This is a genomic window from Saccharibacillus kuerlensis DSM 22868 (genome assembly GCF_000378145.1).
Lineage (GTDB): Bacteria > Bacillota > Bacilli > Paenibacillales > Paenibacillaceae > Saccharibacillus > Saccharibacillus kuerlensis.
On sequence record NZ_KB899292.1, the window covers coordinates 1 to 57671 of the forward strand.

The following is a 57671-nucleotide window of genomic DNA, read 5'->3' on the forward strand; positions in this document are numbered from 1 at the left end:
CAGCAGCACGCTGCGAAGGGCGAAGCCAAAGGCAGCACGCAGCAGCACGCTGCGAAGGGCGAAGCCAAAGGCAGCACGCAGCAGCACGCTGCGAAAGGCGAAGCCAGAGAAAGCACGCAGCAGAGCGCTGCGAAGGGCGAAGCCAAAGGCAGCGGGCAGCAGCACGCTGCGAAAGGCGAAGCTAGAGAAAGCACGCGCTCAAATGGGCGTGCAAGGCAGAGCGCCGCAAGCAAGGCTGCGGCGCAGGGTTCTCAAGCGCCGGCGGCGAATGCCAGCGCAGGCAAAAGCCGTCCGACCGGTCAACAGAGCCGGTCAAACGGCAGAACCACCGGCAGCCAGGCCGCCGGCGAAGCGGGCAAGGACCGCCCGGCGCCGAAGCCGCACAACGGCTCACGTGCCGGTGCGGACGGCAAGCGCGGACGGACCGGCGGCGGACGGCCGCAGCCGGGTACCGCTGCATCGGCCCGCTACTCGGCCAACCGCAAGTGGACCGACGGCCAGTGGGCCGCCGAAACGCTGTTCCGCGCCAGTCACGGTCTGTCTGGCGACAAGGCTTAAGGAACGAATTCCCCTTGTTTATCGCATGGAATCAAGCCGAAGCGGCAGCAGCCGCTTTGGGCCTGATTTCCGCTTGAACAATTGGAGCATTTCGTTTGAAGCGCGGTGAAATGCCGCGCTTTTCATAATGTCCGCTTCCAGGAGTTTAATTCCTCCTTTGTATGGAAGCATCAAAAAGACCGCTTAAACCGTTCAACGACGGTAAAGCGGTCTTTTTGGCATTCTTACGTGAGGATTAACGGCCCCTGCCGATTCTCACTTCTATTTATGTTTTATCTCGTGTCGAATCTTATGGTTTTATCTCATGTTGGATCTTATGCTTTTATCTCATAAGTGGACCTTATATTTTTACCTGATGATTCTCTTCTCTTCTATTCTCTTAACTTCAGCAGCCTCTTACATGTACAGCATCGAAAAGTGAAGCTCATGCCCAAGCTGTTTCAAATAGTTGTACAACTGCGAACGATGATGGAACAGATGGGTCAGCGTTTCGATCTGCCATTGGATCTGCGTGTGTTCCTGTCCCGGTTCGGCGTAGAATGCTTTGGTGGAACGGTTCATCAGATCGTCCAGGTGAAGTGAAAGTATGTATTCTTTGTATAGATCAAAGCTTTCTCGCAGAGCGGCGGCAAGCCGTTCGGGATCCAGTTCTTCATTCAGGCTCCCTTCGATTCCGCCCACTTCTTCGGCTCCGGCTTCCTGCATGATCGCAAGGTCGCTTCGCGGTACAAGTACAAAATGTCTCACAAGCTCCGGCAGCGAACGCATATTGTCCTGGGGACGATACTCCCAATCTTCCGGCCGGATACGTCGAATCAGTGCCTCACCGGTGCGTACTCCCGTTTCCAATTCGTGCAGCAGATGATCGCGGATTTGCAGAGCTTCGTTCATGATTCCATCTCCTCTTTTAATCGTTTTAACATCGTAATCTGACTATATGACTGCGTTCCGGTGAATCCATTATCGAAGAGCGGCTTTTCGAAGCTGTACAGCCGTCATTCGCGAACAGCCCTCCTCTCTTTCCAACCAGGCACATTCAGCTTTCATCTCCAAGATATCCGGAAGATGGGTCAACGGCAAGGGACCAAAGCTGCGCTTCTTTTGACCCTCCGCAGCTCGAAAAAGCCCGCTAACGGATAGATGTTCCGTTAACGAGCCTTCATGTTCAAACAATACCCCGATGCTCCATGACGATAGGCTGCAGCATTTCCCGAATCCCGACCGTGTCGCCGATCAGCAGCATAGCTGGATTATCAACTTTCATTGCGACGGCCAGCCGGGCGATACTGCCAAGCGTTCCGGTCACGACCCGCTCCGATGGCATTGTCGCATTTTCGATCAGCGCAGCTGGCGTATCGGCAGAGCGACCGTGCCGGATCAACTCGCCACTGATTTCCTCCAGCTTCGAGACGCCCATATAGATCGCCAGCGTGTCGGCACCACAGGCAAGCAGGTCCCAGCGTACCGACGCATCAGCTTCTCCACAGCGGCTGCCGGTAACAACGGCGAATGACGCGGCCGTTCCCCGGTGGGTTAGCGGGATACCGGCCGAAGCCGACGCACCGGCCGCCGATGTCACACCGGGTACCACCTCGAACGGAATACCCGCTCGGGCGGCGGCCAGCGCTTCTTCGCCGCCCCGGCCGAATATGAACGGATCGCCGCCCTTCAGCCGGACCACATGATGACCTACCTTGGCGTAATCGACGATCAGCCTGTCAATCTCCTCCTGCGTCAGCGCATGACGGCCGGGCGCTTTGCCGCAGTAGATCTTCAGCGTACCCGGCGCACAATAATTCAGCAGCTCATCGCTTACGAGACGGTCGTACAGCACGACATCCGCCTTCTCCAGACGCCGAAGCGCTTTGACGGTAATCAGTTCGGGATCGCCGGGTCCTGCGCCGACGATCGAAATTCGGCCCCGGCTCATAGGCTGCTCTCCGGCACGGCCGAATCGATTCGTTCTGTACGCTCGGTACGTTCGCTATAGGCGGCGGGAGAGAGCAGCTCCGTGACGAATAATGGAACAGTATCAATCATCGTTTGCGTGACTCCGCCCAGTTTGACGCAATCCATAGGTATCCCTCGCTTTCGAATGTGAAAAGGCCCGGCGTCCGTACCTTATCGGCATCATGTACTCTGTACGCCAACAGGCATTAAGCGATCATGTTTTTTACGCAGTAATAGGTTTCACGCAATGTGACTATCCGACTCGGCGCTGCCGCTTCCTTCTGCAGCAGTGTTCAATGTCAGAAAAATGGTTCCGTCCTCCGCCACCAATGTATCGAACGTTTCGATACATCCTTTATCGGGATCGAGAGCCTCTCCGCTGCGCAGATCGATACGCCAATCATGCAGCGGGCAGTGAACCACCGGTCCGCATACCATTCCTTCGGACAATAAGCCGCCTTTGTGCGGACAGCGGTTCTCCACCGCCAGCACTTCGTCGTCCGACAAACGGAACAGCGCAATTTCCAGACCATTGATATTCAAGCGGCGCGAACCCAGAGGATCGATATCGCTCAATTTGCCGACGCGTACTTGTTCTGCTGCTTGGCTCATGCGGATTCCTCCTTTTTCTGTCCGTCCATTCCGGCCGAATTGTCCTGACCGCTCTGCTCCCCTGGAGTCGATACAAGCTGCGCCACCGGCAGATGCTCGAAGTTTTTACGCAGTTCCGGTTCGCTGACAATTTCCTTCCATGGATCGACTGTCTGATCCAGCGTATCGCGCAGACGAGCTTGCAGTGCTTTGCGTTCTTCTTCGTCACTCAGCACTTCCTTGATATGTTCAAGACCGACACGTTCTACCCACGGAGCAGTACGCTCGTTCCAGGTTGCATTTTCCCGATAATATTGAAGGAATGCGCTCGCCCACTGTTCGACTTCATCGTCCGTTTTGACAAAACCAAGCAGATCGGTTGCACGGACATGGATACCGGCATTGCCGCCGACATGCAGTTCCCACCCGCCGTCGACCGCTACGACACCGAAGTCTTTGACCGTGGCTTCCGCGCAGTTCCGCGGGCAGCCGGATACGGCAAGCTTGACCTTAGCCGGTGCGCTCATCCGTTCGAATGCCTTCTCCAGACGGACGCCCATGCCCATTGCATCCTGCGTGCCGAAGCGGCAGAAGGTGGAGCCCACACAGGTTTTGACCGTGCGCAGCGATTTGCCGTAGCCGTGACCGGAAGGCATATCCAGCGCTTCCCAGACACCCGGCAGATCTTCTTTCTTGACGCCGAGCAGATCCAGCCGCTGTCCGCCGGTGAACTTGACCAACGGCACGTCGAACTTCTCTGCGACCTCAGCGATCCGCTTCAGTTCGGTCGGTGATGTAACGCCGCCATAGATGCGGGGGATGACCGAATACGTCCCGTCTTTTTGGATGTTGGCGTGATAACGTTCGTTTGTGAAGCGGGATTCCTTCTCGTCCTTGTACTCTGCCGGCCACAGCATGCCCAAGTAATAGTTGAGAGACGGACGGCATTTGGAACAGCCTTCGTCGTTGTTCCATTCTAGGACGTTCATGACTTCCTTGACCGTCTTCAGCCCCATCCGCTTGATCTCGGCGACGATCTCGTCGCGGCTGTGCGTTGTACAGCCGCAGATGCCTTCCTTGACCGTTACGGCAGCATCGCCGGCATACAGCTGAAGCAGCCCTTCCACCAGCGGTTTGCAGCCGCCGCAGGAAGCGGAAGCTTTTGTACAGCCTTTGATCTGTCCAAGGCTGTTGCAGCCGCCGTCGATCGCCTGGACGATATCGCCTTTGGATACACCATTGCAGCCGCAGACGATCTCATCAGCCGGCATACTTTCGAGCCTAGCCGCCGATCCACCGCCGCCTCCGGAAGAGAGTGCATCGGCGGACAAACCGAGCAGCAGTTCCTTTTCCCGTCCGGCGATGCTTTCTCCGCTCTTGATCATCGCGAAGAGCGAAGCGCCTTCTGACGTTTCACCAAACAGCACGGCGCCGATCAGGCGGTCGTTCAGCACGACAAGCTTTTTGTACACGCCTTCGATCTCGTCCTGATAGCTAAGCGCCCGTGCTCCTTCCGGTTCGACGAAGACACCACCGGAGAACACATCGACGCCCGATACTTTCAGCTTGGTCGAAGTGACCGAGCCGGCATAGCCTTCAACCGGTACGCCAGCAAGATTCTTGGCCAGCACGGCACCCTGTTCATACAGCGGCGCTACCAGTCCGTAAGCAATACCCCGGTGCTGCGCACATTCGCCTACCGCGTACACACCCGGCAGATTCGTACGCATATGATCGTCGACCACGATGCCGCGTTCTACGACAAGGCCGCTGCGCTGCGCTAGAGCTACATTCGGGCGAATGCCGACAGCCATAACGACCAGGTCTGCTTCAAGCATGCTGCCGTCCTTGAACAGGAGTCCTTTGGCCCGCTGTTTGCCGAGCACCGCTTCCGTCTGCTTTTTGAGCAGGAACTTCATCCCCTGGTTCTCCAGCTCTTTCTGAAGCATAATTGAAGCGGGACGATCAAGCTGACGCTCCATTAAGTATTCGTTGATATGAATGACGGTTACGTCCATTCCCAAGTTCAGCAGGCCGCGTGCCGCTTCCAGTCCGAGCAGACCGCCGCCGATTACCGCTGCTTTCTTGTGCGTCCTTGACGCTTCCTGCATCGCCTGACAGTCTTTAATGTCGCGGAAGCCGATCACGCCTTCTTTGTCCGCACCGGGAATCGGCAGGATGAAGGCGTTCGAGCCCGTAGCGAGAATCAATTCGTCGTACTCTTCCTCAATGCCGCCTTCGGCGTACACCCGACGGGTTTCGCTGTCGATCCTGGTAATTGCTTGACCCAGGTGAAGTGTGATTCGGTTATCCCGATACCAGTCCAAATCGTTGATCACAATCTCTTCCATGCTCGCTCCGCCGGCCAGAACTGACGACAGCATGATTCGGTTATAGTTCGGATGCGGTTCCGCTCCGAATATTGTAATGTCATACATGTCCGGCGCCAACTTGAGCAGATGCTCGATCGTACGTACACCGGCCATGCCGTTCCCGACGAGCACCAGTTTTTTGCGTTTGTTTGTCATATGAAGTCGCTCCTTCCAGAGAGGGAAATCGGAATTTGGACAGACGGGAAAACACAAACAGCCCGCTTCACCCGCCCCGGAAAACAGTACCGTTTCCCGTTGACGTATAAGGTGAAAGCAGGCGCCATTGCCGCTTCAATCGGACACATCATTGTATCCGCATCAATGAATTCTTGAGTTCGACTATAACGGATTTTGATTATCACGTCAACAATTTTGACATACATTTTTTGAAATTTTAAAATAGTCGACAATGAGACAGCTTTCGTGTTATAAAAAGTAACACATAGAAAATTGGAAGTATTTGCAGCCTTATCGGTTTTACCGACTGCGCGACTTCCTGCCAGAAAGGATTCTGAACATAAGGAGCGTCGTTCATGCACAGCTTATTGATCGTGCACCATTCTTCCGATCCGTCGTATGACCCCGCTTCGGACAAGCAAAGTCCCGTCCGATCGCTCAGCGAATGCGGCTATCTGATCCAGTTAGCAGGCACGCGCGAAGAAGCATTCGAGCTTGTCGGAGAAGCCGACGCGGCCGTGCTCGCTCTTCCCATTACAGAAATGAACGGCTGGGCGGATCTGCTGACGTCCCGCAAGACCGTCCCTACCCTCTGGTGGTGCACGTCGGAGACCGCCAATTTGTCCGTATCCGCGTGTGAAGACGATGTACGGATCGACGGTATTCTGTCTCCTCATATGCAGCCGTCCGAAGTGCACTGGATTTTGCATTTCAGCGCCAGACGCTGTTACGAACGGGTACAGTGGACCAAAGAACGGGAAAAGCTGCTTGCCCGGCTCGAAGAGCGCAAATGGATCGATATGGCCAAGGGCATTCTGTCGAAGAGCAAAAACATATCCGAATCCGAAGCCTACGACCTGCTGCGCAAGCAGGCCATGAATGAACGCAAGCGCATGGTCGATGTCGCCACGTCAATCGTCAAGGTCTATCAACTGCTGCATGAACAATCCTGAGGAGGCTTTCCATATGATCGATTTGTTGAAAGAAGTCGCCCGCGGCAAACGCGGAGCTCGCGACTTGAACTATGGAGAATCGCTGGAAGCCGCGGAAAATATACTCGGCGGTCGGTCCACTCCCGCGCAGACCGGGGCTTTTCTGATCGCCGAGCGGCTGAAGCTGGAGAGCGCCGAGGAATTGGAAGCTTTCGTGTCCGTGCTGCGCAGACACTCTTATCGGGAATGCCGCAGACCCGGCATCGACTTTGCAGGGCCCTACGACGGCCGGCAGAAGACGTTCTGGGCGTCGCTGCCGACCGCTTTTGTCGTTGCGGCAGCGGGCGTACCGGTTACGCTGCACGGTTCCGCCCCGCTTCCGCCCAAATACGGCATCGTGCTGCACGATATTCTGCGCGCGATCGGCATCGATCCGCTGAGGCTGAGCCGGGCGGATGCGATTGCAGCGGCGGACGCGAGCGCGGCAGTGAATGCAGGCGCAGATGCGAATGTAGCGATTGCAAGTAGAGGCGCAACAGCCCATCATGCAGGAGGAGGCGTGTTATTCGCTGATTCCGCCAAATGGTGTCCGCCGCTTGGACGTCTGCATGACATTCGAGAAGAATTAGGCATGCGCACCCTGCTGAACACAGCAGAGAAGCTCGTCGATTATGCCTGTTCCCCATACCTTGTACTGAGCGTGTTCCACAATACGGTGATCGATCGTCTAGCCCGGCTTGTGAGCCGGCTCGGCTATCGTAAAGCGCTGATCGTTCAGGGCGCCGAAGGCTCTGAAGATGTATTCATCCATCGACCGACGCGAATTCATACGGTCGAAGAAGGCCGATGCGAACTGGACCTCCTCGATCCGGAAATGTACGGACTGGATACGGAGCTTCCGGAAGAAGACGAGCCTTGGACCGCACGCCGCCAAGTCGAAACGCTTGAAGACGTGCTGCAGGGCGGCGGACATATGGCCTACTATAATCAGACGCTGCTTAACGCGGCAGTAAGGCTGCATCTGGCGGGTGCGGTCGGTTCGATCGAAGAAGGCATTTATACGGCCAAGCCGCTGCTCGACAATGGGGCGGCGCAGAACGTTTACGCACGGTGGAAAAGCGTCCTGCTTGAAGCGGCTCCGGCGGGAGACGCCGGAAAGCGCCAAGTCGAAGCGCGAAACGGATAACAGCCGAACACAAAAACATGGCCTTCTCTCCCGGAGAAGGCCATGTTTTTGCACTCTATTCGGCATTTGAGCGATGCAGCAATGCTCTCGATTGTCTTTCAAGCTTGACATATCGAGAATTCTCGATATACAATGCCAAGTATGAAAACTATCGATATGTTCAAAGCGTTATCCAACGAGACCCGGCTTCAGATTCTCAATTGGTTGAAAGAACCGGACAAGCATTTTCCCGCGCAAGGTGCGCACATCCCAAAGGGAGTGAATTTCGCAGGCGGCGTGTGCGTAGGCGATATTCAGGAAAAGGCGGGCGTATCGCAGTCCACCGTATCCAGCTATTTGAACATGATGCAAAAGGCGGGCCTGCTTGAGTCGTTTCGATATGGACAATGGACATATTATCGGCGAAACGAAGCCGCGATCCGGCAGTTGGCCGAGCATATAAGAACGGAACTCTAGTTTTCAAAGAGTCCGTTTTTATTTTGGAGTCTATATCGATTTTTCTAGATATTTAATTATTGAGAAAAGGGGTCTATCATGCGTTACATCTATTATTTATTGGCTCTGATGGCCGGCGCCGCTTTAAGCTTCGAAGGCGCCATTTATGCCGAACTCGGCAAATCGGTCGGACAGATCGAAACGAGCTTTTACAACTTTTTGATGGGAACCGTCATTATGGGCCTGCTGCTGCTGTTTTTCGGAAAAGGAGACCTGCCGCACGTACTGAAAGCGCCCAAATGGTCGCTGCTCGGCGGTGTGCTGGGCGTCGTTTATCTGACTTCTATCGTGGTCAGCGTTCCATTTGTTGGTGTAGGTACGACCATGGTCGCCGTCATTATCGGACAGATGATCATGAGTATGGTCATCGAACACTACGGCTGGCTGGGCAGCGAACGGACAGGCGTTAACAAAGAAAAAGTGCTTGCGGTGCTATCCATGACCGTTGCGCTGTTATTAATTAACTAGGAGGCTCGCAGTATGGGATTATTTATGATTTTGTTCACCCTGATCGGCGGCATTACGCTCAGTGCGCAGTCTTCGATCAACGGCGCCCTCAGCCGCAAAGCGGGTACGCTGGAGACAACCTTTCTGACTTTCCTGACAGGAACGCTGTTTCTCGTAATTCTGATTCTCTTTTTTGGACAGGGCGATGTATTGGGTCTGCTGAACGCACCCAAATGGCAGCTTAGCGCCGCTTTCCTCGGGACGGCTTACCTGCTGCTGACCGTTATGGCCGTGCCAAAGATCGGCGTAATCGCGGCGAATATCGCCGGCATCGCCGGACAGCTCGTTATCGGCATAATCATCGACCACTTTGGCTGGTTCAACAGCCTGCATATCGAGCTGGATTGGAAAAGAATGCTGGCGCTAGTGTTCATGGTGATTTCACTGTATCTGATCTACAAAGGCAACAAGCGGTCGGCGGAAGCCAAAGCGAAGCCAACAGGTGGAGAGAGAATTTTAGTGCAGGAACAATAGTGTTGCATTGGAAATTAATAAAATGCAGCTAAAATTTGATTCTTTTTCTCAATCTCAACATGCGACCGGAACGAATTTCTTTCCCAGCGTTTGAGTGTCCATAGCGAATAAGACTTTCTCAACAGCCTGAGCGGAACCCTTGAATAAAGGGTTCCGCTTTTTTCATCCCCGTCTTATCGTCCGTCGGCTTCATCTTCCCCACCGAACAGCACAGCCTTCATCTCGCGGAACGAATCGGCAATTTGACGCATATGCGGCTCTACCTTTTCTCGAATGGAGATGCCTTCCGGGCCAAGGTCGACGAGGTAATCGTGCAGCATCCAGACGACCGGACAGTCATCGTCTGCGCCGCGCCGTTCCAGATCGAAACAGATCGGTCCCTGCCCGTCTTCACCGATCGCAAACGGCAGATAGCCCGCTTCAATCAGCCGGCCCCAATCTTGAGCCGCGTTGGCCTCCACCCCGGACAACCGCAGCTCCGTCGTAAGCGTCGGCAGCGAGAACGACATGCAGCCGCCGGTATAGCCGCCTTCTCCGTCCGCCATTCCGGCAGAGGTCCAGCTCACCAGATGATAAGCCTGAAGAACGGCGCGAAATGCAGGCGAAAACTTTGCATTCAGCCGCGATTCCAGCTCTCCGATTTCTTCGTCCGCAATTGTCGAAGGAACCGGCTTCCAGAATTTCCACTCCCCATCCTCCTCACCCCGCAGCTCCTCCGGTACTTCGCGCTCGGAATCGAGCATATCGGCCGGAATATTATCCTCCACGTCGTAAAACAGCATGTCAAACTTTCCGTCCCGGAAACGCGCGTCGATCCGCTTCCGGATATCTTCGACATCCACATGCATACGCGTTGGATCTGCAGAGTTCAAATCCGCAGTGTATCCGTCGTGTTCCTTAGTGTGTTCGCTCATTCTGCTGCCCTCTCCTTTTCAGGCGCCGGTCCGCCAGAAGTCAGCAGCCCGTTCGCCGTTTGTCGTCTTTCTCAAACTGTAGCAGAGCAGGGCCCTCTGGGAAAGGAGGGGCTGCGAAGCCGGACAAAATTTTGGATAAGCGATATATTTCGGATCAATACCATGTCTTTCATGTACTGCGGCGCAGGGAACTGTCCATCCGCTCTCACTCTCTGTCTACCGATAGCTGAATCACAAATTACGCGGCGAAGCCGTTCACATATACAAAACTCTTCGTTAGGCCGCAGAACCCGACTTTGAAAAAGGAGCTGAACACCTATGATCGTTTACGTGCTGTATGGAGGCCAATCGCCGGAACACGAAGTGTCGCTGAAAACGGCGGCAACGGTGATGCATGCACTGGATACGCAAAAACACGAGGTATATCCGATTTATATTTCCCGCGAAGGCCTGTGGACCGGATTGGGAAGGATGCCGGAAGAAGGACTGGCTGCGGAGCAGCTGACACCGGCATCCCGTCATGCCGACGCGGCATCGTCGCTGGGCGAGGTTCTGGCGGTCGAGTTCGGACGAACCGGCGAGAAAGTCGTACTGCCGCTGCTGCACGGCGCGAATGGCGAAGACGGCACGGTGCAGGGTCTGCTGGAACTGCTGGATATTCCGTATGTCGGCAACGGCATTTTGTCCGCAGCCATGACGCTGGACAAAGACGTGACCCATCGGCTTGCCGGACTTGCCGGTATCCGCCAGACCGCGTACGAAGTCGTCACTCGCCGCCAATGGGACGAAGACCGTACAGGCGTCCTGCGCCGCCTGGAAAATCGCGGTCTGCTTCCCGGCTACGTCAAGCCGGCCACGCTTGGCTCTTCGATCGGCATCAGCCGCTGCGAAAATTCGGCCGAACTGGAAGCCGGCATCGACGAAGCGCTGCGGTACGACGTCAAGCTCGTCGTCGAGCGCGAAGTAATCGGCCGCGAGATTCAGGTTGCGGTCATGGGCAACGACCGCCCCAAAGCCTCGCTGCCGGGCGAATTTCTGCACGGCGTGAAATTTTTCGATTTTCGCGCCAAATACGCCGACCCTAAGCTCCGCATGTCAGTTCCAGCGGAGATTCCGGCGGCAGCCGCCGCAGAGATCCGCGAATCGGCGATCCGAGCCTATGAGGCGCTCTGCTGCTGCGGGTTGGCGCGGGTCGATTTTTTCCTCGGCGAAGACGGATTGGTGTACTTGAACGAGATCAATGCGCTGCCCGGCTTCACCGGCACCAGCATGTATCCCGTCATGTGGGAGCGGACGGACGGAACGAGCTACGCCGCCTTGATCGAAAAGCTGATGGACTATGCGCTGGAGCGCCGCCATACCCAGAAGTCCGTCAGCAGCGTGCGATGAGCGCCGTCTACCGAGATACCCGGGCCGAAATCGATACAGGAGCGATCGAACGCAATTTGTCGAAGATCCGCCGCCGCTTCCCGGCTTCGGTCCGGCTGATGGCAGTCGTCAAAGCGAACGGTTATGGACATGGCGCCCTGGAGAGCGCAAGGGCTGCGGAAGCGGCCGGTGCCGACATGTTGGGCACCGCACTGCTTGAGGAAGCGGTTCGGCTGCGCGAAGACGGCATCACCCTGCCAATTCTCGTGCTGATGCCTGTCCCGCCGCAGTATGCGGAACTTGCGGCTGCTCTGGATATCCGGCTTACCGTTACGGAAGCCGAGTGGTTCGAACGGCGAGAGGAATTCCGGCTGCAGCGTAAACCAAGCGATATGAGCGGCTTGGACGACGTAAACGCGGCGAACGACACGGTCGCTGCAAAGCGTACGGGTCATTTAAACAACGCGAACGGCAGCCAAACTGCCGCGGACGACGGTCCTCCGCTTCGTGTGCACATCAAGCTGGATACCGGACTCGGCCGGATTGGGCTCCGAAACCAGGAAGAATGGAACCGGCTTCTTCCATGGCTGAAGCGCAGCGACATTGTCACAGAAGGGATATTCACCCATTTCGCCACGGCGGGTTGGGCGGACACCTCCTTCGTGCGGCTGCAGTATGAACGCTTTCTGACCATGACGGAATGGGCACATTCGTCAGGGATCTACCCTACCCTTGTACATTGCTGCGGGAGCGCGTCAGCGCTGCGATTTCCGGATATGGCACTCGATATGATCCGGATCGGTGCCGCGGCTTACGGGTTCTATCCGGCAGCGCTCGCGCCGCAGTGGGAGCTGGAGCCGGCACTTACACTGCGCAGCGCACTGATTCAGGCCAAAAAAGTCGGCGCAGGAGATACGATCGGTTACGACCGGGCCTATAAGGCGCGGGGCGAGGAATGGATCGGCACGGTACCGATTGGCTATGCCGACGGCTGGTCGCAGATCATGCAACACGGCGAAGTGCTGGTCGGCGGCAGACGCACCCCGATCGTCGGACGGATCGGCATGGACCAGCTGACGATCCGTCTTCCCGGTCCATGCCGGGCGGGCGATCCCGTGATCTTGATCGGCAGCCAGGGCGGCGAGCATATCTTCTGTGCGGAAGCAGCTTCCCGCGCGGGCATCGTTCCGCAGGAGATCACCGCTTCGCTGACGGAACGGGTACCGAGAAGCCTGCGAAAAGACCAGAAGAACGAAGGATTATCGAAGGAGGAAGAACTAACATGGAAAATCAAACAGGATACTTTCCGCAGCTAAACGCAAAACGAGCAGAAGCGCATCAAGCGGATCGCCTGCCGAACAAGCCAGTAGTCGATCCGGTTCCAGTGCTCGTCAACCGTGACCATCCCGTGTCCGAAAACGCCGCGGATACGGAAAGCCGGCTGGCCTTTGTCGGCTCCTGCCCGGGCATCCGGGTACTAGACGATCGTATCCGGCTTGACACGCTTTGTCTGGAACGGCTGAACGCGCTGCTGGAAGCTGTGAACGGCAAAAACGATATCGTCATAGTCAGCGGCTATCGCGATCTGGCCGAACAGACAGAGATTTATTCATCTTCGCTGCGGGATAACGGATCGGAGTATACCGCCAAGTTCGTAGCTCTGCCAGGCTGCAGCGAGCACCATACGGGGCTTGCCGTGGATGTTGGCTCGGCCGCCGGAGGGCTCAACTTTATCGCGCCGGATTTTCCCGACGAAGGCGTATGCGGAGCATTCAAAGCAAGAGCCGCCGAATTCGGCTTCGTTCAGCGCTATAAAGCGCACAAGGAGCATCTGACCGGCATCTCCTGCGAGCCGTGGCATTTCCGCTATGTCGGAGCGTCCCACGCCGCACTTATGGAAGAGCACGATCTATGTTTGGAAGAATACACAGAACGGCTGCGGCACACCGAGGAGCAGAACGGAGCGGATTTCCATGGGAAGTAACTTTGCCGGGAATCGCCGTGACGGAATTGCCGGAACTCCATCCCGAACGATCGGGGGAACGGACTGGCTAAAATTTATCGCCGCGCTGCTCGTCATTGCCAATCATACGTCTCCGCTGGCCAGCATCAGCTCCGAAGCCGATTTTCTGGTTGCCGGACTGATTTCGAGAGTGGCCGTGCCCATTTTCTTTATCGGTGCCGGATTTTTTCTGTTCCGCAAATTTACCGACGATTCGTCCGCGAACGTCTCTGCCGTTATTCGCTATACGAACAAAATTGTGCTGCTGTACGGATTATCGATTCTGATCTATCTGCCGCTCAACGTTTACAAGGGAGATTTCAAAGAAGGTGTCGATGTCGTTTCTGGGCTGCGGGACATCGTGCTGGATGGCACCTTTTATCATCTTTGGTTTTTCCCAGCGCTCTGGATCGGCATCTGGCTGATCTACTTCCTGAGCCGTCTGCCTTCTCTCTTCTGGAGCTGGACGGCCGCTATCCTTCTGTATGCGATCGGCCTGCTCGGCGACAGCTATTACGGATTTGCTGTTGGCACTCTTCATCTGCAGCCTCTCTACGATACGCTGTATCAGTGGATGGATTACACGCGTAACGGATTTTTCTTTGCCCCGCTGCCCGTTCTGATGGGGGCAGTGCTGGCCCGCCGAACAGGAGCAGCCGCAGGAGCTCCTCGCGCAGAGGATGACCTCACACTCGCTACACCAGCCCTGCAGCCGATCTTTACAGCGCAGCCGGACGACTCGGATTCCGTCGCGGCGCAGGATGCCGAACCCGGTTCGGGCGCTATTTCGTCACAGAACTCACGCCGGGGAACGCTGTCGTCCCCCTCCGGACGCGCCGCGAATTTCCGCCTTGGTGCTGCGGCGATTCTCGCGCTCGCCCTGCTAATCGCCGAAGGTCTATGGATTCGCAGCCTGGATCTGCCCCGACACGACAGCATGTATTTATTTTCTGTGCCGGCTGCTTTTCTGCTGTTCCTTTGGTCGACGACCTGGAATGTCCGCGGGTCCAAACGGCTGCGTGCATGGAGAACCTGGGTCTATATTCTGCATCCTCTGGCAATTGTTGTTGTCCGCGGCGTCGCCAAAGTCATAAACGGCGAAAAGCTGCTGATCGCCAGCAGCCCCGGTCACTACGCTGCTGTTTGTCTGCTTACGGTCGTCTTTTCCGCTTTTGCGGCCGCCGGTATGAACCGGGTCAAAAAATGGCGCCGTACGCACGAAAAAGAACGCGGAGAAAACCCCTCTTCCGCGCCTTCCCGCCGCTCGCCCTGACCCTCGATCCCATTTAACAGATCGGCGGAGCGGCTTCAATGGATAAACTGTAGATGCTGCTGGAACGACATCCGTATAGACTTTGCTCGCCTGTCCGCTTCAGTCCGCCTGCTAATTCTTCGGCCATTTTCGGGCACTCATTTGCAGAATACCCAACAATTTTTGCCGACGGTCGATAGATGGCTTCAGAGCCTGTTCAAAAGCTTCGTCCGATTGTACCGGAATGCCTTGTTCCCGCAAAACGGTCAACCTTGGCGCATCAGGCTTTTGGGAAGCTTTGTGCGGATGACCGGCCCCCAGTGCACTGACATAATTATCGATACTGGAACGCGTCTCTTTCAAGATCAGCTTATTTATGAGATCCGAAGACCGTACGCCAAACTGCAGAAGTGACACTATATCGTCGAGAACGGCAACGGCGACACCGCCGGATTGCTCTATCCTTTCGCTATGATAATAATGCAGAATCGGATAGGCATGATGTTGGGAAGTAAGACTGCTCAATTGGGACGCGCAATCATGCAGCAGCAAATCCATATCATGAAAATCGCTGCCGTTCCAAGCCTCCGAAAGAATTTCCTCTGCACTTCGCCCCATACCGAAAACGTTTTGTGCAAAGGCGCGCTTTTGTGCAGCCGCGCTTAAAACGGAAATTAAGTAGGTAACCGCCAGCGTAATGGACAGCATACCGGTTGCGGTCGTCGCAATGGTTGCCATCTCCCAGCGTGTACCATTAGGTATAATACTGCCGTTGCCCAGCGTAAAAAGCGCATAGGCGGAAAAGTAAAACCGTTCTCCCCACGAAGCGACGGTGTCTGTTCGCGTGTCGATCAACGAATGAGGATCCGATGCAAAAACAAGCGTCCAACCTACCCAGAACAATCCGATCCAAGTCAACACGGTAAGCGATAAAATGATCGGCCCTGCCAAGCTCAGCATTTGGGGGCGTCTACCAAACAACGCACGAAATCCTTTCCATGCCACGGCCGACAAGCGCATGGTCACGGGACCTGTGCCGCCTTCTACCCACAGCGTGCTCCACACAAAATCGATCAATCCGATTCCAAGCAAAATAAATCCTGCTACCGCATACCATTCATTCATTTTTCCCCTCCGTTCGAAAAGTGAGCAGCCGCAAGCGTCTGCTGTTCCTGTCGCTCTTCAAGTGTGCCGCTGCCGCTGTATAAGCAGGCGTATAGAAATCCCAAATCTCCTCATCCTCGTACCTCCCTCAGTCATCCCAGTCCCGCTCGTCCGCACGGTCGCGCAGAGGAAGCGGCTTTTTGCCGATGTGAGCATTTGCTCCGGCCCCCTGCTCTCTGCGATCCGTGTATCGAAACAACATCCGCAGCAGCGGTGGGATCGCGAAAAAAATGAAAAAGGTTCGGAACAGCTGATATCCCGATACAATCGACAGATCGGCTCCGATCGAGTGGGCGATGATCCCCATCTGATCCATGCCGCCCGGCGCCAGGCTGAGCAGCGAAGTCGCCGCCGATATGGGTTCCAGTTCGGTCAGCAGTATGCTTAATCCGATCGAACCGACCAGCAGCAGGGTACCGCTCAGCAGTGCCAACGAGAACGTTCGTACTTTGTGCTGAATCTGCGCCGGCTTCAGCAGCATGCCGACATATGTGCCGATCGCCAGCTGTGCGGCATCGGTCAGGCCGATCGGCAGCGGCGGTGCATGGAAGCCGCTTGCCTGAAGCAGCGCCGTACCGAATGCCGGGCCCAGCAGGAAGGCGGTCGGGAATCGAACCTTTTTCCCCAGAATCGCAAGTCCGATGCAGAGCGGCGCATACACCAGAATATTTGGAAACAGCCCGCTCCACGGCACTTTCGCCGAAGCCGTGACCTGCGCCGCTTCATTCGCATGCTGCCCAAACAGCGGACTGTGAATCAACAGCGGAATAAGAACGATGATCAGCAGCAGGCGCATCACCTGATTGACCGTCACAAGCGTCAAATCTGCCCCCTTGGTCTCTTCCGCCAGAATCAGCACCTGTGACAATCCGCCCGGTACGCTGCTGAGCAGCGACGTCTTGAAGTCGGCTCCGGACAGTCGGCCGATCATATACGCGATGCCGGCGCATAGCAGCAGAAGCAGAAAGGTCATCAGGATCATATAAGGTACTTGAGTCCCCATATGACGCAGTGCTTCGCCCGTCATGGCCAGCCCGATGGTATAGCCGACAATGATCATTCCCCCGTTGCGGATCTTGGAAGGCCAAGCATAGCGTCCCTTGAGCAGATTGGATGCGATCAGCGACGCGGTCATCGGTCCCAGCAGCCACGGTACGGGCAGACTCAGCAGATGGAACAATCCGGCTCCCGCGAGCGAAATCAGCAGAGCGGTTCCGGTTCGTAGCCATAAGCCGCTTTTGAGCGGTTTTTCCGTTTCCATTGGACATTCCTCTTTTCCATACAGCATCAAGCGCTCGACGAAAAAAGCCTATTTTTTATTATACCCCTCTCTTCTTTTTTGAATGAAGATCGCATATTTTCATTTACATACATACAGTATGTATGTTACGGTTCAACTAATCCAGCCGAAAGGGGTTTTGTTATGCAAACATCAAGCTTTTATCCGGTCATTTTAACGGATCAGGTTGAAGTTACAGCGGCCTTTTACATGGAGAATTTCGGATTTCACAAAGCATTTCAAGCGGATTGGTATGTGAGCTTAAAAATGTCCGGCAGCGCAGTTCCTTTCGAATTGGCTGTTCTTGACGCGGCTCATCCAACTATCCCCGAAGCTTACCGGACAAAGACAACAGGGTTGATTCTCAATTTTGAAGTACACGATGTAGATGCCGAGTATGAACGCTTGATACGGGGAGCCGGCCTTCCTCTCGAACTCGAAATCCGCAGCGAAGACTTCGGACAGCGGCATTTCATGACTTCTGATCCCAACGGGATTCTTATTGATGTCATTACCGTTATCCCTCCAAGCGAAGCTTTTAACGATCAATATTTTTAAGCATTCACATATTTTTAAGCATTCATATAGAAGACATTTGAAAAAAGAATGGAGAACCGATCAATTGTGAGAAGAAGTACGGCCGAGACGAAGGAAACAATCCGCAAACTGATAGACGTAGCCAGAACCCACTTTACAGAGTACGGTTATGCGAGTACGGCACTGGAATCAATCGTACATGAAGCGGGCTTGACGCGAGGAGCGGTGTATCATCATTTTCGCAGCAAAAAAGAATTGTTCCGGGCCGTATTGGAAGAGGTTCAACGCGAGGTGGCTCAACAAGTGGAGACCGAAGCTTCGAGAAGCAAAGATTCTTGGCAGCAGCTCCTGGACGGCTGCCGCGCTTTCGTTACGGCAGCGATCGAGGAACGAAACAGACGAATCATGCTGATCGACGGACCGGCGGTAGTCGGCTGGGATACGTGGAGGGCGATGGATAACGATCATTCCATGCGATTATTGAGGGAACAGCTGAGCATGATGCAGGAGAACGGATATTTGCAAAAGGTTCCTCTTGATGCGCTGACGCATTTTCTGTCGGGCGGTTTGAACGAGACGGCTCTTCGACTTGCGAACGAATCTGCACAGCCGGAGGCTCTTGCCGACGCGATGAACGTCCTCTCTTTATTTTTCGAAGGATTCCGACACACTCCGAACCGATCTGCCGACCCTTCCTGAACCAAAAAACAACAGGGCTCCCTATGGGAGCTCTCAGGCTGTCGGGAAGGTCCTATATGTAAATCAAATCAAAAGCTGCGGGAGAAATTCGTTTCGGTCGCGTGTTGAAATCGGGAAAAGTGATCAAATGTTATGAGATTTTCTCGATTTCAAAGGCGAGCACTATCGTTCCTACACTGAATTTCCCCCTCCGCTCCTTCGCTTTTCTTTGATGCGGACTTTCTCAACACATTGAGGGCTCCCTATGGGAGCCCTGCTGTTTTTTTGATGATTCGCCGTTCATTTATATGACAAAAAGTCGCATCCAGGATCGTCAAGAGACGAATTCGACAACAGTTTGTCGTAATGATCCTTTTTATAATCCAGCGCTTTCCTCACGTTTTGCAGCCGTTCAATCTCTTCATTAATGTTCCGGTAGCACTTTTCCAAAATCTTTTTGCGCTCGGGAATGGTACCGTCGCCCCGGTCGGTCAGCATCCGAAACTGCTTCATCTCTTCCAGCGTCATGCCGATCGACTTAAGCTTCATTAGAAAAAGGATACCTTGAACCTGGTCGGCCGTATAGAAGCGATGGCCGTTCGACCTGCGCTCGGCGGGCGGCAGCAGCTCGATACGTTCGTAATATCTCAGCGTATCCTCACTTAAACCCGTCAGCTCCGCCGCTTCGCGGATCGTCAGCGGTTTGTCCGAAATCTCAATCATGGATCAACACTCCTTCGCGCATCCGCGTCGCCGGCGGACGATTCGGGTTTATAGGGAATCCAATCTTACCAGGGAATCTCGCCGTTCTCGTCAAAGAAACGTCCGGAAGGGCCGTCCTCACCGATCAAGGCAAGCTTCGCTACCGTGCCGGCAGAATGCGGAACGGTTCGCGTTCCGCTGTGCCCGTTCAGGTCGGTCGCGGTATATCCGGGATCGACGGCATTAATCTTGAGCGGGGTTCCTGCGAATTCTTTGGCAAACATAACGGTGACAGCGTTCAGCGCCGTTTTGGAACTGTTGTAATCCAGCGGATTGGTCCCATAATGCTCATGGGTCGGATCGCTGTTGAAAGTCAGGGATCCCAGCCCGCTGGACACGTTCACGATTCGACCCAGCGGCGCCTTTCTCAGCAGCGGCAGCATCGCCTGGATAATCTGGATCGGGCCGAATACGTTAACTTCGTACACACGGCGGATGTCCTCGATGTTCTGCTCGCTTGGGACGTTGCCTCCTGCGCTAATTCCGGCATTGTTGATCAATACATCTAGGGAAGGGGTTAGCGCTGCGATTGCTTCAGCCGCAGACGCAATTGTGGATGGATTTGCGACATCAATCGAAATATACTCGGCCTCAATGTCCTCCTCCCGCAGCCTGCGAACCGCTTCCTGTCCGTTCACTTCACTGCGTGCTCCCAAAAAAACAAAGTAGCCCTGCTTGCCAAGCTGTCTTGCCGTTTCGTAACCGATCCCTTTGTTGGCGCCTGTAATGAAAACCGTCTGCTTTTGCATGATCGTTCATCTCCTCGGAATCGTATTTAGCGGCCGCTTAAGACAAGCCTACTACTTGGAGCATACTCCAAGTCAACATGGTTTCCAAAAAATAAACAGGAAATTTTTGACGGAGCTGTCCTCTTTCGTTCTACACCCTGAGCATATGTATTTCTTCAGTCAGCATAAAAAAGCAGGAAGAGGCATTTTTCCATGCGCCTTCCCGCTTTTTTCATTTCCCATTACTTCGACGTTCCTCTGTCTACCAGCCGAAATCCAATGTCTTGCCCGTCTCGCACCATGTCTTGATCGAGCTCAGCACCATTGGCCAAGCGCCGGCAGCATTGCCGAAGCCCGGATGGTTCTCCGTCCACTCGTCGTTGACCAATGTGACTTTGGTGCAGCTTCCCACCTGTTCCAATTCAAAGGTCACCCGCGTGCGCAGCTCGGCATGATTCTCATAATAGGACGGTCCCGGATGTTCGGAATAGCTGAGTCTGCGGCCGGGTTGGGCAGCCAGAATACCTCCGTACACGTGCACAGTCGCCTCTCCTTCACTGCCCGGTCCTACATATTCGAACGGTGCGCCAACCTCCAGCGTCGACTTTAATTCCGAACCGAAAAAAGCAGCTCTTGTTCCCTCCGGCGACGTCATGGCTTCCCATACTTTTTCCGGCGATGCATTCACATAAACGATCTGTTCCAGCTTCATGTTCACATTCCTCCCGCATTGTATTTGGAAGACAGACACAGCGATTTTGACCCTCGCCGCCGGTACTCTTCCGTGCTACAATCAGCTTATAACAGGGAACATGCATTCGCCTAGTAAAAACGCGACAGGAACTCTGCAGGCTGCATTCTGGATACATACTCGTTACATACAGGAGGCCGGATATGACGCGAGACTATGGATTTTCTGCACAAGGAACTCACCTCGAAAACGATGCTCAGCCGGTATATGCTGCTCGTTCACCTTTTTACGATTCATCGGAACCGTCGCTCGGCGTAATGAACTTCTCTACTGGAAGGCAGCATTTCCAACTGCTGCGTTACGATCCCGCTTCGGAATTGTCCGACTTCGTACGCCATTATTGGACCGTGGAATGGGATCTGACGGGTACCGACTCTCATGTGCAGGAGGTCGTACCCAATCCCTGCGTCAACCTGGTCATCGAGCGTGGACGCACAGGCTGCTTTACGCCTTCAACTGCAAGATTTTCCAAGTCTCTCTCTGGCAAAGGTAAAGTGTTCGGCGTCAAATTCCGGCCCGGCGGCTTTTATCCCTTTCTCCGCGAACCGCTCTCTCCGCTCGCCGGACTTCCGATTCCTGTTGAACGGATTATCACCGCAGCCGGATCGGAATTGGAGCAGGCTGTACATACGCAGTGCAGCGGAGATTTGGTCCATATGCTGGACACCCTGCTGCTGGCCGCGAACCCCCGGATCGACGCCGAGACGAGGCTGCTGCACGAGATGACTGCTCGAATCGCAGAAGATCGGGAACTCACGAAAGTCGTTCAGTTATGCGAATGCTTCGGCCTTGAAAAGCGTACGCTTCAACGATTGTTCAACTGCCGCGTCGGCTTAAGTCCCAAATGGGTCATCCGGCTGCACCGCCTGCAGGAGGCAGCCCACCTGCTGGATCAAAGCCGCGAGGCCGGTCGACGCCCCTCTTTGCTGCAGCTTTCACACGAACTCGGTTACTATGATCAGACGCATTTTATCAAGGACTTTAAAACGGTCGTCGGCGTGACGCCGGAGGCGTATGTGCTGGGTTCGCAGGCTTGAGACGCTCAGCCGCGGTTCTGCCGGAACTGCTTTTTTGTCCATTCCCCATAAGACGGATGGGTGGCGAGCAGTTCTTCATGCCTTCCTGCGCCTGTAATCTCTCCATACTCCAACACGACAATCTGATCGGCGTTCGTGATGGTCGAAAGACGATGCGCGATGACGACGGTCGTGCAATCCTTCATCAAATATTCTAAAGCTTTCTGCACTTCGTATTCAGAATCGCTGTCCAGACTCGCGGTGGCTTCGTCCAGCAGTAGAATGTCCGGCTTGCGCAGCAGAGCCCGTGCAATCGCAATGCGCTGCTTCTGTCCACCTGACAGACGAATACCTCTTTCACCAACTTCCGTATCGTAACCGTTGGGCAGCGAAGCGATGAAATGATGGGCGTATGCCTGTTTGCTCGCCTCAATGATTTCTTCTTCGGTGACTTCGTCCGTACGTCCGTACACAATGTTCTCTCGAATCGTTCCATGGACCAGCGGACTTTCTTGGGATACGTAACCGATCTTGCTTCGGAACGAGGTGATGTCAAAATCGTCGATTGGCCGTTCACCGTAGGTAATCAGTCCTCGAGCAGGCAAATAGAACCGTTCAATCAGCGAAAACACAGTCGTCTTACCGCTGCCGCTGGGACCGACCAACGCAGTGACCTGCCCGGCACGCAGCGATAAATTGATCTTTTTCAAAATCGGTTCTTTGTGAGAGTAGGCGAACTCAACATCATGAAACGCCAGATCGAGCCGTTTGTCCGGCATCGGAAGCCCTCTGCCTTCCTGCTCGTCTTCAGCCTCCGCTTCCAGGATAGGCTTGAGTCGATCTGCCGCTCCGGACACCTTCTTCAGATTGGAGTAGAAGGTCGCGAACGTATTGATTGGAAGAATAATCTGAAACAAAAGCAGCACAAAAGATACAAGCACTCCTGTACTCAAATCGCCGGATGATACCCGCATGCCGCCATACGCGACAACAGCTGTAAGCAGCACGATCATGATCAAGGACATCAGTGGAGTCAGGAACGCATAAATCTTCGATTCCTTCATGCTAAGCTCGAACAGATTGTCCACTTTTTCGAAGCCGTTTTTTTCTTCCCGCTTTTCGGCATTCGAGGATTTCACCAGCCGGATTTCTCCAATAACCTGAGTCAGTACAGAAGCGAACTGCGCCAACTGTTCGTACATCATCATCGAAATTTTGTACATTTTATTACCGATTGGCATAATGATAGCTGCGCCCAGCGGAGCGGCAAGCAGAACGACAAGCGTTAAACGCCAGTCTAACCAGAAAAGAATCGCCAACGCTCCGATTACCGTGAGCAGGTTGGAGAAAAAGGTAATTAAATGTTCGGTAATCAGCGTACGGATTTCGTCCGTATCTCTGCTGATGCGGCTCATCACATCTGCCGATCGATACCGATCAAAGAAGTGAACCGGCAGAGACAGCGTTTTGCCCCACAACTGCTTGCGAAGCAGGGTAACCGTTTGGTTGCCCGCATAAGCCAGCATGTAATAGGAGATACCTGAAGTCAGGGCTTCCAGAATAAAAACGCCTACCAGAAGCGCGATCAGACCTCCATGGATTCCTCCTGTTGTAAATTGATCGATAAAATTTCCTGTCATTACCGGCCAAACCAAGCCTGTCAATGAAGAAATGATGCTCAGCAGCGCGGCGACACCCAACATTTTTTTGGGCATGCCGATTGACATAATAAGGTTGTATACGTGGCGAATGGTCGATCTGTTTACACGTCCAATCGACTCTTTTTCAAATTCAGCTTCCATTGCTTATATCTCCTTCATAACTTCCGTTTAATGACTCAGCGAACTTTTATGCCGTTAAGCAGGACATGAACGGCCTTATAGTAAAGCTGCCGCGGTTCTCCAGACGAATACCTGGACATTTCGTCCAATCCTTCGAACAAGGCTTCCAAAATGACGGCCAGCATATGGGGATCGCCTTGAGCCAGCTCTCCCTTGGCCATATACTTTTCGAACATCTTTCTGCCGGATTCGATATGTCCGGCAATGTAAGCCTCTATGCCATCTTTTACTTCGCTGTTGTTCCATTCTTCATTCAGAAACTCATCTGCCGCTTTCGTTAACGGAAAATTCAAGTCACTATGCAGCAGATGTTCGGCCAACGCCGTTAACGTTTCTTCAATTGTCGCGTACTGCTCAACTTTGCTTTCCCACTGCTCATTGAATTCTCGCTCCCATTCCTTGAGCAGATAAATAAACAAACCTTCTTTATTGGTGAAATGATAATAAACATTACCTTTGCTGCCCCCTGCAAGCTTTACAATGTCTTCAACCGAAGTTCCTTTATACCCCTTCTGTGCAAAAAGAGCCTTTGCCGCTTCGGCAAATTTTTTTTTGGTTTCTTCGCTCTGAATTTGCTTTTTACTCACTGAATCCGCTCCTTATCAATTCTCACGCAGCAGACTTGTACGAACAAAATATTTGTTGTAGTAGAGATAAATCGTCACTACGACGATACCTTCGGACAAAGGAACAGCAGACCATACGCCTTGAATTCCAAAGAACGACGGCAGGACCGCAAGGAAGATCAGCATCAAGATAATTTCACGGGCTGCGGTTACCCAGATCGCCATTTTGACATGATTGATCGATTGGAAATAAGTCATCATGACGAAGTTCACGCCAATAAACAAATACGCCAGCGAGAAGACTTTAAGACCGGTTACGGCAAGATCCGTCACTTCGGCCGGGAAGTCGCCGAAAATGCCGACAATCGGCGCGGCCCAGAACTGAATAACGAGCAGCAGTCCGACCCCGATTCCGAGAGCGGTCTTAATCGCAATCCGTACCGTCTGACGCTTGCGCTCTTCCTGCTGTGCACCGTGATAGTAACTGATTAGAGGCTGAATGGCCGAACCCAATCCCAAGAAAGCCATCAGCATGACACCGTGCAGATAATTTAATGTAGAGAAAGCCGCAACTCCCGCCGTACCGGCCAAATTCTCCAACACCACGTTATGAGCCACCGTAAAGACCGACATGCCCACTTCCGCGATAAAGCTTGGGAAACCGATCAAAAAGATAGCCCACAGCATTTTTTTGTTCCATTTGAATTTCCGGAATTTGAGATACGTATTTTTTTTGAAGAAATGAGCGGACAGGACCAATAATCCGACAAATGCCGCAGACATCGTTCCGATCGCAACCCCCTGCACACCCGCATCCAATACATACAAAGCAATAGAGTTGAATACCACGTTGGACAATGCAAAAGCAATCTGTGCAGCCATCGCCAAATTAGGATTTCCGTCGTTCCGAACAAAAATGCTGAGTGCACTTTCGACCGTAATAATAAATCCGAACAGCAGCATAATCTGCAAATAAGCAAATGCATGAGGATAAGTTTCTTCATTGGCGCCAAGCGCATACACCAGAGGTTCTTTGAATAGATAAGCTGTAATTCCGATAAAGAGAGTTGCTACAAAAATGACCGTCAGCGACTGGGAGAAGATCTGCTTGGCTTTCGTATAATCTTTCTCTCCCATTGCCTGAGAGTACAAGGTCGCACCGCCGATTCCGATCCACAGTGACATTGCCGCAAACAGCGTATAAGCTGGTCCGGCAATTCCGACTCCCGCCAAAGCGACAGCGCCCAGTTTGTTGCCAACCATGATTCCGTCGATGATAAAGTTGGCACCCATAATCAGCATGCCCAGCAGCGAAGGAATTAAATATTTCAGAAAGGCACGTCCTACAGATAAACTTTCCAGCGAGTTTACATTTTTTATCTCTTGCATGATGGTTTCGATCTCCTTTAGATAGCTGATTTAGACAGCTTTCTCGTATACTGAATGAACGTTCAGTATACATCCTAACAGATCTTTTTGATTGTTGCTACTTTGTCGTGAAAAGTTCAAAGGAAAAACTTCAAAAATAAAAAAAGGCCCGGCGAAGGCTGTCTTATATTCCAGCACATTTATCGTACACTTGCTGTTAGATTCTTTGAATCCTTATAGGCTCTATACCACTTCACATTTTTTAATTTGTCGTTTCTTCATCTTTGATCTCTTCCTTATCCTTGGTTACAATGTACTGCGTACAATGATCTTACAAACGTTTTGACAAATCATCGGCTTGCTTTCATATGATCAGGTGCATTTTATTAAAGTTTTTAAAGCAGTCGTCGGCGCGTCAGGCGTACGTATACGCCCAACACGCCGACGTTTGACGCCGGATTTTTCGATGCCCGTCGTTGCTTGCTCCCGGCCTGCAGCACATACATAAGGAGGAATCGGCCATGTCCGAAGAAATCGTTCGTTTCATCGAAAATCATTATGGAGTCAAACTGCCCGCAGACTACGTCGCTTATGCGACAGCTGCGGGCAATCTCGGTTACTCTTTCCACGACACCGACAACTTTTCCGAATGGAGCGTCCGCTTTCAAAAATTCGACGAGAACTTTATTTCGGTTAACGAGTCGCACTTCGAACCTGCAAGCCCTGCACCCGGCAAGCTGATTCCGTTCGCATGGAGCATGAGCAGCGGCAATTTTTATTTGCTTGACTATCGCAACGGAACAGCCGATCCTTCGATCGCCAGATTGGATCACGAAGAAGCGATCATCTGGGAAGACGCGATTTCGGAAAGCGGCACGACGGAAGAAGCCCAGACGCTAATGGACGCCAACGTAGCGACAGTGGCGTCGTCTTTTGCGGACTTTGTCCGTAGACTGGAGCCGGACGGAGAAGACTGGAGCGCTTGAACGAATTCGCAAAAGAAGCGTCGAGAGCGGAAGGATTCGGTCTCTCTGATCAGCCGATCGGTGTACCGTTCGGCAGTTCGGTATCAGGCTTCAGCAGTACGACGTCTCCTTGCCCGGGTATTCCGCCCAGCACAAGAACTTCCGAATCGAATCCCGCAATGCGGCGGGGCGGAAAATTGACGACGGCTACAACTTGTCTGCCGATTAACCCTTCCGCTTCGTACCTCTTCGTGATTTGAGCGCTCGATTTTTTGACGCCCAATTCCGGACCGAAGTCGATCTCCAGCTTGATAGCCGGCACTTTCGCTTTCGCGAAAAATTCGGCCTGGACAATCGTTCCCACACGAAGATCCAGTTTTAAAAAATCGTCGAAAGTTGCCATGTCCATACTCACCTCATGCATAATTTTTTGTACCTTGCTATGATCATATCATCGTTCAACGACATTATTGATGCAAATTTATGTTGGCCGTAAGGAGAACCTTACTTATTTAGTGGAAGGGAAACCGTGATGACGCGCACGGTATGCTGTAATCAGCGCGAACACAATCAGAATTACGGCTGCCCAAGGAAGAGAAGCGGCTCCCCACGTACCCAGCAAAAACGCTCCTGTCGCACTCCCTCCGGCGATCGCAAGGTTCCACGAGGTAACCAACATGGACTGCGCCAGATCGGCGCTCTCTCCTCCTGCATTGGCGACAGCCGTCTGAAGCAGTGTAGCTGCCCCGCCAAACGTCAGTCCCCATGCACACGTCGCCAGATAGATAACCGGAGCGCTTTCATTTAAGAAGGCCAATGCCAGGGAAGCCAGCCCAAATCCCGCAAGGCTGCCGATCACCAGCCGTCGCAGTCTTCCGTCTATCAATGCTCCTGTGCCGACAATACCGACCAGCGCCGCTGCACCAAACAGAAGCAGCAGCAGATCGACACGGTTGTCCAAGCCAGACAGCATAAGGTAAGGCGCAATATACGTATACAAGATGTTATGAGCCAAAATCCAGGCCAGCACCGTAAAGAGTACTGCACGGACACCGGGCAAAACGAATACCAGCTTCAAAGATTTACGCCGTTCCGGAGCACGTCCGGGGAAGTCGGGCAGCACTCGGAACGCCCACAGAAGAAGCAGCATTGCCAGCAAAGACATCAATCCAAAAACGGTGCGCCAGCCAGCGAAGCCTCCGACAAAGGTTCCGACAGGAACGCCGAATGCAAGCGCCAGCGGCGTTCCCGCCATCGCTACGGCCATCGACTTTCCTTGCACAGAAGCGGGAGACATTAAACGTGCGTATCCCGCCGTAATTCCCCACAGCACGCCTGCCGTTACTCCGGCCAGAAAGCGGGCTGCCAGCGTAACCGTATAACTGGGAGAGAGCGCTGTGATCGTATTGAAAACAAGGAATCCGGCGATGCAGAGCAGCAGCAGCGGCTTTCTCCGCCAACCTTGAGCGGCCTGCGTCAGCGGAATTGCCGCGAGCAGCGAACCCAACGCATAAGCTGTCACCATCTGACCGGCCATGCCTTCGGATACGCGGAGTTCCTCACTGATCGGCAGCAGAAGTCCGGCAGGAACGGCTTCAGTCAGAATACAGATAAATCCGGCCAGCGCCAAAACGGCAAGCCCATTCCAAGGAAGGCGGACGGCAGACACTTCGCTACGATTCGAGACAGCCTTCATCCGTACACCGCCTCGGTCAGTTCGACTATAAATGAACCGGACATTCCTTTAAGAGCAACCGTACCTACAATTCTTCCGTCTTCAAGCGCCCGATCGATGACCTCGTCAATTCTTTCCGCCAGAATACGTTTCTTCACATTTGCCATCGACATTTTTTCCGCCTCCTCTTCAATTTGCAGCTGTCCCAATTGTAAAAAAAGAGGAGGGAATTCTACATAAGCAAGCCACGGAAAAAAGAGTTCCACGCAAATGAAATCAAGTTGTTTTTGCCTTTTTCCTTAGCATCTATCCGCACCCTTGAGATTATGCTCATCCCATACTCCTCAAGCGCTGTGGTTTGGATTCTGTATGCACGTTGACGAAAGGCATCTCAAGGGCTAAAATCACCGATACATTGGCATGCCAACTAACAAAAATGCTAAAATTTCTCACGATAACGCAAGGAGGACTTGAAATGGACAGTGTTGACAAAGATATTCTTATCCAACTGCAGCAGGATGCACGATTATCAATGACGGAGATTGGAAGACGGGTCGGATTGTCCCAGCCGGCTGTCGCCGAACGAGTCAAGAGACTTGAAGAACAGGGAGTCATCGAACATTATCGAACTGTAATTGCTGGCGATAAGGTCGGCAAAGCTGCCGTCGCTTTCATTTTATTCCGTACGACCCAGTGTCTTGACTTCGTTGAGTTCTGCAGAAACAGCGCACAGGTTGTTGAATGCCATCGAATCAGCGGCGAGTACAACTACTTGGTCAAGATTGTCGTCGAATCCAACTCGGACATCGAACAATTCGAGAATGAAAGCATGAGGTACGGAAGTTCTACAACGCTTGTGTCCTTATCTTCTCCGATCGGCTGCAAAACGCTGCTTCCGGCAGAGACACTCATTAAACTCTGACACGCAGCTTTAACAACCCTTTTAAATATTTTTCGATAGTGTAAATTCAAGCTTCGATAAGCGGGTAATGCAGTCTACATAAGGGAGTGACTCAAATTGAACCTGCTGAAATTTATGCCGCTTATCGTTCTGACCACCTTCTTGATGGGGTCGTCCTTTGCTATCGGGAAAATGGGCCTAGCCCATGCTTCGCCTTTGATGCTGGCTGGGCTCCGCTTTGCGACTGCCGGGCTGATCATGGCCGTTATCGTCGGGCTGCTGAAGCGGCCCCATCCGCGTACTTTAGAAAACTGGATGAAAATGCTGCTTATCGGAGCACTGCAAACGGCCGGCGTCATGGGCTGCATCTTTATCAGCCTGCGCACGATTACGGCAAGCGAGTCCTCGATTCTGACTTTTACGAACCCCCTGCTCGTCGTCGTGCTGGGTACCTTATTTGCGGGCATGCGGTACAAATGGTATCAGTGGCTGGGTGTGCTGCTCGGATTGATCGGAGTCGGGATTACACTTGGGACACAACTGCAGTGGGAAGCCGGACTGCTATTCGGCCTGGCATCGGCGTTCTTCTGGGCAACGGCGACACTGCTTGTCAAAAAGTGGGGCGGCGGCATGGATACCTGGGTGCTGTCCGCCTATCAAATGCTGAGCGGAGGCATTATTCTGCTGATCGGCAGCCTGCTGCTGGAACAGCCCTTCTTCCGCTGGAATGGCGAGTCTGTCACTATTCTGTTGTGGCTGAGCCTCATGTCTTCGATCGTGCAGTTTGCGGGCTGGTATTATGTGCTGCAAAAAAGCGACCCTGGCAAAACAAGCGCCTTCTTGTTTCTGGCGCCGTTCTTCGGGGTCTTGTCCGGCTGGCTGCTTCTTGGCGAGCCCCTGTACCCTTCGCTGATCGCCGGTGGATTATGTATTCTTGTGGGCATTTATCTGGTAAACAGCGAATTCCGAAACAAAATCAAAACCAACTCAGTCCGGAATTCCGTTTAATCCCATCCCTTCATCCTTAACTTTCAAGACCTTAACGAACGGGACGCATACCATTTGCGGAAAAGCCAATTGACTCCCTCTATCCGCTTCATAAAAGACAGAAAAAGCCCGCTCATCTAGAGCGGGCTTTCACTTGTTTAAAAATCGTCGATCAGCGCTTGGCAGCAGCCTCCGCCGCTTCCTGCGCCTTCAGCTCTTCAAGCAGCTTGTCGCCTTCGACGTCGAGGTTCGGCAGAATACGGTCGAGCCATTTCGGCAGCGCCCATGCTTTGTCGCCGAACAGCGACATAACGGCCGGTACAAGCGTCATGCGGATCAAGAACGCGTCGATCAAGATACCGACTGCCAACGCGAAGCCAATCTGCTTGATCATAATGTCATGCGTGAAGATGAAGCCAGCGAATACGGCAACCATGATGATCGCAGCCGCTACAACGACCCGGCTCGCCTGTCCGTAGCCGTGAATAACGCTATCGTTACCCCGGCGTCCGTGCACATAGGACTCGCGCATGGACGAAACGAGGAAGACCTGATAGTCCATTGCTAGGCCGTACAGGATACCTGTTACCATAATCGGCATAAAGCTCAGGATTGGCCCTGGCGTATCGAAGGCAAACAGATCATGCGCCCAGCCCCATTGGAAGACGGCTGTCGTAATGCCGAACGTCGCCAGGATGCTGAGCAGGAATCCGACTGTCGCTTTGATCGGTACGACAATCGAGCGGAATACAAGCAGCAGGATGATCAGCGACAGGACGACGATGATGCCCACGTAGATCGGGAACACTTCCGCCAGCTTCGCCGACATGTCGATATTGACCGCGGTCACGCCTGTTACACCCAGCGTTACGCCGTTAGCGGTCGCAAGATCGGAATTGTCATCGCGCAGCGTGGTAACCAGTTCCCGGGTCTCTGCATCGTTGGGGCCGGTATTCGGAATGACGCTGAAAAGCGCAAGCTTGCCATTCTCACTAATGCCGAGCGGCGACACGACCGAGACATTGTCGACCTGCCCGATCCCTTGGGCCAATGTGCCGAGCGTCTGCGGGGTAACGTCAGCGCCGTTCGCGGATTCCGCGACAATAAGCAGCGTACCGTTAAACCCTTCGCCGAAGCTGTTCGAGATCGCATCGTAACTCTGACGCTTGGCCGTATCCAGATCAGCGGAAGCCGAGGACGGAATCGCCAAATCCATTTTCGCAGCCGGAATCGCGGCGATGCCAAGAATGACGATGGTCAACAAAATGACCGGCCAGCGGAACTTGATCACACCGTGAATCCAGCGGGCTTTCGCCTGCTTCTGAGCGCGAGATGCCTGCATGGCAGCATTCTTCTCGCGCGTCTTCCGGGAACAGATACGTTCGCCGATTAGACCGAGCAGCGCCGGCAGCAGTGTGAGTGCGATCAGAACGTTGATCAGCACGGTCACCGAAGCGACCATTGCCATGGCACTTAAGAAGCCGATGCCGATTACGAGCAGGCCGCACAGCGCGATAATAACCGTAAGACCTGCGAAGAATACGGCGCTGCCAGCGGTTCCGACCGAACGGCTGGCTGCTTCCTTCGCACTCAGTCCCTGATCGAGAATCAGGCGGCGCTGGCGGTTGATGATGAACAATGCATAGTCGATTCCGACCGCAAGACCAACCATTAGGGCCAGAACCGGCGTAATGGAACTCATGCTGAAGAAGTTCGAGAATGCGTATGCGCCTCCGACTCCAATTCCGACGCCGAACAGGGCGACGACAAGCGGAAGGCCGGCGGCAATCACGGAACCGAGCGTCATGACCAGCACAATTGCCGCTACAACAAGGCCGTAAATTTCGTTGGTGCCGACCGGAATATCCAGCGGCAGCAGCGATTCGCTGGGCAGCGCCGTGATTCCCGTCTCGTTGGCCACTTCTTCGACCGTATCGATGACCGAAGCTTTGACTTCATCGGAAACGGCAGACTGCTGAACGGTGAATTGGAACTGGAACAGCGCGGCGCTGCCGTCATTGGCTATCGTGACGCCCATGACCGGCATCCCATCTACCATGAGCTGGGTATACGGCGGCATCTCTGCCGATCCCGCTGCGTCTTGACCGGCAGCTGCAGGATCGGTCGCTCCGGCACCCTGCTGAGCGGCTCCTGCTCCCTGCTGGGCATCAGCGTTACTTCCCGCTTCTGTGCCGGCTCCTTCGTTCGAACCCGCTTCAGCCTGCGCAGCCATTGCTTCAGCCATGGCCTGTGCAGCAATCTCCGGCGTGTTCAGAACCTGATCAAGACCGTACACTTCGCCGACCGCTTCCGCGATCGCCGCTGTACGCTCGGGTGTATTCAAGCTCTCGCCTTCAGGTGCAACGAAGACGACACTGCCCTGCCCGCCGGAAGCTTCCGGCTGCGCTTCAGCCAACTGATCCAGCACTTTTTGCGATTCCGTGCCTTCGATCTTCATGTCCGAGCTTACGCTCACTCCGTTGATCCCAAGCATGGCGATCACGATCGCCAGAACGACGACCCATCCACCGATAAACAACCACGGTTTGCTGTATGCCGACTTGCCGATTTTATACAAAAACTTGGACACTGGGCTCTCTCCTTCTATTTACAAATCGGATGATAGATTAACAGACCTGAACGCGATCAGCGCCATAACGCCAACCGTCAAAATCCGTTTTTCAAATAATTAAATGTCGTTTCCATAAACTCGTCGAATGTCGCTGTTCCCTGCTCGCCGTACGGATCGTCGCTCGGCTCCTCGCCGGGAATCCGCACATTTTTCTCTTCAAGGATAGACAGCACTGCTCCAAATACCGCTCCAGCCAATATATGCGTGTACCCGATCGGATAACGACCGGCGTAGTTGCGATCCAACTCTTCCTGCGCCGCCTTCTGCAGCCTTTGCAGTACAATCAGCACGTACGGCTCCAATGTAGGATACTGCTGCGCCATCCGCAGCAGCTCCCGCAGATTGCGCAGCAGTTCTGTCGTAAATTGCATCCGGGACCACTGCCGCAGCGCGTCCAGCGGAGCCATACCGGAAGGCACCTCCACCTCTTTCAACACATCGCTTCGGCCGCTGGCCAGCGAGAGCACTGCCATCGCCACTGCTTCTTCTTTGCAGGAAAAATGGTTGGCGAATGTACGTCTTGAATAACGGGCCTGCTGCACCACATCCTCGATCGTAAAGCCGTCCAGACCTTTTTCTACAGCCAGCTTATACGAAGTTCGGGCCAGCACCAGCCAAGTTTCTTCCTTTTTCATGTCGCGCAAACTCGCTTTAGTCATCGTTCCTCCCCTTTCTGTTTACTTTCCTTTCATCCATTTACCGAAAAGTTACTGAAACATTCTAAATTCACCATATCATTTCATTGCCCAATGTGCAACGTTTCTCAAAGAGAACTTATTTTTTAGAATCTTGGTTTTTAGAAAATCAACTGGAGAGCTTAGAAGGAAAGAGTTTAAAACGAGACAGCTTCATACAAACGCAAAAAACCGAAAGCCGACATCCGTCGACTTCCGGTTTTTCAATTAGATATCTTCTACTGTATAGCTTCTACGTTGTACTCGTTATTCGTTATTTGTTCTACGGAATCAATCGCCGGCCGACATGCTGCTGTCCGCCTTCGAAGAAGTTCCGACAGAACGATGCGCCAGCGCTGCACTGTCATACGTTCTGGCAGATTTGCCCATCAACTGTGCAATCAGCGCTCCTGCAAGTGCACCAATCACTGCCGGCAGCAGCCAGCCCAGTCCGACTTCATAGAGAGGCAGAGTGGCGGAGAACAGGCTTGTGACAAAAGTAAACTTGATATCAGCTGCTGCAAATCCGTCGAACAGACTTACGAGGAAAGTCAGCAGCATTGCGCCCTGATAGACCAGAGCCTTGCCCTTGAACAGCGGGTGCAGGAACGTCAAGACAACCAGTACGATCACCATCGGATACAGCACCATCAGGACCGGCACGGATACGGCAATCAGCTGCGCCAGACCGATATTGGCTACAACTGCGCTGAATGCGGACATCAGAACGGCAAACTTTTTATACGAGACTTTTGGGAACAGACTGTGGAAGAAAGCGGCGCAGGACGTGATCAGCCCAACACTCGTCGTAATGCAGGCCATCGTTACAATCAGCGCCAGCAGGATAGAGCCATAAGCACCAAAGTAATGCGCCGATGTGGCAGCAAGTACGGCAGCACCATTTTCCAAAACGCCGAGCCCTCCCGCACTTGAAGCGCCGATATAAGCCAGTGCCGTATAGATGATTGCCAGCAGGATTGCCGCAATAACAGCCGCTTTGATGCAGGCTGCTACCAGCTCGCCGCGCTTCTTGACTCCGCTGTCTTTCAGCGCATTTACTACAATGATGCCGAAGATCGTCGCTGCGAGTGCATCCAACGTCAGATAGCCTTCTTGGAATCCTTTGAAGAACGCATTGGCTGCATAGCTCTCATCCGGTGTTCCGAACGGTGCGATCGGGTAGATAATAGCTGCTCCAATCAGTACCGCGATGAAAATAAGCATGAGCGGCGTCAGCACTTTGCCGACCACATCGATAATTCTCGACGGGTTCAGCGCCAACAGGCAGGACAGCGCGAAGAAAATGATGGTAAATATCGCCAGACCGACTGTCTGCGAACCTTCCGGCAGCAGCGGTCTGAAGCCGATCTCGAACGATACGGTGCCCGTACGAGGCATGGCGAAGAATGGACCGATCGCCAGGTACAGCGCGGCAGCAAACACTACGCCGAATATCGGATGCACGCGGCTCGCCAGAGAGCGGAGATCGCGTTCCCCCGAGAAGACGAAAGCGGCCACAGCCAGCAGCGGCAGTCCAACGCCCGTTACGAGAAATCCGGCATTGGCGGACCAGAGATTTTCACCGGCCATCTGACCGAGCATCGGCGGAAAAATCAGATTGCCTGCTCCGAAGAACAAGGCGAACAGCATGGAACCCAGAACGACGATAAATGACAGCGAGACTTTTTTCTGCATGATGATATTCCCCCAACAGCGAACCCTTTTAAGGTAAGGCTTCTGTATTTGATTTTTTCTACTTCATTTCTCTATTTCATTGTCTCTGTTTCCATTCAGTATCGAATAGATGTTATTCCGGATTTCTCTGCATTTTGGCTTGGTATGCATCGACCGCCCGCAGCCAATTATGACGAACCAGTGAGTTCAATGATTCTCGATCTCCGCGTTCGAAAGCCTGAACGATCTCTTCATGCTCGTCGACGGAGCCTTGGTCCAAAATGATCGAATTATGGAAAAAGAGTCTGCGGACATGCGCTTGGAATGTGGAAATTGTATTGGCGATGTACGGGTTCTCCGTCAACTCGACGATAATTCCGTGAAACTCTTCGTCGAGCTTGAGCGCGTAATGATAATCGTCCTTCGCCAACGCTTCGCCGAATTCCGCATTGATATGTCGAAGCGACTCAATCGTCTGCGTGTTGATGAGCGGCAGTGCAATTTCGGCGGCCAGCGACTGCAGAGCGGCCAGCGGCGGCAGAATCTTGGTAATGTCTTCGCCGTTGAGCCCTGTCACCTGCGTCGATACGCCCGGATTCATCTCGACCAGCCCTTCGACGCTCAGCAGCTGCAGCGCTTCCCGGACAGGCGTCCGGCTGACGCCGAGCGCATTCGCAAGTTCGCCGTCGTTTAACTTCTCTCCCGGCTGAAGCGTTCCGTCGATAATCCATTCCTGCAGCTGCTGGAAGGCGCGCTGCTTGGCGGATAATCGGTTCGGTGTCGTAAAACCTGTTGGAATCGGCATAGCGCCCTCCTTTATCCTTTAGTAAGTAATTGTCTTTAACAAGATTTGTCCATTATATCCGGTCAAATTCCGTCATGCAATATATTGCATACGAATTTAAGAAATATTTTTAATTCTTGAACGCGCTGAAGCTTTGAATAAACAAGAGAGGGTACAGACGTTCGCTGCTCCATGTTATAATAGGCGGACGAAATGAACCTTACGGGATGGAGACGATAATCAGCATGAATGGAAACACGGCGTTCACCGACGAACAATGGCATGCGCTCGTACAGAGCACAGCGGAAGCCTATGACGATCTGACGTTAAAAAGAGGCTTTCAATACGAGCGGTTGGGGCACATTCAGCAGCTGTCGCTCTCCGACGACCGGCGGTTGGAAGCCGAAGTCAAGGAAGGCGATGGTCTGTGCCGGGTCGAGCTTGCGCTCGACTTTCCCGCCGGCGGCAGCTGCGACTGCAAGGATCGCAAGCCCTGCCGGCATCAGGCGGCTGCGCTGATGAAGCTGGCCCGGCTGCGCGGACGTCCGGTGTCGGCGCTGGCCAACGCCAGCGCTTCGGTCTCCGCAGCTGCGAAGGCTGCGCGTGCTGCCGAAATGGCCGAAGACGGCGCTGTGCGGGGAGATGGCTCACTGCGAAGAGAGAGTGCGGTGCGGGAAGATCGAAGCTCTGCGGACAGCCTTAAACCGGGCACGTCCTCCTCTTCGGCTCGTCTGACAGATCGCGAAGAACGAGCAGCAGTTCGTGGTACCGGAGGCGGCGCCGAAGACGGTGTCAGTGCCGAAGCTGAAGCCGCTCACGATAGGCCGAATTTTCTCTCCGGCGAAGAAGAACAGCCTGCAAAGGCGCGAAGTATAGAGCTGGCTTCCCTGCTCGCCGCCTCCGGGATCTCCGCCTGGCATCGGCGCTTCGAAGAAGCCGCCTCTTCATTGACAGGACGAACCCGCAATCCGAAGTTCGCCGAGCTGACACTGGGCATTATTTTTGAAAATATGCCTCCTTTCAAACCGGGGATCGAGCAGCTGTACCGCTTGAATGCCTACCTGTTCGTATTGAAAACGATGACGGCGCCGTCCGGACCGGGAATCGGCCCTTCTTCTTCTCCGGGCTATTATGCGCATCTGGCTGTAAACGAAACGAAAGACGGCTTGGAGCGCTGTCTCTCCGCACCTCTTCAGGCAGGAAGCGATGCGCAGGTGTTGGAGCGCCTGGAGGAAACGCTGCGCCTGGTTCGCCGGCAGATGCTGACCGAAGGACGTGACCAAGACGCTTTTGCCAAATGTTATTACCGACTGCTGTCCGAATGGGCAGTGCCGGCAGACGGAATCGGAGCAGACGGGAAAATGACGAATGAAGCTGTCGACGTCTACGAATCGGAACTGCAGTATCTGATGGATGAAGAGCGCGAGCTCGGCCGTTCGCTGAACCGGCTGGCCTGGCTGAGTGCCAATGCCTGGAGCCGTTTTCGCCTCGGACAGGACGCCAAAGCCAAAGAACTGCTTAAGGAAGCAGCGGATAAGCCCTATTTCACTCCTGCGAAGCTGCCCGACTTTTTCACTCCGCTTGCCGCACAGAATCAATGGGAGCGTCTGAGCGATTGGCTGGAAATCTTCGGTCCGCTGCTGGAACGCGCCCGTGCGAATCTGGCCGATTATGAACAATTTTGGAACGATACGCTCAAACATTTCCCTGAAGCGGAATCCCGGATGTGGAATGTGCTGCAGGAGATGCTTCCGTACGCTTCGACCCTTTACGGAAGCAAGCTGATGGAACGCGAACGCTGGGAGGAATGGATGGATTACCAGCTTTCCACCGGCAGAGAACCTTCGCATTTCAAGGTAACTGAACTTGCGCCGATCGAGAAAAATGCACCTGAGCTGCTGCTGCCTTTCTATCATCAAGCGGCCGAGCGGCTGATCGAGCAGCGCAGTCGGGATGGCTACAAAGCGGCCGTGCGCCTGCTCAAACGTCTGGACAAGCTGTACCGGAAAATGAAGCGCGAAGACCGCTGGGAGGTCTTCATGGAGTCGTTTAATGCTAAATATGGACGACTGCGCGCGCTACAAGAAGAATTGAAGAAAGGGAAGCTGATGCTATGAACGCAGTAATGGAAACCGTGACGATCCATGCGGTGCTGAGCGAATTCGGCGACGCTCTGCTGTACGGGACCAAACCGACATACGGCGCGGTTCCGGGATTATATTTCAAGCAGCTGTTGTTCGCGCGGCACGAAGAATCGTTTTACGGCACAGATCTGGAAATCCAGAGTACGGGCGATATGGAATTGGTCCTGCTTCCGGCGGAAATGGTGCTGTCTTTCTTCGCGGACAAGCCGCTGCTGAAGCATATTGGCTGGGCGTTCGATGGCGACGCCGATCTGCTGGCGCGAACCGCGCCCGCGCTGGCTGCAAGCATCGATAAAAGGGCCTATAAACCGGATTTCAAAGCGTACCGTGCAGGAAGCCTGCAGTGGAAATGGGATCGACACGCATTCAAGGAACGCCAGCACGCTTCGGTATTGGCAGCGCTCGACCGGGGAAAAATTCGGACGACGGATGCAGCGGCCGGATCACGCAAGGAAGAACAGGTGCGGCTCAGCGACGAAGAAGCGTATGAGGAAGCGATGTTCGGCGTCCGTGACGAAGACACGCAGGCCGAGGAGACGTTTATGACCGGGCTGCGCGCGGCTTATTCCGCAGCTGTGTTCCAGCGCCGCTACGGCACGGAGCAGACTGCGCTGGATCTGCGCCGCGAGTATCCGCGGCTGTTTGACCGCGGAGCGTCGGCGGCGGGTCTCGACGAGGACGCCTGGCTCGTCGCAGTCGGTTGGCGCGAAGATGCCGCGCCGTTCCGTCCGGTCGTCCGGTTCATGGAGCCGGACGAGGATAACCCTAACTGGAGGCTGGAACTGGCCCTCCAGGACAAGAAGGACGAGACTTCGCTCGTCCCGATCACCTTGTCGGACGTCGGCGCCGCGGCGGGCAGTTGGCCTTCGGCCTGGGAGAAGCATGTGCGCGAACGCAGCGCGGAATGGCTGAAGAGCCTGCGGACCGGACTGCCGACGCCCCGCGTGGCACCGGGACATGATATTCTGGCCCGCAGCATGAGCGGGCCGGAAGCCTGGCAGTTCCTGACGAAGGACAGCCCAAGGCTGCTGGACGCCGGCTGGCGGGTGCTGCTGCCTGCATGGTGGCAGGCAGCGAGCAAGAAGAAGCCGAAGCTGAAGGCTCGGGTTAAGGAAGAGGAAGGCGAAGGCAAGAAGGGCGGACGTTCGGTATTCGGCCTCGATTCCGTACTGAACTTCGATTGGCGAATTGCAATCGGCGACGCGGAGTTTACCGAGGAGGAATATATGGAGCTGGCCGCCAGAAATGAGCGGCTTGTACAGTTCCGCGGCGAATGGGTCGCCCTCGACCCTGTGCTGCTGAATCAGATCAGCCGGGCGATGAATGGCCTGGACAAGAAGAACGGGCTGTCGTTCCAAGATATTCTTCAACTGCACCTGCTGAAGAAAGAAGAGGAAAACAGCGAGGCCGAAGAACGGACCAAAGCCGAAGAAAACGCCCGGCTGGAAATTGAAGTCCAGCTGAGCGGCCATCTGGCGGCACTGATCGACCAGCTCGGCCAGAAGGATGCCTGGCCCGCGATCGATATTCCCAAAGGGCTGCGCGCCGAACTGCGCAATTACCAGCGCGAAGGCTTCGGCTGGCTGGCTTTCCTGCGCCGGCTGGGTCTCGGTGCCTGTCTGGCCGACGACATGGGCCTCGGCAAGACCGTGCAGCTGATCTCGTATCTGCTGCACGTCAAGGAAAGCCGCGCCGAAGCGGCAGCGTCGGGACAGACGCTGCGCGGCGCTCTTCCAAACGCGGGCGCTTCGGAAGCTTACGCGGACATAAGTCCGCGGCGGAAGTCCGGCAGCGCGGCAAATTCTGCCGCGAGTCGGCGCACCGCGAACCCAGCCGGCACACCGGCGGGAGTCGGCGCTTCCGCTCCCGCCTGGCTGCCTCCGGACGACGGGATTATCCGGCCGGGCTCCTATCCGCTGGAAGCTTCACTGATTATATGCCCCACTTCCCTGCTCGGCAACTGGCAGAAGGAGATCGCCCGCTTCGCGCCGGATCTTCGCGTCATGCTGCACTACGGCGGCAATCGCCGCACCGGTGAAGCTTTCGCGGCGGCCGCTTCGGATGTTGACGTCGTGCTGACTTCCTATGCGACATCGGCACTTGATCAGGAGCTGCTGCGCAGTTTCGACTGGCTGACGATCTGCCTTGACGAAGCGCAGACGATCAAGAACGCGCAGACCAAGCAGTCAACGGCGATCCGCAGTTTCCGGGCCCTGCACAAGATCGCGCTGACCGGCACGCCGATCGAGAACCGGCTATCCGAACTGTGGTCGATCTACGACTTCATGGTTCCCGGATTCCTCGGCGGACCGAAGTCGTTCCAGGAGCGCTTCGCGAATCCGATCGAAAAGGAGCAGGACGAGGAGAAAATTACCGAGCTTCAAAAGCTGGTCAAACCGTTCATGCTTCGCCGCAAAAAGAAGGACCCGAACATTCAGCTCGATCTCCCGGAGAAAAACGAGATGAAGACGTATATCCATCTCACACCGGAGCAGAGCGTCCTGTACGAACAGGTCGTCAAGCAGCTCCTCAAGGAGATGCCGCAGCTTGAAGGTATGAAACGCAAAGGCGCAATCCTGTCCGCGCTGACCCAGCTCAAGCGGCTGTGCGATCATCCGGCGCTGACTGCCGGCGATTCGGTCGGCTTAGAACCAGATGAAGCGCCGGATCTGGATACGCTGATCGAACAGTCTGCCAAGCTCTCCCGCCTTGTCGCCATGGTCAAGGAATTGAGAGCCGAAGGCGAGCGCTGCCTAATTTTCACCCAGTATATCGGCATGGGCGAAATGATGCAGCGGGTGCTGAGCGAAGAACTGGGCGAGAACGTGCTCTATTTGAACGGCAGCACGCCGAGAACAGTGCGCGAGCGCATGATTGAGCAGTTCCAGGCAAAAGAACAGCCGCCGGGCGAGACGACCGCCGTATTCATTCTGTCACTTAAAGCGGGCGGCGTAGGCCTCAATCTGACAGCAGCCAATCATGTCTTCCACGTCGATCGCTGGTGGAACCCGGCCGTTGAGAACCAGGCGACCGACCGGGCTTACCGGATGGGCCAAACCAAGGATGTCCAGGTCCACAAGTTCATCTCGATCGGTACGCTGGAAGAGCGGATTGACGACATGCTGGAGAGTAAGCAGCAGCTCAGTGACAGCGTCATTGCCGGTTCGGAAGGCTGGATTACCGAACTGTCGGACAATGCGCTGAGAGATCTGTTTACACTGCGCAAGAGCTGATCTCGGAGGATCATTCTTTCTTTTTCCTTCAAATTAGGAGAAAAAAGGCTAATCATTCGGTTCATATATCTTGTTTTCAGGAGTAAACGTTCAGATATAAGGAACAAACATTCATGAATTAGATCTAATCATTCACAAAAAGAGAATAGATTTTCAGAGCCTATCGCTCGTTTCCACATACCGGGAGTTTATTCGCATATTAAGGAGCATCCATTATGAAAGATCAGGAAATTACGCTGCTTTACGAAACGCCGCAGCCGGAAGAATATATCGCACTTCGGGTCGCAGCCGGCATGAGTGCACGCACGCTCGAAGCTGCTCGAACCGGACTGCCGAACTCGCTGTTTGCCGTCACACTGCGTGAACAAGGTCGGCTTGTCGGCATGGGCCGCGTGCTTGGAGACGGAGGCTGCGCCTACCTCATCTCCGACATCGTCGTGCATCCCTCGCTGCAGCGGCGAGGTCTTGCCCGCCGCATTATGACGGAGATTGAGCGCTACTTGGACGACAACGTACCTCCGGGTTCGTTCGTCAGCCTAATCGCCGACACTCCGGCCGACGCACTGTATCGGCATTTCGGCTTTATCGACACGGCTCCGGCTTCAATCGGCATGTATCGCCCGAGCCGTCCTAACGTTTAAAAATGACCGGTTCAGCTGTTCCTATTTCGCATAATCAAAAAGCCTCTGTACTCGGAATGACTTCCGGTGCAGAGGCTTTTTTATGGCATGTACGCAAACTATGAATCGACTTGATATTCAGCACCTAACTCCTCCATTTAAAGCTGAGGGTTGAGCTGGAGGTTGGAGCCGAATACTTAAATGGTTTATCCTATCTGAACAAATCGACGCGTTTGCACACACTCCTTAAAATAAGTGCATACATGCAGTTATTTTCTGCTTTTAGCTGCCTACAACCTTAATAAGTGCAAGAATACAACTATTTAGCATCAAAAAGCGTATAAAGACCCAAATTAGGACTTTAACTGCACTTGAGCACTTATTTTTCGAAAAAAGCTGTAAATAACACGAAATAAGTGTACATATGCAGCTATTTATTTATCCCTATGCTGCTTATCCATATTTGGCTTGTATTTATTTTTGTAGAGGAAATGTCGGAAGTTTACTCAACCGCGAATTAGATCTCCGCCGCTACTCCGAAATGGTCGGACACGAGCGGACCGTTCTTGCCGTCTAGCACGACTTCGGACTTCTTCGCTTCGATCGGAAGGCTCGACAGGACGTAATCAATGCGTAGCGGACGTTCGTTATCTGCCCAGCCTGCGATCGCTTTGAGCACGGTCGACCCTTCGTCTTTCTCCGCTGCGGCCGTATATAGATCGCACCAGCCGTGGTCCAGCATATAGTCGTAACCTTCCCTCCGGATCTGCGCCACATTGTTCAGATCACCGAGCATGAACAGCGTCTCTCCCGCCTCTCGCAGCGGCTTCAGCAGTTCTTCGGTCCGATCCCACTGAGCTTTGAACGGCTCTTCTTTATCATTCCACCAGCCATAATGACCGCTGAACAGCCAGAGCGGGTCCGCCCCGTTTTCCCCATTTGCCAACGAGGTCTTCACACCGAGCAGTCGGCGTGTTTTGGCATTCATATAGTCATGAATGCCCGATACATAACCGTATACTGCTTCCGTGATCGGCTCCCGCGTCAGCACGGCTACACCTTCATCATATCGTCCCTGATAAGCGCTATGTGTCGGCAGCCAAGACCAGAAATACGGCGTGTCCAGCTGTTCAAGCAGGAGCAGTGCATAATGGTCTTCGCGGATCTTGGTGCCTGGCTCCGCTTCGTAATACCGCGCAAGTCTCTCCGGCGCCGCTTCACTCGCTTGAGGCGACTGGTTGACTTCCTGCAGCGCAATTAGATCGAAGCCTCGTTCATTGATAAAATCGGCCAGCTGTCCAATCTTTTTCTCCTGCTCTTCCTCATGCCAAGAGTGGGTATTCAGTGTCAGACATTTCATGTTTTCACCTGCATTCTTGATTTTTGCACGGCGGTATCAGTCCGCCGCAAACTCTTCTTCCGGCGGAAGAATTGTCCGGTGCACGACCGGCGAAGACAATACAACCGAAGTTTGTACACTCCCGAAGCCGATCATCCGGTCAACCAACTTGCGAAGACCCGGTGTACCCGCTACGACCGCCTGAAGAAAATACCCCGTGTGTCCGGTCACACGATGACACTCAATAATATCCGATTCGGTCTGGGCCCACTCTTCAAACTGCTGCGGTGTTACCTTAAGATCCGCAACCTGAATAACGAGGCGGGTATCCCGGCCGATCGCCGGCGGCGATACCAGAGCCGTATAACCTTGAATGACGCCCCGCTCCTCCAGCCGATGCAGCCGTTCGGCCACGCTCGGCCGACTCAGCGACAATATATTCGACATTGTGGTCACATTCATACGTCCGTTTTGCTGTAATAATTCGAGAATCCTGACATCCAAAGCGTCCAAGCCCCATCACCCTATTCCGCATTGCAAATTTCGCATCGAAACGATTACGTTCAGTATATCATTCTTGAGTAAGGAAGCGGTATCCGACTCCAGGTTCGGTTATGATCAGACGAGGTTGGGACGGATCTTCCTCCAATTTCTTGCGCAAATGCCCAATGTAAATTCGCAGATAATGGCTGTCGCCCTCGTCATACCTACAATACTGCCGTCTAGACTGTCGCCCAAGCCGCAGAGAAACGCACGAATGCGATCATCGCCCGCAATCCCGAAGTCAAACTGATCGATGTTACGCCGAAAGAGCTGCAGCGCGGAAGAGAGATCGAAGAATTTATGCTCGGAAAAAGGTCACTCAAGCGCTCGGCAACTTTTTCAAAATGGGAATCTGATTGCACTTCTAGAGCTGGCGTTGCGTGGAATTGCGGATAACATGGATGAGAGACTGGAATCGTGGGAGCGGAAAAGCACGCTGCGGCCAGAGCCGCCGTTTTCTCGGATACCGAATAAATTTCGAACAGCCTCACCTCAGCTCCGACGGCGCGTATCCTCTCAACTGCCGGAATACCCGGTTGAATGTACGCACATTGCCAAAGCCGCAGTCCAATGCGATATCGATCAGCCTTTCGTTCGTGGCGGCAATCCGTTCTTCCGCACGGCGAATTCGCAGCTCATTCAGATAGGTATTGTAGTTCATACCCGTCACATTTTTGAAAAAGCGCGAAAAGTGAAAAACGCTCATTCTCGCATGATCCGCCCCGTCCTGAAGGGTGAGCGGCATCGTGCTGTTCCGTTCCAGATGATCAAGAAGCTCCTGCATCATTTTCAGGTGAGCGGCAGAGCGGGCATTCCCTCTCCGCTCACTGCTGCCGGGCGGCACATACCTCAGCGTCAGCCCGCACAGCATGTGCAGCAGGCCGATCATTACCGTTTCCGATTGTTCCCAGCTCCCTTCGCCCTCCTGCTCGATTCGTTTCATAACCGCAGCCAGTTCGCACAGCGCCTCTTCTTCGAACGAAGACGGCATCGCGGGGGATGAACGGACGAGAAAAGGCGTTCGCACGCTGCGCTCTTCCGGCCACCCCGCTGGACTGCCGATCAGCCGCGGATTGAATACGACGATAAGGATTTCCGACTCACTCTGCCCACTGTCGTAGTAATGAATGTCTCCACTCCCGCAAAAAGCGAATTCCCCCGCCTTCAGCGTCCGGGTCTCGGAGTTGATCCCAACCTGCAGCGAACCTTCACTGATGTACACAAACTCCAGATCATGATGCCAATGCGCTAGAAAATTCATGTTCCGTACACGGGAAATTTGTAGGGGCAGACCGCTTCCATAAATCCGATTTTCGTGAAAAGCTCGCATGCTTCTCCCTCCACCCACTCTTCTATTCAGCTGTAGATTAGCAAAAATTGTCCATCTGCACAATGGAAATGACGCGCTAAATGAAAGGGGTTACTTTACGATGTAGCTGTAGACTTCAATCTTGAATGTGCAGGCAATCGAACCGAATGGGAGCTGAATACAATGAGCAAACAAGCTTTGATTGTAAGCGGAGGATGGGACGGCCATCAGCCTAAGGAAGTCGCGGACCTTTTTGCCGAGATGCTGCGGGAGGAAGGATTCGAAGCGGAAATCGCCTATACATTGGATGCTTTTCTGGACGAAGAACGCTTGAAGGCGCTGAATCTGATCGTGCCGGTGTGGACGATGGGCGAGATCAGCAGCGAGCAGCTGCAGCCGGTGCTGAAAGCGGTAGAGTCCGGCGTCGGCATGGCGGGATGCCATGGCGGAATGTGCGACTCGTTCCGGAACAGCGTAGAGTGGCAATTTTTGACCGGTTCGCAGTGGGTTGCGCATCCATTCAATGACGGAGTGGAATACGAAGTGCGCATGAATCGTCCTTCTTCCAGTCCGATCATCGAAGGCATCCCGGACTTCACGGTGACATCGGAGCAGTACTATCTGCATGTCGATCCGGTTGTAGATGTGCTTGCTACCACGACGTTCCGCATCAGTGAAGGGCCGCATTCCGCCAATGGCGAAATCGTGATGCCCGTCGTATATACCAAGCGCTGGGGCAACGGCAAAGTGTTCTACAACTCGCTCGGTCACCAGGTCAACATTTTCGATATTCCCGAAGCCAGAGAACTGATGCGGCGCGGCATGCTGTGGGCGGCAAAATAAATCCGAGACAAGCGGACGAAAGGCGGATATGCGATGCAAAAAGTAAAGATTGGCATCATTGGCTGTGGTAATATCAGCGGGATTTACCTGGAAAACCTGACCCGGACGTTCGACAATACCGAAGTGTTCGCTGTGTCCGATATTAGCGAAGAACGGATGAAAACGGCGGCCGAGACCTACGGTGTTCCGAATCAATGGACAGCCGAGCAGATCTTGAGCAGCGAAGAAATCGAGATTGTGCTCAATCTGACGACGCCGGGCGACCATTTCCGAATTTGTAAATTGGCCTTGGAGCATGGCAAGCACGTCTATGTGGAGAAACCGCTGTCTCTACTGCCCGAGCAGGGCAGACAACTGGTGGAACTGGCGCGTGAAAAAGGACTGCTGCTCGGCGGTGCGCCGGATACATTCCTCGGTGCCGGTCTGCAGACGTGTCGCAAGCTGATCGACGACGGCTACATCGGCGATCCGGTCGCGGCGACCGCATTTATGATGAGTCACGGACACGAAAGCTGGCATCCGAATCCGGCTTTCTATTATCAAGCCGGCGGCGGCCCGATGTTCGACATGGGGCCCTATTACATCACCGCGCTCGTCTCTCTGCTCGGTCCTGTGCAAATGGTAGCCGGCATGACCGGAAAAGCATTACAGCAGCGCACCATTACGAGCCAACCTCTGTTCGGCGAAAAAATCGATGTTCAGGTGCCGACCCACGCAGCAGGCACCCTCCGTTTTTGCAGCGGTGCCATCGGAACGATGATTACCAGCTTCGATGTCTGGAGCAGCACGCTACCTCACATCGAAATTTACGGCACACAGGGCACCCTGCTCGTTCCCGACCCGAACAATTTTGGCGGTCCCATTCTCCTTCGCCCGGCTGGTGGCTCCGAGTTCAAGGAAATTCCGCTCCTTCATCAATATGCGGAGAACACTCGGGGAATCGGCGTCGCCGACCTAGCGCACTGCGTCCGCAGCGGCGGCACTCCGCGGGCCGGCGGCGAATTGACGAATCATGTGCTGGAGATTATGCATGCTTTCCACAGCAGCTCAGACAGCGGCGCTTATGCCGAATTGACCACGACCTGTGAGCAGCCGCGCCCTCTGAAGACAGGATTGATCAAAGGTTATCTAGAATAGGAATATCCGTCTGCATTTCAAAAAGGCAGAGACTCTGCCGAAGCGCTCAGCCGTCTGCTTTTTCATACAAACGGCTGAGCGCGTTGGATCGTCTCTGCCTTTTCCTTATTGTCTCTCATTGAACATTCGCCTTGAACATTCGCCGAGTCAGCCCAATTTCTTGCGCATGACATAGTGCGGAATGCCGATCTCCTCAAACCGCTCGCCTTCTCGTACATAATTCAGCTTCTCGTAGAAAGTCACGGCCACTTCGCGGGCGTTCAGCATGATCTCGCCATATCCCTGCTCTGCAGCTAGCCGCTCGGCATACTCGACCAGCCTCCGTCCCACACTCATGCCTCGCAGCGATTCGTCGACGGCCACCTGCTTCATCTGCAGTACGCCTTCGCTTTTCGGACGAAGCAGCAGGATACCGACCAACCGTTCATCGGCAAAAGCTCCAATATGCAGCGCTTCGGCATCGCTCGACAAATTTTCGTCCTCGATGCTCATACCGAGCGGACGACGGAGCACTTCGTCCCGCAGCCGCAGCGACTCCCGGTAGACCTCGCTTCCGAATAAAATCTGACGAATTTCAATTTCCGTCACATAAGTACTCTTCGTCATCCCTTTTCTCCTCCTTTGAGACTTAACGCTTGGGCTGGACTTTAAGGCTGGACTTTACCGATCCGGCTTCCCGCGATCCTGGGAACGCGGTCCTTCGCGCCCATCGTAAGGTTTGCGTCCGCGCGCCCGGCTTTGGCACAGCTTTGCCTTGTCGTACTGCCGATCCCTTTTGTAGATCTCGGCCAGCTCCAGGTTTGCTTCCCGGTCCTCCGGATCGAGAGCCAGAAGTTTCTCGAAGACGGCTTTGCTGGCTCCGTAACGGCGCATGTCTTTATAGATCAGCCCTTTGTTGAACAGTGCATCGGTCGAGTGGGGATTGATGTCCAGTGCCCGATCCAGCTGCTCCAGGCATTTGGAATACGGCTCTCTTAACTGGTAGTAAACGATAGACAGATGGACACGCGCCTCTTCCAGCAGCGGATCGCATTCCAGCGCACGCAAATAATAGGACTTGGCTTCCTTGAGCCGAAGTGATCGTTCGCAGACATAAGCGAGCACCGACCAATTGTCCGCGGACTGCGGATTGATCATGAGCGCGCGTCGAACCAGCGGTTCCGCTTCTTCGTATTTGCCGCGATTAGCGTAGACTCTCGCCTTGCCCGCATACGGCTTCTCCGAGGCCGGAGTCATCTTCATCGTTTGATCGAACAGCTCCAATGCTCCGCGCGAATCGCCCAGCATCAGCCTGCAGCGTCCGAGATAATCGAGGGTCTCAGCATCCATTCCCTTTTCCACCAGCGCTTTTTTGAAATAAAAATCGGCATTACGGAAGTCTCTCCGCTTATAGCACTCGATGCCTTTGTCGAAATGGTTCATGCTTATTCCCTCCTCTATGCCACGATTGTACCTGAATTTACAGCTTTGCACGATTTCTTTCCCGCTTTTTTTCCTCGTACCGTTGATGCTTCTCTTCCGCCGGATAAAAAGGGCCCACCGGCAGCAGCGCTGTCGCTTCGCTGTTGCGGCCTTTGGCCGCCATCTCACGCCGCACCCGCTCCATCAGCTCCCGCTGCTGCTCATCCCGGTAAAAGAGCAGCGAGCGATAACGCGAATCTTCCGGCTTATAACCTTCGATCGCCTGCGGGTTGTGCATGCTCCAGAACTTTTCGAGCAGCTCTTCCAGCGAAACGACCCCGGGATCGAACTCCACTTCAACCGTTTCGGAATGGCCTTCGAGACGGCGATGGGTGGGAACCCGCGGGATGTCGGCTGTACGCAGGATAAGACTGTCGCTCGGCGAAGAGGGTTGATGATCCGATTCATCAGTAATTCGACTGCCGTCCCGGGCGGGAAATGCTGCGTTCGCCGAACCGGTATCCGGGGCAGGCAGCGGCTGGCTGCCCGAGTAGCCGACCCGCGTTGCGGTCACGCCAGGCAGGCGGGCGAAACGATCTTCGGGACCCCAGAAACACCCCATAGCAAAGGTAAGCTTTTCACGAATCGGTTCCTCTTCTGGCATCGCGGATCACTCCTTTCAAGTTGGGACGCTGATCAGAAGCCAAATGCAGTTCAGCGCGCTTACCGGTACTTCCGGACACGCTCGTCGTCGATCACGCCGCTGAAATTCAATCCGAACGCAAAATCGTATACGTTTCCTTCCGTATCGATATGGCAGTTCATATCACGCGGCATGTCTTCGAGCTGGGACTCGACCGTCGCCATATCTGCCGGCATCTGCATCGGCAGCAGGCCGGAAGGCTCAACTTCGCCGCACAAGATTTCCAGCAGAGCCTGATCCTGCAGACCGAAATTGACCAGGATTGCGTCAGCTTCACGCTCAAATTCTGCAATCACCGCCGGATTGGACAGGGTCATGGAGACGACGACCGGACGATCTCCCATTTGGACACGGGTGTTCAGGACCAGGTCCAGATCGGATTCGTTGCGTGTCGTTACCGACTTGCCCAAATGCGAGCGGTTCAGTACGTCGCTCGGCCGAGGATCTCCGGCAAGACTTGTCGCCCTGCCGCTTTCGGCTGTGTACGGACGATACTGAAGACTGACCGGCACGTAGCCGCTGCCGCCGGCTTCCGCGTCCTCCCGGCTGTAACCCATGCCGGAATCGGGATTTTCGATGCAGACCAACGCGAAATCGGCTTGTGCAGGATTTTGTGTGACATCGAAGAATTTGGACACGACATCCAGATTCAACGGATCGACAGTTTTCTCCGGTGTCGGATTGCCGAACCAGTCTCGCCCTGGCGCAATATAGCGCTGCGGAACATAAACTTTGCTCCGGCGCGGCAGCGGAAGAACAGCTTTGCGGTTCGGCGGAGTATTGAGCAGCGCTTGAGCTTCGCTGCTTGGGTCAGTGTGAAGCCTTTTCTCACTGTTTTTCAACAGCACGACCGATTTCAGCTGCGCTTCGTACCCAGCCTTCATATAATCCGGCTGTCCGACGATCCGCTCGCTGTCCGACGGCTCCAGATACGGATTTTCGAACAGTCCCAACCGGAACAGATTGCGCAGCAGCCGTACCGCCGAACGTTCGAACCGCGCCCGCATCCATGCTTCGCCGTGCTCCTCTACGCCCATTGCATACGCTTCCAGTACCGGCCCGACCTCGTTGTTGCCGCCAAACTGATCGACTCCCGCCATCAGCAGCTTATAATGGCGCTCGGCCACGCTCAAACCTTCCACACCCCAAGGTTTTCCGCTAAGAAACGAATCCTTATCTCCGCTCTCATCGGCCGTAATCAGCCAGTCGGTGCAGACGACGCCGTCATAACCGTACTTTTCACGCAGCAGGTCTGTGATCAGATACCGGCTGTACGAATTGCCGACATTTTCGCCATTTGCCGTATCCTGTTCCCACGACACCGTGTAGTAGGGCATGACCGCCGAAGCCTGCCCTGTTCCGCCTTCAAGTTTGAACGCCCCTTCCGTAAAAGGCTTCAGATGCTCTTCGAAATTCCCACCCGGGTACACCGCATACTTACCGCTGGCGTAATGAGCGTCGCGTCCCCCTTCGCCCGAACCGCCGCCCGGCCAATGCTTGACCATGGCGTTAACGCTTGCTCGTCCCCAGCCGCCTTCGATCTCGTCTTCGCCGGTTGATGTCTGGAACCCGTCGATATAAGCCCGCCCAAGATCCGCAGACAATTGCGGATCTTCGCCGAACGTACCGTTGAAGCGAAACCAGCGCGGATCGGTCGCGATATCCACCTGCGGCGACAGCGCGGTCGTCAGGCCAAGCGCGCGGTATTCTTTTGCGGCGATCTCGCCGAAATGGCGAACGATCGCCGGGTCGAACGTGGCGGCAAGTCCCAAACTTTCCGGCCACATGGAGATTTTGCCGCCTGCACCGGCGTTGAACTCAGAGTCGGAGTCTGATCCGTGGCGCGGGTCGGAACTATTGTTAGCGGGAATACCGAGTCCCGTGGATTCCGCATACGCCTGCACCAGATTGTTCCATCGTGCGGCGACAGCCGGACTTTCGACGTTGGTTACGAGAATATGCCGCAGATGATCGTCTCGAAGAAACGCCAGCTGTTCGTCCGTAAGATCCCACGGCTTTGCGCCGCTGTCTTCATAAGACAGACCTCCATAGGTAGATGCTGTCCAGCTCGTGCTACCTGCCGGAATCGACTGATGACGGCTGTACAGCATCAGTCCGGCGATTTGCTCGGTAGTCATGCGGGAAGCCAGATCTTTTGCCCGCTCTTCTACCGGCAGCCGCCAGTCTTTGTACGGTTCTAGTTCACCGCTTCGGTTCAGGTCTTTGAAAAAAAGTCCGTCCCGCTCAATTATGCCCACGCCGGATATCGACGACAATCCGAGTACGGGACCATCTTCATTCCAGACGTATGTCACTTCCGCTCCGCCGTTTGTGTCTTCGTTCCGCTGCGTATGGATCGGCGCTGCTTCGTATTTTTTGGAATCGTTCATGGAATCGCCTCCGTGTTAGATTTGCCAGGACCGCGTCCGCTCGCCGCAGACCGCCTGGCGTTCGGCTTGGGTTGTTGGCCTGAAACCCAAATCGAACGACGCGCTTTCTTCCATTATAGCCAATCCGCGCTCCCTTCGCCCGCACGTGAAGCCGAAGGCGTTTTTATGCGGAGGCATTTTTTGCTACACTAAGGGCAGTTCAAGATCGACAATCCATCTATACGGAGGGACAAATTCATGAATGCAATTCTGAACAGCGAGTCTGCCACAGTCGAGATTAAGCCTCTCGGCGCGGAGATGATCAGCTTTAAGCGCAAGGATACCGGACACGAATACATTTGGAAAGGCGATCCAGAGTTTTGGACAGGCCGCTCACCGGTGCTGTTCCCAATCGTCGGCTCCGTCTATGATGGCAAGATGCGCGCTGAAGGTGGAACCTATGAATTGAAAAATCATGGCTTTGCGCGGAATCGCGAGTTCCGACTGGTCGAAGCGGATGAAATGCGCGCCGTGTTCCATCTCTCGGCTGACGAAGAAACGCTGGCGATGTACCCGTATCAATTTGCGCTGACGTTGACCTATACGCTGGAAGGCTCCACTCTCCGCATTCAGTACCGGGTAGACAACGACGATGACAAAGCGATCTATTTCCAGCTGGGCACGCATCCGGCGTTCAACTGTCCGATCGGTGAAGGTGCGGAATTCGAAGATTATGTACTGGAATTCGAGCAGGAAGAAACGCTCGAACGCTTTTTCGTAACCGGCGGCAACATCCAGATTCCGGACAAGTCGGAGATCGTGTTGGAAAAAGGGACCGTCCTGCCGCTGCGCCGCGAACAATTCGAAGAAGGTGCCATGATCTTCCGCGACGTGAAGTCCGACCGTGTGACGCTTAAGAGCGACAAGAACGAGCACAGCGTAACGGTATCTTACGAGAACTTCCCGTATATGGGCGTCTGGCAGCCGAAAAATGCTCCATTTATCTGCATCGAACCATGGCACGGTCTGGCGGATGCAGACAAGTTCGACGGCGAGCTGAAAGACAAGGAGTTGGCGGTCAAGCTGGAACCGGGAGAATATTTTGCAGCGGCACTGGTGATTGAAGTGAAGTAAGGTCAGTCAGACATGTTGAAGAATAGAAAAAGTTTAAAAACAAAAAAGCAGTCACCGAAAAGATGCCGTTCACGCTCCGCTTGGGAGCAGAACGGCACTTTTTCGGTGTTTTTTTGAAAAGCTTATTGCCCCAATTCGTAATGATAGAAGCCGAACGCAAGACTTGTCACGATCGAATTCTCTCCAAATCCACGGAAACGCGATTCTTTCTATGAAATCTCCGATTCTCCACATTACCCAGAACAAAGTGAACTCCGCCAAAAAAATCGGAGAAGGAAAAACATTGATCATAGGGACGGTGCATACGAATGCAAGCTGAGCTCATATTTGGCAAATGCAGCATGGGCCAGCATTTTCCCTTGTGTCAAAAAACAATTTTGCACGCTACCTCCAACCGCTCTCCTAACAGCATGATCGCCTTGCGCAGCTTCTCCTTCGGTACTTCCCTATACAGATCTCCGATCGAAATCTCGGTTGTACACGACGTTTCACCGGTTTCTTGCAAATAAGACACCAGCGCGATTCCGGTATCTGCCTGCACGCTTGCGATTGTCGTCTCGGCCGTCTCTTTCGGCACGTCGATATGCAGGTGGAACATGTTCGAGACCGGTACCTCCGGCCGCGTACGGATACAGGAACAGCCGTTGTACAGATCCGCCAGCTCTTTGGCTTCCTCGTAATACTGCGCCATTTTCGGCAGTCGAAGGTCCAGGTAGTACTCCGAGCTGAGAATATACGGATACAGACTGATCAGATCCCCGCCGTGGCGTCTTTTCCAGATCTTTGCCTGCTCTGCCAGATCGGCGTCTCCCACCAGCATCGCACCTGCAATACCTCCCACTCCCTTGTAGAATGAAATGTAGACGCTGTCGAACAGCGCACATACTTCCTCCGCCGTTTTGCCGTAATACGGCAAAATCTCGAACAGCCTTGCGCCGTCCATATGCAGGGCAATTCCTTTTTCCCGGCAGTAGACCGAGATGGCTTCCAGTTCCGCATAGTCCGGCAGCTCACCGCCAATCTCGCGTTGGGGCAGCTCAAGCAGCAGACAAGCCGTGTTTTCCGGCATATTTTTCACGTCTTCCAGCGTTATGAGCCGTTCCTTGTTCGCCAGCAGTACCGGCTCCAGATGGTGCAGCTCGCGCAGGCCGTCCTGTTCGTGGATCTCCAGATGACAGAGAGGATGATAGGCGACCGTTTTGCTGCTGCCGCGATCGCTCCAGATCCGCAGGGCAATCTGCTGGGCCATTGTGCCGCTCGGGAAAAAGACAGCTGTTTCTTTACCCAGCATATCGGCGAGTTTTCGTTCGAATTTGCTGATCGTCTCTCCGCGTCCGTACATATCGCTTGGCGTACTGCCATCCACATTTTGCAGCGCATCCAGCAGTACCTGCACATTACGCGGACCGTTGCCCGACGTGCGGTACTGTGCCTGCGCGAACGTTTCTGCCAAAGATAACGATTGATTCATGCTTCAGAAACCTCCTTTTGCACGGGCTCTATATTTTCTCTGCCCTCTATCGCATACGATCATTGTACTCTGCTTGCTCCTGCCGGGCTATCCTACCATAATGACAGTAAGGACATAAGGACAATGATCTTCTCCAATCCAACCCGAAAGGTTCTGTGAGTATGCAAAAACCGAGAGAAAGCATCTATAAACGCTATGTGCCTACCCTGATCGCCGAGTCCACGGACAGCCCCGCTTATTGGTTCGTTTTTCTCACCGGCACTGCCAATCTGCTGTTAAATAGACAGGATGGATTGGCAGCCATACCTTCCGCCGCAAAAGCGGAACAGCTCGGCTTCGTTCCTGTCCGTTCCCTGTATATCGGCAGTCTGGAAGGATCGCCCTGCTATGCCGTCGAAGCGCCTGAAGGCACGCAGCCGACCGTAGGGACAGACTTCCACTCGCTGCGGACGCTATACGAACGCATGGACGAAGATCTGTTCCATCTTGCCGGTCGAGCGCTGCAAATGCTGAACTGGGACGCGACGCACCGATTCTGCGGGCGCTGCGGCACTGCACTTGCGGACGCCAGGTATGAACACGCTAAAATCTGCCCGAGCTGCGGGTTAAGCCACTATCCGCGCATCTCCCCGGCTGTCATTACCGCCATTCTGAAGGATGGGAAGATTCTGCTGGCGCACTCAGCCCGTTTTCCGAACAAAATGTATGGTCTGATTGCGGGGTTCACTGAAGCCGGCGAAACACTTGAGGACTGCGTACGACGCGAAACCATGGAAGAAGTGGGCATCTCGCTGAAAAACATCCGCTACTTCGGAAGCCAGCAGTGGCCTTTTCCCAATTCACTGATGATCGGGTTCATTGCGGAATACGAGAGCGGCGAGATTACGGTCGACGGTGAAGAGATTGCGGAAGCCTCCTGGTTCGGTCCGGACGAACTGCCAAATATTCCGCCGAAAGTCAGCATTGCACGCAAAATGATCGACTGGTATGCGGAAGAATACGGTACACCGTCACAAGGGACTCCCTGAATATTCGGCTTGCAAAACGCACTTTTTCATCCTCTTTAAGTTCCCTTTTTAAAGCGCCATTAAGGCATCATTGAAAGCGCCGTAAGAGCCTCCCAAAAAAAGAATCGGCGGCTAAGCTGTTCCGCTTCGCCGATTCGGGGTACATATACGCAGGGACCTCGCGTGCGTCAAAGCACGCTTACATAGCGAAAATCGTTCCCATTTTTATTTCCCAAATGTAAAGGAGGAGTCGCTTGTGGCTGATACGATCCCGCCAAAAGTCAATCAAGAAGTCCATCAAAAGGAAACACTCGGTTCAATGATCAAAAAAGGCAATACCTCCTCCGCCGTCGCCATGGCCGGCAATGCTGTGCTCGCAGCCGCCAAAGGAGCAGCCGCCTTTTTCACCGGCAGCGGCGCTATGTTCGCCTCGGCTATGCACTCCCTTGCGGACGCTGTAAATCAGGGATTCGTCTTCGTCGGCAGCGTGCTGTCCGAACGGCGCCCAACCCGCAAGTTCCCGACCGGGTTCGGACGTGTAATCAATATCTTCTGTATGATTGCAGTTATCGTCGTGACTATTATGGCGTACGAGACGATCCACGAAGGGATTCACCTGCTGCGGCATCCCGGTGAAGCCTCCAGCGGCTTCTGGATTAACGTAGGCGTACTGATTTTAAACATTGTGATCGACGGCGCCATTCTATTCAAAGCTTCGAAGGAAATTTTGAAGGAAGCGCGTGCGCCGATGGTATCAGGAACTGCTCTGCTGCCGGCCGCATTCAAAAATGTGGGACGCGCTGCCCCGCCGACACGCCTTGTCTTCTATGAAGATATCGTTGCCGTTATCGGTGCATTTCTCGCTCTGGTGGCGGTCGTGGTCGTCGCCTTCACCGATTTTTCCCTGGTCGACGGTCTGGTAACAACCTTGATCGGTCTGCTGATGATCTTCGTCGCATTCCGGGTCGGCTACGACAACATGATCGGTCTGATCGGTGTATCCGCTCCGCAGGATGTCGAGGATAAAGTGTCTGCGGCCGTACTCGCCGATGCGGACGTCGTCGATATTCGCGAAATGCGCATTATCCAGGAAGGCCGTTACTATCATGTCGATACCGTTGTAGAGCTGCGCGTAGGCTTAACGCTCAGCGAAGCTGACGATATTATGGAACGAATCGAAAATCATCTCGTCACCGTTCCCGACATTGCCGATGCCGCCGTCGCTATTGTAGAAGACGATGGGAAAGTCAGCTGGCATCGGAGAGAAGCGGAGATTCAGCGGAATTAGAGCGTTATAGTTATAACGTGTATGGACTGGGTGTTTGGAGAATTCAGAGCGTTTGGAGAATTCAGAGCGTTTGAAGCACCCAGAGTGCTTAGAGTATCCAGAGCGAGCGTTTGGGACGCCTGGAACGTTAGAGCATCCAGGACGTTTAGAGCATCCAGGACGTTTAGAGCGTTTAGGGAGTCCGGAACGTCTGGAATACTTTGAGCATTCAGACTCTTCAAAGTGTTTTGACTGTTTTGAACCCTTGAACATCAGGACGAAAAAAGAACGAATTATCTTTAAAGTCTAGCAGCAAAAAAGGCAGGTTCTCCGCATTGGAGAACCTGCCTTTTTCGTTAATAATATATTGCACGCTGCAAGAGAAACGGTGTTCTGCTTTAACGAAGACACACGCACACGCACACGCACACGCACACGCACACGCACACGCACACGCACACGCACACGCACCAATGATGATAAAGAGAAAATAAATGCGTATATACACTTATTTCATGTCATTTACAGATTTTTCGAAAAATAAGTGCTCAAATACAACTAATTGCCGCATTTTGACCGCCTATGACCCTTTCTCTGCAAAATAGTTGTATATCTGCACTTATTACGATTCAAAACAGCCAAAATCGAAAAATAATTGCATTCACGCACTTATTTTAGCCAAAAAGTCAAACATCGACTGAGCGCCGTCTATTATCGATGAATCGACCTTGAAATCCACGTTATATACCATTTCTTATAGCGATTAATACGATTTCTTATAGCCATCACTACGATTTTCTATAGCGATTGCTACCTGGCTTCATATGCAGCTTCGTATACGGCCAATGAACAGCTCCATATACAGCTTTATCCCTTACGGAAATAAGCCTCGAATTTCAAATCCGGTCCCAGCTGTTCGACACGAAGGTCGTCCAACTCGAACGCTTCGTCCATATTGCCGACGCCCAGTCCTTCAAGGAATGTTGGCGCATCCTTGCCGCCGACCAGCTTCGGAGCCATGTACAGCAGCAGTTTGTCCGCGAGTCCCTGTTCGACAAACGAAGCGTTCACTTGGCCGCCGCCTTCGACGAGCAGCGAAGAGATTTCGCTTGAGCCGAGCGTATCCAGCACCTGCTCCAGGTTCACCCGTTCGCCATCCGTCTCGATCACGCGTACGCCCGCGGCTTCCAGCCGCTCGCGCTTGGCAGGATCCGCATTCGAGCCCGTGAAAATCCAGGTCGGCGCCTCTCCGTCCGTAATGACTCGGGCGTCTTCCGGAATGCGCAGCGTGCTGTCCAGCACGACACGCAGCGGATTGCGGCCGTTTGGCAGCCGCGTTGTCAGCTGCGAATCGTCATGCAGAATCGTCTGTACGCCGACCAGAATCGCAC

At 54.0% G+C, this 57671-nt stretch carries 55 protein-coding genes (1 of these 55 running past the window's edge); 24 read left to right on the top strand and 31 right to left on the bottom strand.

Features of this window, described 5'->3' with window-relative positions; translation table 11 throughout:
* A partial coding sequence (locus F456_RS24555; protein ID WP_211223573.1) for a hypothetical protein occupies positions 1–667 on the top strand: 667 nt, incomplete at its 5' end.
* Positions 668–954: 287 nt separating this feature from the next.
* Here F456_RS24555 and F456_RS0115020 read toward each other — a convergent pair.
* The 5 genes from F456_RS0115020 to nirB form a co-directional block, all read right to left on the bottom strand.
* A complete protein-coding gene (locus F456_RS0115020) occupies positions 955–1449 on the bottom strand; it encodes a DinB family protein (RefSeq protein ID WP_018977870.1) in 495 nt (164 codons plus the stop codon).
* Positions 1450–1723: 274 nt separating this feature from the next.
* The gene (gene cobA, locus F456_RS0115030; RefSeq protein WP_018977872.1) at positions 1724–2488 is read right to left on the bottom strand and encodes a uroporphyrinogen-III C-methyltransferase; all 765 of its coding nucleotides are present in this window, start codon (positions 2486–2488) and stop codon (positions 1724–1726) included.
* Complete coding sequence (locus F456_RS24355) at positions 2485–2634, bottom strand: hypothetical protein (protein WP_018977873.1); 150 nt, start codon at positions 2632–2634, stop codon at positions 2485–2487. The genes cobA and F456_RS24355 overlap by 4 nt, the downstream gene beginning before the upstream one ends.
* 114 nt (positions 2635–2748) lie before the next feature.
* Positions 2749–3120, bottom strand: coding sequence for a nitrite reductase small subunit NirD (gene nirD, locus F456_RS0115040; protein ID WP_018977874.1), 372 nt, complete (start codon positions 3118–3120; stop codon positions 2749–2751).
* Positions 3117–5627 (bottom strand): nitrite reductase large subunit NirB, encoded by a 2511-nt coding sequence (nirB, locus tag F456_RS0115045; RefSeq protein WP_018977875.1) that lies wholly within the window; start codon positions 5625–5627, stop codon positions 3117–3119. Before nirB ends, nirD begins: the two co-directional genes overlap by 4 nt.
* Before the next feature lie 377 nt (positions 5628–6004).
* Between nirB and F456_RS0115050 the strand changes: the two genes are divergently transcribed.
* The 5 genes from F456_RS0115050 (at position 6005) to F456_RS0115070 (ending at position 9242) form a co-directional block, all read left to right on the top strand.
* Entirely contained in the window at positions 6005–6601 is a 597-nt protein-coding gene (locus F456_RS0115050; protein ID WP_018977876.1) for an ANTAR domain-containing response regulator, read from the top strand.
* Between the two features lie 13 nt (positions 6602–6614).
* A complete protein-coding gene (locus F456_RS22735) occupies positions 6615–7766 on the top strand; it encodes an anthranilate phosphoribosyltransferase (protein WP_018977877.1) in 1152 nt (383 codons plus the stop codon).
* Positions 7767–7907: 141 nt separating this feature from the next.
* Positions 7908–8222, top strand: coding sequence for an ArsR/SmtB family transcription factor (locus F456_RS0115060; protein WP_026293909.1), 315 nt, complete (start codon positions 7908–7910; stop codon positions 8220–8222).
* 78 nt (positions 8223–8300) lie between these two features.
* A complete protein-coding gene (locus F456_RS0115065) occupies positions 8301–8729 on the top strand; it encodes a DMT family transporter (protein WP_018977879.1) in 429 nt (142 codons plus the stop codon).
* A 12-nt stretch (positions 8730–8741) separates the two neighbouring features.
* Positions 8742–9242 carry a DMT family transporter gene (locus tag F456_RS0115070; RefSeq protein ID WP_018977880.1) on the top strand — a complete coding sequence of 167 codons (501 nt, stop codon included), beginning with the start codon at positions 8742–8744 and terminating at the stop codon, positions 9240–9242.
* A 173-nt stretch (positions 9243–9415) separates the two neighbouring features.
* Here the strand turns inward: F456_RS0115070 and F456_RS22740 are convergent, their stop codons facing one another.
* Complete coding sequence (locus F456_RS22740) at positions 9416–10156, bottom strand: SMI1/KNR4 family protein (RefSeq protein ID WP_018977881.1); 741 nt, start codon at positions 10154–10156, stop codon at positions 9416–9418.
* A gap of 318 nt (positions 10157–10474) precedes the next feature.
* Here F456_RS22740 and F456_RS0115080 point away from each other — a divergent pair, with 318 nt between their 5' ends.
* The 4 genes from F456_RS0115080 to F456_RS0115095 are packed head-to-tail and all read left to right on the top strand — an operon-like array spanning position 10475 to position 14799.
* Positions 10475–11545, top strand: coding sequence for a D-alanine--D-alanine ligase family protein (locus F456_RS0115080; protein WP_018977882.1), 1071 nt, complete (start codon positions 10475–10477; stop codon positions 11543–11545).
* Entirely contained in the window at positions 11542–12840 is a 1299-nt protein-coding gene (alr, locus tag F456_RS0115085; RefSeq protein WP_018977883.1) for an alanine racemase, read from the top strand. The genes F456_RS0115080 and alr overlap by 4 nt, the downstream gene beginning before the upstream one ends.
* A complete protein-coding gene (locus F456_RS22745) occupies positions 12807–13508 on the top strand; it encodes a D-alanyl-D-alanine carboxypeptidase family protein (RefSeq protein WP_018977884.1) in 702 nt (233 codons plus the stop codon). The genes alr and F456_RS22745 overlap by 34 nt, the downstream gene beginning before the upstream one ends.
* Positions 13498–14799, top strand: coding sequence for an acyltransferase family protein (locus F456_RS0115095; protein ID WP_018977885.1), 1302 nt, complete (start codon positions 13498–13500; stop codon positions 14797–14799). The genes F456_RS22745 and F456_RS0115095 overlap by 11 nt, the downstream gene beginning before the upstream one ends.
* 111 nt (positions 14800–14910) lie before the next feature.
* Here the strand turns inward: F456_RS0115095 and F456_RS0115100 are convergent, their stop codons facing one another.
* Positions 14911–15903, bottom strand: a complete 993-nt coding sequence (locus F456_RS0115100; protein WP_018977886.1) for a potassium channel family protein — start codon at positions 15901–15903, stop codon at positions 14911–14913.
* A 127-nt stretch (positions 15904–16030) separates the two neighbouring features.
* Positions 16031–17203, bottom strand: coding sequence for an AbrB family transcriptional regulator (locus F456_RS0115110; RefSeq protein ID WP_018977888.1), 1173 nt, complete (start codon positions 17201–17203; stop codon positions 16031–16033).
* Positions 17204–17365: 162 nt separating this feature from the next.
* Here F456_RS0115110 and F456_RS0115115 point away from each other — a divergent pair, with 162 nt between their 5' ends.
* The gene (locus tag F456_RS0115115; protein ID WP_018977889.1) at positions 17366–17779 is read left to right on the top strand and encodes a VOC family protein; all 414 of its coding nucleotides are present in this window, start codon (positions 17366–17368) and stop codon (positions 17777–17779) included.
* Positions 17780–17845: 66 nt separating this feature from the next.
* Positions 17846–18457, top strand: a complete 612-nt coding sequence (locus tag F456_RS0115120) for a TetR/AcrR family transcriptional regulator (RefSeq protein ID WP_018977890.1) — start codon at positions 17846–17848, stop codon at positions 18455–18457.
* A 279-nt stretch (positions 18458–18736) separates the two neighbouring features.
* Here the strand turns inward: F456_RS0115120 and F456_RS0115125 are convergent, their stop codons facing one another.
* From F456_RS0115125 to F456_RS0115135, 3 genes are all read right to left on the bottom strand, one after another.
* Positions 18737–19159 carry a MerR family transcriptional regulator gene (locus F456_RS0115125; protein WP_018977891.1) on the bottom strand — a complete coding sequence of 141 codons (423 nt, stop codon included), beginning with the start codon at positions 19157–19159 and terminating at the stop codon, positions 18737–18739.
* 65 nt (positions 19160–19224) lie between these two features.
* Positions 19225–19947: an SDR family NAD(P)-dependent oxidoreductase gene (locus F456_RS0115130; RefSeq protein WP_018977892.1), complete on the bottom strand. Its 723-nt coding sequence runs from the start codon at positions 19945–19947 to the stop codon at positions 19225–19227.
* A 241-nt stretch (positions 19948–20188) separates the two neighbouring features.
* On the bottom strand, positions 20189–20638 hold the full coding sequence (locus F456_RS0115135) for an SRPBCC family protein (protein WP_018977893.1): 450 nt from the start codon (positions 20636–20638) through the stop codon (positions 20189–20191).
* 182 nt (positions 20639–20820) lie between these two features.
* Between F456_RS0115135 and F456_RS22750 the strand changes: the two genes are divergently transcribed.
* Complete coding sequence (locus F456_RS22750; RefSeq protein ID WP_018977894.1) at positions 20821–21714, top strand: helix-turn-helix domain-containing protein; 894 nt, start codon at positions 20821–20823, stop codon at positions 21712–21714.
* 5 nt (positions 21715–21719) lie between these two features.
* Here F456_RS22750 and F456_RS0115145 read toward each other — a convergent pair whose 3' ends face one another.
* From F456_RS0115145 to F456_RS0115155, 3 genes are read right to left on the bottom strand one after another with little or no spacing between them, the layout of a single operon-like run.
* A complete protein-coding gene (locus F456_RS0115145; protein ID WP_018977895.1) occupies positions 21720–23495 on the bottom strand; it encodes an ABC transporter ATP-binding protein in 1776 nt (591 codons plus the stop codon).
* A gap of 35 nt (positions 23496–23530) precedes the next feature.
* Complete coding sequence (locus tag F456_RS0115150; RefSeq protein WP_018977896.1) at positions 23531–24121, bottom strand: TetR/AcrR family transcriptional regulator; 591 nt, start codon at positions 24119–24121, stop codon at positions 23531–23533.
* A gap of 15 nt (positions 24122–24136) precedes the next feature.
* On the bottom strand, positions 24137–25489 hold the full coding sequence (locus tag F456_RS0115155; RefSeq protein WP_018977897.1) for an MATE family efflux transporter: 1353 nt from the start codon (positions 25487–25489) through the stop codon (positions 24137–24139).
* A gap of 500 nt (positions 25490–25989) precedes the next feature.
* Here F456_RS0115155 and F456_RS0115160 point away from each other — a divergent pair, with 500 nt between their 5' ends.
* Positions 25990–26454 (top strand): SMI1/KNR4 family protein, encoded by a 465-nt coding sequence (locus F456_RS0115160; RefSeq protein WP_018977898.1) that lies wholly within the window; start codon positions 25990–25992, stop codon positions 26452–26454.
* 49 nt (positions 26455–26503) lie between these two features.
* On the opposite strand, the gene csaA is transcribed toward F456_RS0115160, so the two are convergent.
* The 3 genes from csaA to F456_RS24360 form a co-directional block, all read right to left on the bottom strand.
* A complete protein-coding gene (gene csaA / locus F456_RS0115165; protein ID WP_018977899.1) occupies positions 26504–26836 on the bottom strand; it encodes a chaperone CsaA in 333 nt (110 codons plus the stop codon).
* Positions 26837–26941: 105 nt separating this feature from the next.
* Positions 26942–28129 (bottom strand): MFS transporter, encoded by a 1188-nt coding sequence (locus F456_RS0115170; protein ID WP_018977900.1) that lies wholly within the window; start codon positions 28127–28129, stop codon positions 26942–26944.
* Positions 28126–28281, bottom strand: coding sequence for a hypothetical protein (locus F456_RS24360; RefSeq protein ID WP_018977901.1), 156 nt, complete (start codon positions 28279–28281; stop codon positions 28126–28128). The genes F456_RS0115170 and F456_RS24360 overlap by 4 nt, the downstream gene beginning before the upstream one ends.
* Before the next feature lie 302 nt (positions 28282–28583).
* Between F456_RS24360 and F456_RS0115180 the strand changes: the two genes are divergently transcribed.
* Positions 28584–29030 (top strand): Lrp/AsnC family transcriptional regulator, encoded by a 447-nt coding sequence (locus F456_RS0115180; protein WP_018977902.1) that lies wholly within the window; start codon positions 28584–28586, stop codon positions 29028–29030.
* A 96-nt stretch (positions 29031–29126) separates the two neighbouring features.
* Complete coding sequence (locus tag F456_RS0115185) at positions 29127–30017, top strand: DMT family transporter (protein WP_018977903.1); 891 nt, start codon at positions 29127–29129, stop codon at positions 30015–30017.
* Between the two features lie 151 nt (positions 30018–30168).
* On the opposite strand, the gene F456_RS0115190 is transcribed toward F456_RS0115185, so the two are convergent.
* The 4 genes from F456_RS0115190 to F456_RS0115205 form a co-directional block, all read right to left on the bottom strand.
* Entirely contained in the window at positions 30169–32586 is a 2418-nt protein-coding gene (locus tag F456_RS0115190; RefSeq protein ID WP_018977904.1) for an MMPL family transporter, read from the bottom strand.
* 77 nt (positions 32587–32663) lie between these two features.
* Positions 32664–33287, bottom strand: a complete 624-nt coding sequence (locus F456_RS0115195) for a TetR/AcrR family transcriptional regulator (RefSeq protein WP_018977905.1) — start codon at positions 33285–33287, stop codon at positions 32664–32666.
* A 306-nt stretch (positions 33288–33593) separates the two neighbouring features.
* Complete coding sequence (gene brnQ / locus F456_RS0115200) at positions 33594–34997, bottom strand: branched-chain amino acid transport system II carrier protein (RefSeq protein WP_018977906.1); 1404 nt, start codon at positions 34995–34997, stop codon at positions 33594–33596.
* Positions 34998–35109: 112 nt separating this feature from the next.
* Positions 35110–35781, bottom strand: coding sequence for a GntR family transcriptional regulator (locus tag F456_RS0115205; protein ID WP_018977907.1), 672 nt, complete (start codon positions 35779–35781; stop codon positions 35110–35112).
* Positions 35782–36005: 224 nt separating this feature from the next.
* Here F456_RS0115205 and F456_RS23710 point away from each other — a divergent pair, with 224 nt between their 5' ends.
* From F456_RS23710 to F456_RS0115220, 3 genes are all read left to right on the top strand, one after another.
* Positions 36006–37877 (top strand): hypothetical protein, encoded by a 1872-nt coding sequence (locus F456_RS23710; RefSeq protein WP_018977908.1) that lies wholly within the window; start codon positions 36006–36008, stop codon positions 37875–37877.
* The gene (locus F456_RS0115215) at positions 37874–41137 is read left to right on the top strand and encodes a DEAD/DEAH box helicase (RefSeq protein WP_018977909.1); all 3264 of its coding nucleotides are present in this window, start codon (positions 37874–37876) and stop codon (positions 41135–41137) included. Before F456_RS23710 ends, F456_RS0115215 begins: the two co-directional genes overlap by 4 nt.
* Positions 41138–41352: 215 nt before the next feature.
* The gene (locus tag F456_RS0115220) at positions 41353–41778 is read left to right on the top strand and encodes a GNAT family N-acetyltransferase (protein WP_018977910.1); all 426 of its coding nucleotides are present in this window, start codon (positions 41353–41355) and stop codon (positions 41776–41778) included.
* 496 nt (positions 41779–42274) lie between these two features.
* Here the strand turns inward: F456_RS0115220 and F456_RS0115225 are convergent, their stop codons facing one another.
* From F456_RS0115225 to F456_RS0115240, 4 genes are all read right to left on the bottom strand, one after another.
* The gene (locus F456_RS0115225) at positions 42275–43117 is read right to left on the bottom strand and encodes an endonuclease/exonuclease/phosphatase family protein (protein ID WP_018977911.1); all 843 of its coding nucleotides are present in this window, start codon (positions 43115–43117) and stop codon (positions 42275–42277) included.
* A gap of 36 nt (positions 43118–43153) precedes the next feature.
* On the bottom strand, positions 43154–43609 hold the full coding sequence (locus F456_RS0115230) for an Lrp/AsnC family transcriptional regulator (RefSeq protein ID WP_018977912.1): 456 nt from the start codon (positions 43607–43609) through the stop codon (positions 43154–43156).
* A 58-nt stretch (positions 43610–43667) separates the two neighbouring features.
* The gene (locus F456_RS24030; protein ID WP_083923712.1) at positions 43668–43841 is read right to left on the bottom strand and encodes a winged helix-turn-helix domain-containing protein; all 174 of its coding nucleotides are present in this window, start codon (positions 43839–43841) and stop codon (positions 43668–43670) included.
* A gap of 285 nt (positions 43842–44126) precedes the next feature.
* A complete protein-coding gene (locus tag F456_RS0115240; RefSeq protein WP_018977914.1) occupies positions 44127–44969 on the bottom strand; it encodes an AraC family transcriptional regulator in 843 nt (280 codons plus the stop codon).
* Between the two features lie 162 nt (positions 44970–45131).
* On the opposite strand from F456_RS0115240, the gene F456_RS0115245 reads away from it, so the two are divergent.
* Together F456_RS0115245 and F456_RS0115250 are read left to right on the top strand one after the other, a co-directional pair.
* Positions 45132–45791 carry a ThuA domain-containing protein gene (locus F456_RS0115245; RefSeq protein WP_018977915.1) on the top strand — a complete coding sequence of 220 codons (660 nt, stop codon included), beginning with the start codon at positions 45132–45134 and terminating at the stop codon, positions 45789–45791.
* Between the two features lie 33 nt (positions 45792–45824).
* Positions 45825–46928: a Gfo/Idh/MocA family protein gene (locus F456_RS0115250; protein WP_018977916.1), complete on the top strand. Its 1104-nt coding sequence runs from the start codon at positions 45825–45827 to the stop codon at positions 46926–46928.
* A gap of 147 nt (positions 46929–47075) precedes the next feature.
* On the opposite strand, the gene F456_RS0115255 is transcribed toward F456_RS0115250, so the two are convergent.
* From F456_RS0115255 to F456_RS0115270, 4 genes are read right to left on the bottom strand one after another with little or no spacing between them, the layout of a single operon-like run.
* Positions 47076–47534, bottom strand: coding sequence for a GNAT family N-acetyltransferase (locus F456_RS0115255; RefSeq protein ID WP_018977917.1), 459 nt, complete (start codon positions 47532–47534; stop codon positions 47076–47078).
* A gap of 54 nt (positions 47535–47588) precedes the next feature.
* Positions 47589–48350 (bottom strand): tetratricopeptide repeat protein, encoded by a 762-nt coding sequence (locus F456_RS0115260; protein ID WP_018977918.1) that lies wholly within the window; start codon positions 48348–48350, stop codon positions 47589–47591.
* Positions 48351–48387: 37 nt separating this feature from the next.
* Positions 48388–48993 carry a peptide-methionine (S)-S-oxide reductase MsrA gene (locus tag F456_RS23715; RefSeq protein WP_018977919.1) on the bottom strand — a complete coding sequence of 202 codons (606 nt, stop codon included), beginning with the start codon at positions 48991–48993 and terminating at the stop codon, positions 48388–48390.
* A gap of 59 nt (positions 48994–49052) precedes the next feature.
* Positions 49053–51422 (bottom strand): glycoside hydrolase family 3 protein, encoded by a 2370-nt coding sequence (locus F456_RS0115270; RefSeq protein WP_018977920.1) that lies wholly within the window; start codon positions 51420–51422, stop codon positions 49053–49055.
* A gap of 237 nt (positions 51423–51659) precedes the next feature.
* On the opposite strand from F456_RS0115270, the gene F456_RS0115275 reads away from it, so the two are divergent.
* Positions 51660–52535 (top strand): aldose 1-epimerase family protein, encoded by an 876-nt coding sequence (locus F456_RS0115275; RefSeq protein WP_018977921.1) that lies wholly within the window; start codon positions 51660–51662, stop codon positions 52533–52535.
* Positions 52536–52899: 364 nt separating this feature from the next.
* Here the strand turns inward: F456_RS0115275 and F456_RS0115280 are convergent, their stop codons facing one another.
* A complete protein-coding gene (locus F456_RS0115280) occupies positions 52900–54006 on the bottom strand; it encodes a threonine aldolase family protein (RefSeq protein WP_018977922.1) in 1107 nt (368 codons plus the stop codon).
* Positions 54007–54167: 161 nt separating this feature from the next.
* Between F456_RS0115280 and nudC the strand changes: the two genes are divergently transcribed.
* Both nudC and F456_RS0115290 read left to right on the top strand, forming a co-directional pair.
* A complete protein-coding gene (nudC, locus tag F456_RS0115285) occupies positions 54168–55034 on the top strand; it encodes an NAD(+) diphosphatase (RefSeq protein WP_018977923.1) in 867 nt (288 codons plus the stop codon).
* Positions 55035–55332: 298 nt separating this feature from the next.
* Positions 55333–56301, top strand: coding sequence for a cation diffusion facilitator family transporter (locus F456_RS0115290; RefSeq protein WP_051086751.1), 969 nt, complete (start codon positions 55333–55335; stop codon positions 56299–56301).
* 846 nt (positions 56302–57147) lie between these two features.
* Here the strand turns inward: F456_RS0115290 and ribD are convergent.
* On the bottom strand, positions 57148–57671 hold the end of the coding sequence (gene ribD / locus F456_RS0115295; RefSeq protein ID WP_026293911.1) for a bifunctional diaminohydroxyphosphoribosylaminopyrimidine deaminase/5-amino-6-(5-phosphoribosylamino)uracil reductase RibD. The gene runs 565 nt beyond the window's last position; 524 of the gene's 1089 nt are visible here — the last part of the coding sequence; its start codon lies off the right edge, out of view; it ends in the stop codon at positions 57148–57150.

Excerpts from the sequence above, each read along its gene's own strand:
- F456_RS0115020 (WP_018977870.1), bottom strand. The coding sequence starts at position 1,449 with ATGAACGAAGCTCTGCAAATCCGCGATCATCTGCTGCACGAATTGGAA.
- cobA (WP_018977872.1), bottom strand. The coding sequence starts at position 2,488 with ATGAGCCGGGGCCGAATTTCGATCGTCGGCGCAGGACCCGGCGATCCC.
- F456_RS24355 (WP_018977873.1), bottom strand. The coding sequence starts at position 2,634 with ATGGATTGCGTCAAACTGGGCGGAGTCACGCAAACGATGATTGATACT.
- nirD (WP_018977874.1), bottom strand. The coding sequence starts at position 3,120 with ATGAGCCAAGCAGCAGAACAAGTACGCGTCGGCAAATTGAGCGATATC.
- nirB (WP_018977875.1), bottom strand. The coding sequence starts at position 5,627 with ATGACAAACAAACGCAAAAAACTGGTGCTCGTCGGGAACGGCATGGCC.
- F456_RS0115050 (WP_018977876.1), top strand. The coding sequence starts at position 6,005 with ATGCACAGCTTATTGATCGTGCACCATTCTTCCGATCCGTCGTATGAC.
- F456_RS22735 (WP_018977877.1), top strand. The coding sequence starts at position 6,615 with ATGATCGATTTGTTGAAAGAAGTCGCCCGCGGCAAACGCGGAGCTCGC.
- F456_RS0115060 (WP_026293909.1), top strand. The coding sequence starts at position 7,908 with ATGAAAACTATCGATATGTTCAAAGCGTTATCCAACGAGACCCGGCTT.
- F456_RS0115065 (WP_018977879.1), top strand. The coding sequence starts at position 8,301 with ATGCGTTACATCTATTATTTATTGGCTCTGATGGCCGGCGCCGCTTTA.
- F456_RS0115070 (WP_018977880.1), top strand. The coding sequence starts at position 8,742 with ATGGGATTATTTATGATTTTGTTCACCCTGATCGGCGGCATTACGCTC.
- F456_RS22740 (WP_018977881.1), bottom strand. The coding sequence starts at position 10,156 with ATGAGCGAACACACTAAGGAACACGACGGATACACTGCGGATTTGAAC.
- F456_RS0115080 (WP_018977882.1), top strand. The coding sequence starts at position 10,475 with ATGATCGTTTACGTGCTGTATGGAGGCCAATCGCCGGAACACGAAGTG.
- alr (WP_018977883.1), top strand. The coding sequence starts at position 11,542 with ATGAGCGCCGTCTACCGAGATACCCGGGCCGAAATCGATACAGGAGCG.
- F456_RS22745 (WP_018977884.1), top strand. The coding sequence starts at position 12,807 with ATGGAAAATCAAACAGGATACTTTCCGCAGCTAAACGCAAAACGAGCA.
- F456_RS0115095 (WP_018977885.1), top strand. The coding sequence starts at position 13,498 with ATGGGAAGTAACTTTGCCGGGAATCGCCGTGACGGAATTGCCGGAACT.
- F456_RS0115100 (WP_018977886.1), bottom strand. The coding sequence starts at position 15,903 with ATGAATGAATGGTATGCGGTAGCAGGATTTATTTTGCTTGGAATCGGA.
- F456_RS0115110 (WP_018977888.1), bottom strand. The coding sequence starts at position 17,203 with ATGGAAACGGAAAAACCGCTCAAAAGCGGCTTATGGCTACGAACCGGA.
- F456_RS0115115 (WP_018977889.1), top strand. The coding sequence starts at position 17,366 with ATGCAAACATCAAGCTTTTATCCGGTCATTTTAACGGATCAGGTTGAA.
- F456_RS0115125 (WP_018977891.1), bottom strand. The coding sequence starts at position 19,159 with ATGATTGAGATTTCGGACAAACCGCTGACGATCCGCGAAGCGGCGGAG.
- F456_RS0115130 (WP_018977892.1), bottom strand. The coding sequence starts at position 19,947 with ATGCAAAAGCAGACGGTTTTCATTACAGGCGCCAACAAAGGGATCGGT.
- F456_RS0115135 (WP_018977893.1), bottom strand. The coding sequence starts at position 20,638 with ATGAAGCTGGAACAGATCGTTTATGTGAATGCATCGCCGGAAAAAGTA.
- F456_RS22750 (WP_018977894.1), top strand. The coding sequence starts at position 20,821 with ATGACGCGAGACTATGGATTTTCTGCACAAGGAACTCACCTCGAAAAC.
- F456_RS0115145 (WP_018977895.1), bottom strand. The coding sequence starts at position 23,495 with ATGGAAGCTGAATTTGAAAAAGAGTCGATTGGACGTGTAAACAGATCG.
- F456_RS0115155 (WP_018977897.1), bottom strand. The coding sequence starts at position 25,489 with ATGCAAGAGATAAAAAATGTAAACTCGCTGGAAAGTTTATCTGTAGGA.
- F456_RS0115160 (WP_018977898.1), top strand. The coding sequence starts at position 25,990 with ATGTCCGAAGAAATCGTTCGTTTCATCGAAAATCATTATGGAGTCAAA.
- csaA (WP_018977899.1), bottom strand. The coding sequence starts at position 26,836 with ATGGCAACTTTCGACGATTTTTTAAAACTGGATCTTCGTGTGGGAACG.
- F456_RS0115170 (WP_018977900.1), bottom strand. The coding sequence starts at position 28,129 with ATGAAGGCTGTCTCGAATCGTAGCGAAGTGTCTGCCGTCCGCCTTCCT.
- F456_RS24360 (WP_018977901.1), bottom strand. The coding sequence starts at position 28,281 with ATGTCGATGGCAAATGTGAAGAAACGTATTCTGGCGGAAAGAATTGAC.
- F456_RS0115180 (WP_018977902.1), top strand. The coding sequence starts at position 28,584 with ATGGACAGTGTTGACAAAGATATTCTTATCCAACTGCAGCAGGATGCA.
- F456_RS0115195 (WP_018977905.1), bottom strand. The coding sequence starts at position 33,287 with ATGACTAAAGCGAGTTTGCGCGACATGAAAAAGGAAGAAACTTGGCTG.
- brnQ (WP_018977906.1), bottom strand. The coding sequence starts at position 34,997 with ATGCAGAAAAAAGTCTCGCTGTCATTTATCGTCGTTCTGGGTTCCATG.
- F456_RS0115205 (WP_018977907.1), bottom strand. The coding sequence starts at position 35,781 with ATGCCGATTCCAACAGGTTTTACGACACCGAACCGATTATCCGCCAAG.
- F456_RS23710 (WP_018977908.1), top strand. The coding sequence starts at position 36,006 with ATGAATGGAAACACGGCGTTCACCGACGAACAATGGCATGCGCTCGTA.
- F456_RS0115215 (WP_018977909.1), top strand. The coding sequence starts at position 37,874 with ATGAACGCAGTAATGGAAACCGTGACGATCCATGCGGTGCTGAGCGAA.
- F456_RS0115220 (WP_018977910.1), top strand. The coding sequence starts at position 41,353 with ATGAAAGATCAGGAAATTACGCTGCTTTACGAAACGCCGCAGCCGGAA.
- F456_RS0115225 (WP_018977911.1), bottom strand. The coding sequence starts at position 43,117 with ATGAAATGTCTGACACTGAATACCCACTCTTGGCATGAGGAAGAGCAG.
- F456_RS0115240 (WP_018977914.1), bottom strand. The coding sequence starts at position 44,969 with ATGCGAGCTTTTCACGAAAATCGGATTTATGGAAGCGGTCTGCCCCTA.
- F456_RS0115245 (WP_018977915.1), top strand. The coding sequence starts at position 45,132 with ATGAGCAAACAAGCTTTGATTGTAAGCGGAGGATGGGACGGCCATCAG.
- F456_RS0115250 (WP_018977916.1), top strand. The coding sequence starts at position 45,825 with ATGCAAAAAGTAAAGATTGGCATCATTGGCTGTGGTAATATCAGCGGG.
- F456_RS0115255 (WP_018977917.1), bottom strand. The coding sequence starts at position 47,534 with ATGACGAAGAGTACTTATGTGACGGAAATTGAAATTCGTCAGATTTTA.
- F456_RS0115260 (WP_018977918.1), bottom strand. The coding sequence starts at position 48,350 with ATGAACCATTTCGACAAAGGCATCGAGTGCTATAAGCGGAGAGACTTC.
- F456_RS23715 (WP_018977919.1), bottom strand. The coding sequence starts at position 48,993 with ATGCCAGAAGAGGAACCGATTCGTGAAAAGCTTACCTTTGCTATGGGG.
- F456_RS0115270 (WP_018977920.1), bottom strand. The coding sequence starts at position 51,422 with ATGAACGATTCCAAAAAATACGAAGCAGCGCCGATCCATACGCAGCGG.
- F456_RS0115275 (WP_018977921.1), top strand. The coding sequence starts at position 51,660 with ATGAATGCAATTCTGAACAGCGAGTCTGCCACAGTCGAGATTAAGCCT.
- F456_RS0115280 (WP_018977922.1), bottom strand. The coding sequence starts at position 54,006 with ATGAATCAATCGTTATCTTTGGCAGAAACGTTCGCGCAGGCACAGTAC.
- nudC (WP_018977923.1), top strand. The coding sequence starts at position 54,168 with ATGCAAAAACCGAGAGAAAGCATCTATAAACGCTATGTGCCTACCCTG.
- F456_RS0115290 (WP_051086751.1), top strand. The coding sequence starts at position 55,333 with ATGATCAAAAAAGGCAATACCTCCTCCGCCGTCGCCATGGCCGGCAAT.